The sequence below is a fragment of the Spiroplasma endosymbiont of Cantharis lateralis genome (genome assembly GCF_964030855.1).
Classification (GTDB): Bacteria; Bacillota_I; Bacilli_A; order Mycoplasmatales; family Mycoplasmataceae; genus Spiroplasma_A.
In genome coordinates this window covers 57,672-115,342 of the sequence record NZ_CAXIQF010000008.1, presented here as the reverse complement: position 1 = coordinate 115,342, position 57,671 = coordinate 57,672, and the positions used below count along the sequence as shown (strand labels likewise).

Annotated in this window: 48 protein-coding genes and 2 rRNA genes (2 of these 50 cut by a window edge); 42 read left to right on the top strand and 8 right to left on the bottom strand. The window is 27.4% G+C overall.

Translation table 4 applies throughout. The features are described from left to right. The 10 genes from AAHM99_RS02775 to phoU all read left to right on the top strand — a co-directional run. Positions 1-512 carry the 3' portion of a hypothetical protein gene (locus AAHM99_RS02775; protein ID WP_342275241.1) on the top strand. Its footprint begins 238 nt before the window's first position, so only the last 512 of its 750 coding nucleotides appear in the window; its start codon lies off the left edge, out of view; its stop codon occupies positions 510-512. Between the two features lie 27 nt (positions 513-539). Then, on the top strand, positions 540-4,274 hold the full coding sequence (locus AAHM99_RS02770; RefSeq protein ID WP_342275240.1) for an ABC transporter permease: 3,735 nt from the start codon (positions 540-542) through the stop codon (positions 4,272-4,274). A 44-nt stretch (positions 4,275-4,318) separates the two neighbouring features. Continuing rightward, on the top strand, positions 4,319-4,537 hold the full coding sequence (locus tag AAHM99_RS02765) for a hypothetical protein (protein WP_339030298.1): 219 nt from the start codon (positions 4,319-4,321) through the stop codon (positions 4,535-4,537). A gap of 75 nt (positions 4,538-4,612) precedes the next feature. Further along, positions 4,613-5,617 carry a phosphate acyltransferase PlsX gene (gene plsX, locus AAHM99_RS02760; RefSeq protein WP_342275239.1) on the top strand — a complete coding sequence of 335 codons (1,005 nt, stop codon included), beginning with the start codon at positions 4,613-4,615 and terminating at the stop codon, positions 5,615-5,617. After that, on the top strand, positions 5,617-6,309 hold the full coding sequence (gene rnc, locus AAHM99_RS02755; protein WP_342275238.1) for a ribonuclease III: 693 nt from the start codon (positions 5,617-5,619) through the stop codon (positions 6,307-6,309). Before plsX ends, rnc begins: the two co-directional genes overlap by 1 nt. Before the next feature lie 134 nt (positions 6,310-6,443). Further along, positions 6,444-9,395 (top strand): chromosome segregation protein SMC, encoded by a 2,952-nt coding sequence (locus tag AAHM99_RS02750; protein WP_342275237.1) that lies wholly within the window; start codon positions 6,444-6,446, stop codon positions 9,393-9,395. A 24-nt stretch (positions 9,396-9,419) separates the two neighbouring features. Beyond that, positions 9,420-10,610: a phosphate ABC transporter substrate-binding protein gene (gene ptsS, locus AAHM99_RS02745; protein WP_342275236.1), complete on the top strand. Its 1,191-nt coding sequence runs from the start codon at positions 9,420-9,422 to the stop codon at positions 10,608-10,610. Continuing rightward, a complete protein-coding gene (gene pstA / locus AAHM99_RS02740) occupies positions 10,603-12,729 on the top strand; it encodes a phosphate ABC transporter permease PstA (RefSeq protein WP_342275235.1) in 2,127 nt (708 codons plus the stop codon). The genes ptsS and pstA overlap by 8 nt, the downstream gene beginning before the upstream one ends. Before the next feature lie 3 nt (positions 12,730-12,732). Continuing rightward, positions 12,733-13,602 carry a phosphate ABC transporter ATP-binding protein PstB gene (pstB, locus tag AAHM99_RS02735; protein WP_339030308.1) on the top strand — a complete coding sequence of 290 codons (870 nt, stop codon included), beginning with the start codon at positions 12,733-12,735 and terminating at the stop codon, positions 13,600-13,602. Between the two features lie 12 nt (positions 13,603-13,614). Continuing rightward, the gene (gene phoU, locus AAHM99_RS02730) at positions 13,615-14,304 is read left to right on the top strand and encodes a phosphate signaling complex protein PhoU (RefSeq protein ID WP_342275234.1); all 690 of its coding nucleotides are present in this window, start codon (positions 13,615-13,617) and stop codon (positions 14,302-14,304) included. Between the two features lie 12 nt (positions 14,305-14,316). On the opposite strand, the gene AAHM99_RS02725 is transcribed toward phoU, so the two are convergent. Then, entirely contained in the window at positions 14,317-15,204 is an 888-nt protein-coding gene (locus AAHM99_RS02725) for a hypothetical protein (protein ID WP_342275233.1), read from the bottom strand. A gap of 76 nt (positions 15,205-15,280) precedes the next feature. Between AAHM99_RS02725 and ftsY the strand changes: the two genes are divergently transcribed. From ftsY to AAHM99_RS02680, 9 genes are all read left to right on the top strand, one after another. Beyond that, complete coding sequence (gene ftsY, locus AAHM99_RS02720; protein ID WP_342275232.1) at positions 15,281-16,267, top strand: signal recognition particle-docking protein FtsY; 987 nt, start codon at positions 15,281-15,283, stop codon at positions 16,265-16,267. After that, positions 16,260-16,583 carry a YlxM family DNA-binding protein gene (ylxM, locus tag AAHM99_RS02715; RefSeq protein ID WP_342275231.1) on the top strand — a complete coding sequence of 108 codons (324 nt, stop codon included), beginning with the start codon at positions 16,260-16,262 and terminating at the stop codon, positions 16,581-16,583. The genes ftsY and ylxM overlap by 8 nt, the downstream gene beginning before the upstream one ends. Next, complete coding sequence (locus AAHM99_RS02710) at positions 16,583-17,347, top strand: TIGR00282 family metallophosphoesterase (protein ID WP_342275230.1); 765 nt, start codon at positions 16,583-16,585, stop codon at positions 17,345-17,347. Before ylxM ends, AAHM99_RS02710 begins: the two co-directional genes overlap by 1 nt. A 100-nt stretch (positions 17,348-17,447) precedes the next feature. Then, on the top strand, positions 17,448-17,813 hold the full coding sequence (locus AAHM99_RS02705; RefSeq protein WP_339030320.1) for a hypothetical protein: 366 nt from the start codon (positions 17,448-17,450) through the stop codon (positions 17,811-17,813). A 62-nt stretch (positions 17,814-17,875) separates the two neighbouring features. Further along, positions 17,876-18,841, top strand: coding sequence for a serine aminopeptidase domain-containing protein (locus AAHM99_RS02700; RefSeq protein WP_342275229.1), 966 nt, complete (start codon positions 17,876-17,878; stop codon positions 18,839-18,841). 193 nt (positions 18,842-19,034) lie between these two features. Further along, positions 19,035-20,168, top strand: coding sequence for a methionine adenosyltransferase (metK, locus tag AAHM99_RS02695; protein ID WP_342275228.1), 1,134 nt, complete (start codon positions 19,035-19,037; stop codon positions 20,166-20,168). Position 20,169: 1 nt separating this feature from the next. After that, positions 20,170-20,832: a copper homeostasis protein CutC gene (locus AAHM99_RS02690; RefSeq protein ID WP_342275227.1), complete on the top strand. Its 663-nt coding sequence runs from the start codon at positions 20,170-20,172 to the stop codon at positions 20,830-20,832. Next, positions 20,832-22,121, top strand: coding sequence for a methylenetetrahydrofolate--tRNA-(uracil(54)-C(5))-methyltransferase (FADH(2)-oxidizing) TrmFO (trmFO, locus tag AAHM99_RS02685; RefSeq protein WP_342275226.1), 1,290 nt, complete (start codon positions 20,832-20,834; stop codon positions 22,119-22,121). Before AAHM99_RS02690 ends, trmFO begins: the two co-directional genes overlap by 1 nt. Before the next feature lie 35 nt (positions 22,122-22,156). Next, a complete protein-coding gene (locus AAHM99_RS02680) occupies positions 22,157-22,864 on the top strand; it encodes a hypothetical protein (protein ID WP_342275225.1) in 708 nt (235 codons plus the stop codon). 46 nt (positions 22,865-22,910) lie between these two features. Here AAHM99_RS02680 and AAHM99_RS02675 read toward each other — a convergent pair whose 3' ends face one another. Then, entirely contained in the window at positions 22,911-24,263 is a 1,353-nt protein-coding gene (locus tag AAHM99_RS02675) for a hypothetical protein (protein ID WP_342275224.1), read from the bottom strand. Positions 24,264-24,441: 178 nt separating this feature from the next. On the opposite strand from AAHM99_RS02675, the gene AAHM99_RS02670 reads away from it, so the two are divergent. The 8 genes from AAHM99_RS02670 to AAHM99_RS02635 all read left to right on the top strand — a co-directional run bounded on the left by AAHM99_RS02670 (position 24,442) and on the right by AAHM99_RS02635 (position 34,425). Continuing rightward, positions 24,442-25,815 (top strand): acyl-CoA carboxylase biotin carboxyl carrier protein subunit, encoded by a 1,374-nt coding sequence (locus AAHM99_RS02670; protein WP_342275223.1) that lies wholly within the window; start codon positions 24,442-24,444, stop codon positions 25,813-25,815. 390 nt (positions 25,816-26,205) lie between these two features. Further along, positions 26,206-26,454, top strand: coding sequence for an OB-fold nucleic acid binding domain-containing protein (locus AAHM99_RS02665; protein WP_342275222.1), 249 nt, complete (start codon positions 26,206-26,208; stop codon positions 26,452-26,454). Positions 26,455-26,685: 231 nt separating this feature from the next. Then, a complete protein-coding gene (locus AAHM99_RS02660; protein ID WP_342275221.1) occupies positions 26,686-27,171 on the top strand; it encodes an HD domain-containing protein in 486 nt (161 codons plus the stop codon). Between the two features lie 66 nt (positions 27,172-27,237). Then, complete coding sequence (locus AAHM99_RS02655) at positions 27,238-27,969, top strand: MurR/RpiR family transcriptional regulator (RefSeq protein ID WP_342275220.1); 732 nt, start codon at positions 27,238-27,240, stop codon at positions 27,967-27,969. 75 nt (positions 27,970-28,044) lie between these two features. Further along, entirely contained in the window at positions 28,045-30,639 is a 2,595-nt protein-coding gene (locus tag AAHM99_RS02650) for a glucose PTS transporter subunit IIA (RefSeq protein ID WP_342275219.1), read from the top strand. Between the two features lie 3 nt (positions 30,640-30,642). Next, the gene (locus AAHM99_RS02645; RefSeq protein ID WP_342275218.1) at positions 30,643-31,584 is read left to right on the top strand and encodes an ROK family protein; all 942 of its coding nucleotides are present in this window, start codon (positions 30,643-30,645) and stop codon (positions 31,582-31,584) included. Next, positions 31,577-32,971, top strand: coding sequence for a glycoside hydrolase family 1 protein (locus AAHM99_RS02640; protein WP_342275217.1), 1,395 nt, complete (start codon positions 31,577-31,579; stop codon positions 32,969-32,971). Before AAHM99_RS02645 ends, AAHM99_RS02640 begins: the two co-directional genes overlap by 8 nt. Further along, on the top strand, positions 32,971-34,425 hold the full coding sequence (locus tag AAHM99_RS02635) for a glycoside hydrolase family 1 protein (RefSeq protein WP_342275216.1): 1,455 nt from the start codon (positions 32,971-32,973) through the stop codon (positions 34,423-34,425). Before AAHM99_RS02640 ends, AAHM99_RS02635 begins: the two co-directional genes overlap by 1 nt. A 52-nt stretch (positions 34,426-34,477) precedes the next feature. Here AAHM99_RS02635 and AAHM99_RS02630 read toward each other — a convergent pair whose 3' ends face one another. From AAHM99_RS02630 to AAHM99_RS02620, 3 genes are all read right to left on the bottom strand, one after another. Continuing rightward, entirely contained in the window at positions 34,478-34,882 is a 405-nt protein-coding gene (locus AAHM99_RS02630) for an HIT family protein (protein ID WP_342275215.1), read from the bottom strand. Positions 34,883-34,949: 67 nt separating this feature from the next. Then, positions 34,950-36,686 carry a lipoprotein gene (locus tag AAHM99_RS02625; protein ID WP_342275214.1) on the bottom strand — a complete coding sequence of 579 codons (1,737 nt, stop codon included), beginning with the start codon at positions 36,684-36,686 and terminating at the stop codon, positions 34,950-34,952. Continuing rightward, positions 36,686-38,977, bottom strand: coding sequence for a lipoprotein (locus AAHM99_RS02620; RefSeq protein ID WP_342275213.1), 2,292 nt, complete (start codon positions 38,975-38,977; stop codon positions 36,686-36,688). Before AAHM99_RS02620 ends, AAHM99_RS02625 begins: the two co-directional genes overlap by 1 nt. A gap of 162 nt (positions 38,978-39,139) precedes the next feature. Here AAHM99_RS02620 and sufC point away from each other — a divergent pair, with 162 nt between their 5' ends. From sufC to AAHM99_RS02590, 6 genes are read left to right on the top strand one after another with little or no spacing between them, the layout of a single operon-like run. After that, the gene (gene sufC, locus AAHM99_RS02615) at positions 39,140-39,883 is read left to right on the top strand and encodes a Fe-S cluster assembly ATPase SufC (RefSeq protein WP_342275212.1); all 744 of its coding nucleotides are present in this window, start codon (positions 39,140-39,142) and stop codon (positions 39,881-39,883) included. Beyond that, a complete protein-coding gene (locus AAHM99_RS02610) occupies positions 39,883-40,653 on the top strand; it encodes a SufB/SufD family protein (protein ID WP_342275211.1) in 771 nt (256 codons plus the stop codon). Before sufC ends, AAHM99_RS02610 begins: the two co-directional genes overlap by 1 nt. Next, on the top strand, positions 40,653-41,867 hold the full coding sequence (locus tag AAHM99_RS02605) for an aminotransferase class V-fold PLP-dependent enzyme (protein WP_342275210.1): 1,215 nt from the start codon (positions 40,653-40,655) through the stop codon (positions 41,865-41,867). Before AAHM99_RS02610 ends, AAHM99_RS02605 begins: the two co-directional genes overlap by 1 nt. A gap of 15 nt (positions 41,868-41,882) precedes the next feature. Further along, the gene (locus tag AAHM99_RS02600; RefSeq protein WP_342275209.1) at positions 41,883-42,317 is read left to right on the top strand and encodes an iron-sulfur cluster assembly scaffold protein; all 435 of its coding nucleotides are present in this window, start codon (positions 41,883-41,885) and stop codon (positions 42,315-42,317) included. A 3-nt stretch (positions 42,318-42,320) separates the two neighbouring features. Beyond that, on the top strand, positions 42,321-43,733 hold the full coding sequence (gene sufB / locus AAHM99_RS02595) for a Fe-S cluster assembly protein SufB (RefSeq protein ID WP_342275208.1): 1,413 nt from the start codon (positions 42,321-42,323) through the stop codon (positions 43,731-43,733). Positions 43,734-43,761: 28 nt separating this feature from the next. Next, positions 43,762-44,520: a hypothetical protein gene (locus AAHM99_RS02590; RefSeq protein ID WP_342275207.1), complete on the top strand. Its 759-nt coding sequence runs from the start codon at positions 43,762-43,764 to the stop codon at positions 44,518-44,520. Positions 44,521-44,580: 60 nt separating this feature from the next. Here AAHM99_RS02590 and AAHM99_RS02585 read toward each other — a convergent pair whose 3' ends face one another. Together AAHM99_RS02585 and AAHM99_RS02580 are read right to left on the bottom strand one after the other, a co-directional pair. Further along, positions 44,581-45,036: a hypothetical protein gene (locus tag AAHM99_RS02585; RefSeq protein ID WP_342275206.1), complete on the bottom strand. Its 456-nt coding sequence runs from the start codon at positions 45,034-45,036 to the stop codon at positions 44,581-44,583. Positions 45,037-45,059: 23 nt separating this feature from the next. Further along, positions 45,060-45,299, bottom strand: a complete 240-nt coding sequence (locus AAHM99_RS02580; protein ID WP_053946452.1) for a NifU family protein — start codon at positions 45,297-45,299, stop codon at positions 45,060-45,062. A gap of 88 nt (positions 45,300-45,387) precedes the next feature. Here AAHM99_RS02580 and AAHM99_RS02575 point away from each other — a divergent pair, with 88 nt between their 5' ends. The 6 genes from AAHM99_RS02575 to AAHM99_RS02550 all read left to right on the top strand — a co-directional run bounded on the left by AAHM99_RS02575 (position 45,388) and on the right by AAHM99_RS02550 (position 50,917). Further along, positions 45,388-45,714 (top strand): S1 RNA-binding domain-containing protein, encoded by a 327-nt coding sequence (locus AAHM99_RS02575; protein ID WP_342275205.1) that lies wholly within the window; start codon positions 45,388-45,390, stop codon positions 45,712-45,714. A 22-nt stretch (positions 45,715-45,736) separates the two neighbouring features. Then, positions 45,737-47,017, top strand: a complete 1,281-nt coding sequence (locus AAHM99_RS02570) for a glucose-6-phosphate isomerase (protein WP_342275204.1) — start codon at positions 45,737-45,739, stop codon at positions 47,015-47,017. A gap of 69 nt (positions 47,018-47,086) precedes the next feature. Beyond that, a complete protein-coding gene (locus AAHM99_RS02565; RefSeq protein WP_342275203.1) occupies positions 47,087-47,590 on the top strand; it encodes a dUTP diphosphatase in 504 nt (167 codons plus the stop codon). A 30-nt stretch (positions 47,591-47,620) separates the two neighbouring features. Continuing rightward, positions 47,621-48,745 carry a hypothetical protein gene (locus AAHM99_RS02560; RefSeq protein WP_342275202.1) on the top strand — a complete coding sequence of 375 codons (1,125 nt, stop codon included), beginning with the start codon at positions 47,621-47,623 and terminating at the stop codon, positions 48,743-48,745. A gap of 3 nt (positions 48,746-48,748) precedes the next feature. Beyond that, entirely contained in the window at positions 48,749-49,483 is a 735-nt protein-coding gene (locus AAHM99_RS02555) for a TrmH family RNA methyltransferase (RefSeq protein WP_342275201.1), read from the top strand. Between the two features lie 18 nt (positions 49,484-49,501). Continuing rightward, the gene (locus AAHM99_RS02550; protein ID WP_342275200.1) at positions 49,502-50,917 is read left to right on the top strand and encodes an NADP-dependent glyceraldehyde-3-phosphate dehydrogenase; all 1,416 of its coding nucleotides are present in this window, start codon (positions 49,502-49,504) and stop codon (positions 50,915-50,917) included. 217 nt (positions 50,918-51,134) lie between these two features. Here the strand turns inward: AAHM99_RS02550 and AAHM99_RS02545 are convergent, their stop codons facing one another. Continuing rightward, complete coding sequence (locus AAHM99_RS02545) at positions 51,135-52,538, bottom strand: ISNCY family transposase (protein WP_342275199.1); 1,404 nt, start codon at positions 52,536-52,538, stop codon at positions 51,135-51,137. A 208-nt stretch (positions 52,539-52,746) separates the two neighbouring features. Here AAHM99_RS02545 and AAHM99_RS02540 point away from each other — a divergent pair, with 208 nt between their 5' ends. The 3 genes from AAHM99_RS02540 to AAHM99_RS02530 all read left to right on the top strand — a co-directional run. Continuing rightward, positions 52,747-54,057: an APC family permease gene (locus tag AAHM99_RS02540; RefSeq protein ID WP_342275198.1), complete on the top strand. Its 1,311-nt coding sequence runs from the start codon at positions 52,747-52,749 to the stop codon at positions 54,055-54,057. A 362-nt stretch (positions 54,058-54,419) separates the two neighbouring features. Next, positions 54,420-55,940, top strand: a 16S ribosomal RNA gene (locus AAHM99_RS02535). A 300-nt stretch (positions 55,941-56,240) separates the two neighbouring features. Beyond that, positions 56,241-57,671: ribosomal RNA gene (locus AAHM99_RS02530) — 23S ribosomal RNA — on the top strand; it runs 1,481 nt beyond the window's last position. Together the 16S and 23S rRNA genes form the textbook arrangement of a ribosomal RNA operon.

Genomic DNA, 57,671 nt, shown 5'->3' with positions numbered 1-57,671 from the left:
TTAAATTGGAACAAATAAATAAGAATCTTTTTAATAATTTAATCAAAAAAGTAAAAATTAAACTTAACCCTGTAGTTTACTTGGTTTTAGCAATTTCTATTTGAATCCTTTTTGTAAGTATGATATCAGAAGATAATCTAGTTAAATATTTTGAGATAAGTAAATCTGTTTATATTAATAAAATTACTTTTTTATTACTAAGTTTCTCAACTTTTGAGTTTTTAAGTATTATATTTATATTTGTTATATTGAACTCAATTAGAAATAAGAAGTTCAAATGAACATATATTAAAAAAATAAGTAATAACTTATATTTAAAATTTTTAAATTTAGCAAGTTTTTTATCAATTAAGTTTTATCAATTAAAAAATAAATTGTTAAATTTTTATACAAATCTTATTAAAGAATTAAATTTTTATGATATTGGTCAAAGAAATATTATAGCTATAAAAAAGAGATTTTTTTTAGCAGAAAAATTAAAGGGAGAATGTCCACCTAATTCTATTATTTAAAGTATTTTAATTAGTTAGGAGAAAAAAATGAAAAATATATTTAAATCTTATATGAAAGCTTTTTTAAAGGCTTGAGTAGAGACACTAGGAACAATTATGTTTCTAATGATTTTTACAATGCTTATTTTTGGGATGTTAGCTACACCTTTACAATTATCATTAAAAGCATCATCAGTTAAAAAAAATACAAACCTTTGACAAGAGCAATGACAAGGGATAACTAAAATGGATGATGACTTTATTTATCCATATATTTGAGAAAATGAAGAATTCATAATTGAATATAAGGATATGACTTTTGAACTAAATCAGCCATCAGAAGAAGGGTGATTACAAGAAAAAACAAAAAAAATGATTAAAGAATATGCAGAGGATGTTGTAATTGAAATTACTGGTTCAAGAACTAAAATCTCTGATGAAGAAAAAGAAGAACTTGTAAAACAACAAATTCTCTCAGGTCTAAGAGCAATCATTTGGTATTATACATACTATGGAAACGATAATGAAATTAATGAATTTACTACAAAAAAGAATGCAAGACCTCTAAAAGTGGGTAATATCTTTACTCAAGAAGCTCAAGAAGAAATTGCTAGTTTTGGTAATTATCAAAATAGAAATCTTAATAATTATGTAATTCTTTCAATTTTAGAACAACTAAAAAATCAATCAAATGATTCATTTTTATATGAAAATTTCATTAATGCAAATATTAAAATGCAAAAAGGTGCAGAAGATCATTTTATTTATAATATGTCAAATGTTAGTGCACTAGGTGGAAATGATTTGTATGATATAAATAATATTGTTTTGCAAAGTGGAAGATTACCAGAAAAAAATAATGAAATAGTTATTAGTGATGCTTATGCTAAAAATCAAAATAAAAAAATTGGAGATGAAATATTATTAGGTGTTGATCAGCCTTATCAAGGTCCAATTAATTCTTTTCCCAAACCTTTACCATTTAAAATTGTAGGTATTGGCCTAAAATATAGTTCATTAACGCCAATTAATTTCTCATCATTTTCAGATTCTATTAAAAACTATGGTCAGGTATTTTTGAAAAATAGTTTTTTTACAGAGGTACATGATGAAAAAGGTTATACTTTTAGTGAACTATTTACAACAGATTATATGACATCTAATTCTGATCTTGGATTTTACTTATTTTATCGTGAAGAAACTTTTATAACTAAGAATAGTAATAACTATAATCTTAATGAACTTTTCTCAAGCAATATAGTAACCAGCAATAAAAAAGAATCTCCATTGACAAATCTATCAATTTTATCTCCTGGTACAACTATATTTAAAGAGCCAAGTGAGCATAGTGTTATAGCTACATTGACAAATTTATATATAATTACATGAATTTATGTCATGATTGGAGCAATTCTATTTTTATTAGGATTTATGTTTATATTATTTGTTCTTAAAAAAGAAATTAATAATACAAGAAAGCAATTAGGAGTTTTTAAATCTCTTGGATATAGAACTAGTGAACTTACATGAGTATTCTCACTAAAAACTTTCTTAACTATGATTATAGGAATAGGGATAGGGTATTTACTTTCTTTCCCATTCCAAATTGATAGTGCAACCAAACAATTTAGTACGTTTGTTATCTTTGACTTTCAAACAATATATGCTTCTCCAATATTTTTAATGGTCTTAATGATCATTGTGCCAATTTTATTTGCGGGACTAAGTTATTTGATAATATTTAAATTCCTTAATGAAGGGGCTTTATCTTTATTAACATCAGGACCTAAAAAAAGTAAATCAGATGTAATTGTTTTAATATTAAAAATTATATTTTTCCCGGCTTTAATTTATTCTTTATTTAATTGAATTACTTTAAAAATATTGAGAAAAAGAAATAAAGGATTTACATTTAGAATGCAACATGCTTTTGTTTCTGCAGGAAAAGGTAAGTTTACTCTTATTATGGGATTATTCTTATTTAGTTCATTCTTATTTACTTTGCAATTAAGAGCGATGCCTGTAATTAAAAATATGATTGAAGGAGCTTATAATATTTATACTAAAGATGTTAACCATTATTATTCTTTTAAAAATGTTGTACCAATTAAAGTATCTCCAAATGGAATACATCAAGATATTACAAAAGAAAATTATGGTCTTAAATATGAAAATATTGAAACTCAAAAAGTTGAAGAGTTTATTAGAAACTCACAAGAAGATAAATACAAAACTACAAATAATTTTTCTCTATTAATGTCTAGTATTTCTAAGGCAAGAGACGAAATTATGAATACAGAATATTGAGAAAGTAATAAAGAAGTAATTTCTGGTGTGGCTACATTGACTGCATTAATTACACCACTAAACCAAAAAATATCGACAACTCAAAATCTTTTAAATAGAATAGAAGTTCCTGAAGAAATTCCAGAGTATTCAATTCTAAAAGTAACTCCAGAACAAATGGGAGGTATCTTTTTGGATGATATTGGAAAATTAGCTTGTGTATCTCCTTTAGGTATGAACTATAATGGAAGTTGTGAAGATATTGAATCTGTTAAAAAATATTTTATAGATGACTTAAATAATATTCTTCCTAAAAATCAAACAAGAGCTGAAATTAAGTTAAGTAATACTTTAGTTAATTTAGTAACAACCTTTGCAAAAATGAAAGAGGGAATTAATTCTCTATTAAGTGTTAACAAAGTAATATTTAATGGAAATGATGAAGCCCTCCAAACAATATTGCCATATCATATTAAAAATAATAATGATGTAGATATTGAAAACTCTGTTTTAAGATTAATTGACACAACAAATAAAATTGGTGGAAATACAAGAGCTGTTGTAAATCTTGACTCAGTAAGTGAAAAAGCAATGAATGAATTACAAGAGACTAATGAAGATTATATTAATGCTGTAATATCGTTTAGGCTTTCAAAAATTTTAAATAAAAATGTTGGAGATGTATTTGAGATCACTTTAGGCAAGGATAAAACTGTTAATATAAGAATTGCTTCAATAAATGAAAATGATACATTACTTCAAGATATTTACGTTGATTATTCAACATTTATAAAAAATGTAAATGAAGTTGAATCAATAGATACAAATGAATTATTATTCAACTCAATAATAAGTACAAAAGTTGCAAGTGAAGGTAAAATCGATTTAAAAGATGTTGCTGGTTCTCAAAGAAATTTTAGATACTCAAGAGATACTTATACAATTGCATCTTCACAAAATAAACCGTGACTAGGTAGTATTTTAGCACCATCAATTGATGGAAATTCATTGGATAAACCAACATCTGTAAATTTCTTTATGGATTCATCTGTTATTACATTACCTATATTAAAGTCTGTAATAAATCAGGTGCTTGGTAAAATGACAAAAGCAATGTTGATGTATATTTTAATTGATATAGTTCTTCTTATTATTTTATTGATAGTAATTATGAATATTATTATTACTGACTCAATAAATGTTATTACAATAATGAGATCTCTAGGATATAAAAATGGTGAAATTAATTGAATGGTTATGGGGAAATATATTTCAGGTTCAGCAATTAGTTACTTATTTGCATTCTTAGGTTCACTTGTAGTGTGATCTGGAATTCAAGCATTCGTTTGAGGTAGATTTAAAGTATTAATAGCATTACCTTCATTACCTTGAATACCATTTGTTTCTGCAATAATTTTAGGAGCAATTCTTTACATTGGTTGAACTGCAGCTATGCTACAAATTAAAAAACGCCCACTTACATTGCTAGTTAGTTAATAATTAGGTATAATTTTTATATTAAAAATAAGGGAGTAAATAAAATGCCATTACCAAAACAAAAAGTTGAAAATTCAAGTGATGTTTGTTGTCCTGGCGGAGCACACAATTGTTTCACTTGTAGAGTTTGTAGCGGTTCATTTCATGGATGTCAAAGTTGTTTAAAATGTATAGGATGTCAAGTTTGTTTATCAAAAGAATGTCCTTGTTGCGTTAAAGGTACTATAAAACAACAACAAAATAATGCTAAATATAATAAATAAAACATAAAATGTTTTATTTTTTTTTGCTTTAAAGTCTAATTGTATATATAATCACTAATGTACAGGAGTTAAAATATGGATTATAAAGTAATAGCTTTTGACGTTATGGGTTCGGATAATGGTTTAATTCCAGCAGTTGATGCTGCTATTAAACTATTAGGTGAGCAAAAAGATTTAAAAATTATTTTTGTTGGAAATGAAGAGAATTTAAAAAAAGAGTTGTCTTCAAAAAAATATAACCATGATCAAGTTGAAATTTTAAATACTTCAGAAGTAATTGAAATGACAGATGGAATAATGGATATTAGAAGAAAAAAAGATTCAAGTATGGTTAAAGCACTTGAATTAGTAAAAGATGGAAAAGCACATGCAATTACAACTGGGGGTGCAACAGCTCCTTTTGTAGCAGGTTGTCATTTTATTTTGAAAAAGCTTGATGGTATTGAAAGACCTGGGTTTATGCCAGTTATACCAACATTAGTTAAAGGAAAAATTACTCTTTTATTAGATGTAGGGGCAAATTTAGAATGTGATCCTGAGGATTTAGTAAATTTTGCTATTATGGCAACAGCATATTCAAAAGCTGTTAATGGTGTGGAAAATCCTGAAGTAGCATTATTAAACATAGGTGAAGAAAAATCAAAAGGTTTAGAATTACATCAAAAGGCTTATAAATTATTACAAGAAAATAAGTCTTTAAATTTTGTTGGAAATATTGAATCAAGATATTTAGCAAGTGGTAAAGTAGATATTATTGTTACTGATGGTTACACAGGAAATATTGCTTTAAAAGCAGCAGAAGGAATGGGAAAATCTCTTTTAACAGAAATTAAATCTGCACTTACAAAAAATATATTTAGAAAATTAGCTGCATTAAGATTGCATAAAGCATTTAAAGAAGTTTCAGCAAAGTTTGATTACAAAAATCATGCTGGAGCAATAATTTTAGGAGCAAAAAATATTGCTTTTAAATCTCATGGTTCAAGTGATAAAATAGCTTTCTATGCAACTTTGAAAATGACTTACAATGCAATAAAAAATGATGTTGTTAAAAAAGTGGAAAAGGCGTTATATAAATAATGACAATTAAAAAATTTCTTTTAAATGAATTTGCAATTGTAATTAAAGATGAATCTTACTATAGTGAGGCCTTAACACATAACTCATTTTCAAACGAGAATAGACTTGCTAAAAACTATCAAAGACTTGAATTTCTTGGAGATGCAATCTTACAAATGAAAGTAAGTGAATATCTTTATAAACTATTTCCAAAATCAAATGAGGGTCTATTAACAAAATATAGAAGTTCAATTGTAAAAAAGGATACTTTAGCTGAAATATCAAGAAAAATAAAAATTGGACAATTAATTAGATTAGGTATTGGTGAATTAGATTCAAAAGGTTATGAAAAGGATTCAATTCTTTCTGATGTTTATGAATCAATGACAGCTGCTATATATTTAGATCAAGGCGAAAAAATACTTGATAAATGACTAAAAAAAACTATTTTTAGTGATTATGTAATAAATCAATTTTTAGATAAATCACATGACTTTAAATCTGAATTACAAGAACTTATTCAATTAGAAATAAGAAGTGAATTATCTTATGTTGTTGTTAGTCAAGAAAAACTTGAAAATAACACAACTTTGTTTATAGTTAATGCTGTTCTTGAAGGAATGGTGTTTGGAACTGGAAAAGGAAGCAATAAAAAGCAAGCTGAACAAGAAGCTGCTAAGAATGCTTTATCAAAAATTAAAAAAAATAAATAAAGGCTCAAAAAAGCCCTTAAATAAAGGGTTTTTTTAAATTTTAAAATTTAAAAAAAATTGTACAAATGCTTTAAAATATATATAATGAGTTTGTTATATAGGACGGCTATATACGATTACAAGAGGTAAAAAAAATGATATTCTTAAAAAAAATTGAAGCGTTTGGGTTCAAGTCTTTTGCTGAACCTACTACTTTAAATTTTGACTTTTCAATGACAGGGATAGTAGGTCCCAATGGTAGCGGTAAATCTAATATAAATGATGCTATTATGTGAGCTCTTGGAGAACAATCATATAAATCACTTCGTGGAGATTCAATTGATGATATTGTATTCTCAGGAAGTAGTGAAAAGAAACCATTAAACATGGCAGAAATTACCCTTGTATTCGACAATAGCAATAAGGCCTTTAGTTCATTAGAATATAATGAAGTTTCAATTACAAGAAAGTTTTTCAAATTAACAAAAGAATCTGAATATTATATAAATGGAAGTAGAGTTCGTTTAAAAGATATTCAAGATGTTGCTTTAGAAACAGGTTTAACTAAATCAAGTTTAGCAATTATATCTCAAGGATCAATTAGTAACTTTGTTGAATCAAAACCTGAAGATAGAAGAAGGCTTTTTGATGAAGCAGCAGGGGTTGCTCGTTATAAGAAAAGAAAAGACGAAGCTATTAGAAAACTTGTAAGATCACAAGAAAATCTAGATAGACTAAATGACATAATAAATGAAATTGAAAGAAAATTACCAACTTTAAAAAGACAATCAAAAAAAGCTGAATCTTATAAAGAATTTTTTGATGAACTAAAAAATATTGAAGTTGCGGTTCTTGTAAATGACATAAAACTTTATAAACAAAAAATAGTTGAAATTAATGAGCAAAAAAGTGAACTAAAATTAGAAATTAATTCATTAGACAAACAAATTAGTAAAAGAAGTGAAGAGTTTAATACTATTGCCGATTCAAATTATAATAAGGAAAAAGAATTATCAAATCTTAATAAAGGATTTACTAAAATAGTAGAGAAAATTAGTGAATTAAAAGTTTCAAGAATTACTCTTGAGTCTAAAAAAAATAAAGTTGATATTGATGATAAAGAATTTAAAATTTCTGATTTAAAAAATAAGGCAAAGGAATTAGAAATTAGATTAGAAGCTGAAGAGCAAAAACTTTCAAAATTATTAAAAGATAAAGTTGAAAAAAGAGAAAGTTTAGATGATGCTAGTCAAAAACGTTTTAGATTAAATCAAGAATTAGATGCAATCAGAAAGCAACTTGCTAAAACTGAATCTAGTTTAGAAACTTTATTAGCAAGAAAACATTCTTTTGATAACTTATTTGAAGGAGTAAAAAATATTCTTGAAAATAGATCAACACTATCAGGAATTATGGGAACTGTTCAAGAATTAATTAGTGTAAATAAAAATTATGAAGTTGCACTTTTAACTGTAATTCAAAATGGATTACAAAATATAGTTGTTAAATCAACTGCAGATGTAAAAATTTCAATTGATTTCTTAAAAAACAATAAAGCAGGTTATGCAACATTCTTACCACTTGATAATTTAAAACCTAGTTTTATTAATAATGAAACAAGATTTATTATTCAAAAATCTAAGGGATTTATTGGGTTTGGAAATGAACTTGTAAATATAGATAAAAAATATCAAGTAGTATTAGATTATCTTTTATCAAATTATTTAGTTGTTGATGATTATGAAAATGCAATAGAGCTTTCAAAAATTACAAATCAAAAGTTTCACATAGTTACTTTAGATGGACAAAGAATATTACCACATGGAGCAATTATTGGTGGAAGTAGAAGAAGTAAAAATGTAGTTTTAAATGACTCTGTTCAAATTCAAGAATACGAAAATCAGAAAAAAGAACTTGATCAAAAAGAACTTGAAACTTCTAAAGAAGTAGAAGTTCTAAGTGGTATGATAGAAGTTTTACGTGAAGAAATAGCTGAAATTCAAACTGCAATAGGAGCTTCTAGAAACTCTTCTCAATTAATTGAAAAAGAGGCAACTGAAGTAAAAGAAGAATTTAGAATAATTACTGGTAAGGAACTTGATGGAGGTCAACAAGAATTCCAATCAATTGATGAACAAATTATTAAAATTATTTCTGAGATATCAGCACAAGAAACATTAAAGGATGAAATTCAACAACAAATTAATGTTATTAGAACTTTAAAAGATAAATCAAATGAAAGACAAAATAGTTTAAACTCAATTATTAACCAAGATAGAGGTCTATTATCTTCATTAAAAGATAAGTATTCAAATTTAAACTCTGATGGAACTTTAATGCAAGAAAAACAAGTTAATGCAACAACAAGACTAGCTCAAAATTATAGCTTAACTTTTGAAGCAGCATTGGAACTAAATACTAATCTTATTGAAACAGAAAGTGAAGTTAGAGATAGAATCAATTATCTAAGAAAAGAAATTCATTCATTGGGAAATGTTAACTTAGATTCAATTGATGAATATCAAGAAGAAAATGAAAGATATCAAACATATGTTGAACAAACTCAAGATGTGCTTGAATCTATTAAAAATCTAAAAGATGCAATTGGCGATATGGATCAACAAATGATAATTCAGTTCAAAAAAATAATTAAAGATGTTAATGGAGTATTACCAGATACATTTGCAACATTATTTGGGGGGGGAACTGCATCAATTATTTATACAAATCCAGATGATATTTTAAATACAGGTATTGATTTAAAAATAGCTCCACCAGGTAAAAAAATTGCAAATCTAAATCTATTAAGTGGTGGAGAAAAATCAATGGTAGCATTATCTGTTTTATTCTCAATTTTAAAAGTTAAACCAATTCCATTGGTTATTCTAGATGAGGTAGAAGCTCCTCTAGATATTGCAAACGTAGAACGATTTGCAAAATATATTAAGACATTTACTAAGAGTACACAATTCATGATTGTTACTCATAGAATGGGTACAATGGAAAATTGTGACACTTTATTTGGAGCAACAATGGAACAAAAGGGTATTACAAAACTTGTTCAAATTAAGTTAATTGAAGCAAAAAAATTATCAAATACAAATTAGCATAGAAATGCTAGGAGACGAAATATGACAAGAAAAATAAGCATAATATTACTGACATTCTTATCAGTAATATTATGTCTATGAATATGAAGTGCTGCTGCACCTAAAAAGGCAATTATTTTAGGTGGAAGCACTAGTGTTAACCCGTTTATGCAAAAACTTACAAAAGAATATTATAATAAACCAGAGAAAGTAGATTTTATTTATAATTCAACAGGAAGCCAAGCAGGTGTCGGTGGAGTTGAAAAAGATATGTATACAGCTGGTTTTATTTCTAAGGATATAAATAATAAGACTTTAACTAAAGGAAATAATTTTTTAGAAATATGTCAAAAATTAAATGAATGTGAATTTGATCCAAAAGCAATTGAAGAAATTCAAAATGTTGAAAAAAATAATTCATATATTGCATTAGAGTTTGCAATCGATGCAATTGGAGTAATATATAATCCTCCTGCATATTGAAATCAAAAAATTAAATTAATAAATAATAATGAAATTAGTTTAAATGATCTTATGAATTTTAAAAAAGAAGATGAAGATGAATTATTGAAAAAAGCTTATAGTGGAAATTACACTTGAGAAGAGTTGGCAATAGAGTTATTAGGTTCAAAAGAAGAGTGAAATAATAATCAAGATTTTTATGAAGAAATGTTGAACTTAATAAATGCTCAACCAAAAACTAAACTAATTACTTTTACTAGAGAAGATGGGTCTGGAACAAGATCAGCTTTTTCAGATTTAACTAAAATAAAAGATATGTCTTCTTCAAATGTTGTTAATTCAAATGGTTCAATGATTGAAAATATGACTAAAAGTCCAAGCTTAGGTTACGTCTCTAATGGATTTTTAGGTCAATTGTCTGAAGATGGTGTTGTAAAATTAGCTGGATTTAATAATTTTAAATTACCAATAGGAAAAGACAATGTTCCTTTAGAATGATCAAACGAAGAAAAAAAATGACAAGATTGAAAACCAACACCAGAATCTGTAGAATCTAATATTAATGAATCAATTACAGATAAATTCATTAAATCTGATTATGAATTTAAAAGACCATTCATTGCTATATTTAGTATATATAATAAAAAATTAAATCAATTAATGGAGCTTTTTAATTTTATGAATAGTGATGGTTCAAATGAAGTATTTAAAAGTGAAGGACTTGTTAAGAATATGAAATATAAATCTTTAGGAGGTACTTCTAATGGTTAAAAACTCTCCAAAAAGTTTGCCAAAGGCAAAAACTTCTAAGATGGATTTATCAACTAAAATATCTGTATTTTTTGTAACAACAATTGTGCTTATTATATTAGCTGTTTTAGTTGGATATATATTATATAAATCTGTTCCAGTATTTCAAGAATTTTCTTTTTTTAAGTTCTTATTTTCTGGAATGTGAGCACCAGCAAGAGATGGTGAAGAAGGCTCGTATGGATTAGGTAAGATAATATTATCTACTCTAATGATGTTATTTTTAACTTTATTATTTGCAATACCTTTAACAATATTTAGTTCGCTTTTTATTACTGAGTACTTAAAAAATAGAACTAAAAAATTTGTAGTAACTATGATTCAACTATTAGCTGGGATTCCATCTGTTGTTTTTGGATTATTTGCACTAGATCAAATTGGACCAATTTTTGTTGCCATGGGTGCACCAACTAGTGGAAATATGATGACAGCAAGTTTTACATTGGCTTTTATGGCTTTACCAACAATGATTAGTTTATCTGTTAATGCTATTGAATCAGTTCCAGAGGGACATAGATTTGCTTCTCTTGGATTAGGAATGACAAAAGAAAAAACTACTTTTGGTGTAGTTTTAGTAGCTGCAATGCCAAAAATTATTACAGCAATTATTACAGGAGTTGCTAGAATTATTGGTGAAACAATGGCTGTTATATTAATAGCAGGAAATTCAACAAAAGGGTTAAATACAGATGATGGCTTTTTTGGATTTATATTTTCTTCAATTAGAACTCTAGCAGGAACAATAGGTTTAGAAATGTTAGAAAATCATGGGATAACTCATGAGTCTGCACTTTATGCTATTGGGATGGTTTTATTTGTAATAGTTATTTTTATAAACTTATTAATTATTGCTGTAGGAAATATTAACAATAAAAAAACAAAGTCTATTAAAAATATGAAGCATAAAAAAGTGAAAGCAATTAAAAATGATTATCGATATGACAGTCATAATTTAAATATTCTTGTTCACACTTATACTGAAAAAAGATTTGCCAAAAAGGTAAATAGTTTTATTCTTAATTTCTTTATGATTTCTTCAACTGCAATAATCGTTGGGTTTACGAGTTGAATTTTACTGACAGTTACAATTAAGGGAATTGGTGGGTTTGATGCAACAGCTTTTGTTGAAATTGAAGGACAAAGAAGTGGAATCTTTGCTCTATTATTTACAACAATATTGTTAGTTTTAGCAACAATAATATTTGCCATACCATTAGCTTTAATAGTGGCTATTTATTTGGCAGAGTATGCTCACAAAGATAGTAAGTTTGCAAAAATTATAAGATTTTCAATAAACGTACTTGCATCCACACCAAGTATTGTATTTGGGGTTTTTGGACTAAGTTTATTTGTAGTAGGTATGGGAATTCCAATGTCCATATTTGCAGCAAGTTTAACAATGACAATTGTAATATTGCCATCAATGATAACGAACTTTGAAGATTCAATTACAGGAGTGCCTTTACTTTATAAAGAGGCTGCTTATGGAATGGGTATGACAAAAACAGGAGTGCTGTTTAAAGTTATTATTCCAAATTCAACTAAGGGACTTGTTACTGCAACTATTCTAGCTGTTGCTAGAATTATTGGAGAATCAGCACCTGTTTACTTAACTTTGGGAACAGCTGTAAGAATGCCATCAGAAGGATTCTTCTCATCAGGAGCTACATTGACTACTCAAATTTATATGATGGCTTCAGAGGGAAATGATCCTCATACTTTAGGAGTAGCATATCAAATTGCCCTAGTTACAATATTTTTAGTCTTAGGTTTAAATATTTTAAGTAAGTATATTGGTTTCAAATTAAATCCAATTCATAAAAAAGTATCAATGAAAATGCGATTCAAATTATTCATTGGAATGTTTACATGAACAAGTATTAAAAAGGTTTCATTAAAAACAAAAAAAGATACAATATCCTTGTATAAGAAATGAGTAAATGTCTTTAATTTTAAAAGAATAAAAATATATGCTAAAAATGCTAAAACTCGAAATAATGTTATAAGAACAATTAAGAGTGAATCAAAATTAAAGTCTAAACCTAAAAAGATTAAAAAAATAAAAGAGAGTGAGAATTAAAAGATGGCTTCAGATAAAAATGTAGAAAATGAAATTGTTGAAACTGAGGATTTAGAAATATTATCAGAAGAGAAAATATTTCAAAAACCTAAAAAAGTACCTTTGAAGCAAAGACAAAATGTAATAGAAATTGAAGGATTTAATTTCTATTACAATTCTGGTTCAAAACAAGCATTATTTGATATAAATATGGCAGTAAAGGAAAATACAGTTACAGCTTTTATTGGACCATCTGGGTGTGGAAAATCAACACTATTAAGATCAATAAATAGAATGAATGATCTTGTAGATAATATTGCAATTGATGGAAAAATTATTGTTCATTCAAAAGATGTTTATGAAAAAGGTACGGATGTTGTTAAATTGAGAACTGAAGTTGGTATGGTATTTCAAAAAGCAAATCCTTTCCCTATGTCAATTTATGATAATGTAGCTTTTGGTCCAAGAAATCAGGGAATTTCAGATAAGAACATTTTAAATCAAATTGTTGAAGATTCATTAAAAAAAGCAGCACTTTGAGATGATGTAAAAGATTACTTAAAAGACTCAGCATTGGGATTAAGTGGTGGTCAACAACAAAGATTATGTATTGCAAGAGCAATAGCAATGAGACCAAAAATTTTATTAATGGATGAACCAACTAGTGCATTAGATCCAATAGCAACATTAAAAGTTGAAGAACTTATACTAAAATTGAAAAATGAATATACAATAGTAATAGTAACCCATTCAATGGCACAAGCTACAAGAGTGAGTGATTATACAGCGTTCTTCTTACATGGTGAATTAATTGAGTACGATAGAACAAAAAAAATATTTACAAATCCAAAAGATCAAAAAACAGAAGATTATATTTCAGGAAGATTTGGATAGGAGGGGAATTGGATGTCATATAACAAAATATTAGATAGTGATATCAAAACTATTAAACGTGAATTAATAAGATTAGTAGAAGCTACAAAATCTCAATATGCAAATACTTTTGAATCTTTAAAATCACAAAATCTTGAACTAGCACAAGAAGTAGTTAATGGTGATATCAAAATAAATGATTTACAAAATAGTTTCACAAAAATGGCTCTATGAAAAATTGCAAAACAACAAATGGTAGCTGGAGATTTAAGATTAGCAGTTGGTGGAGTTTTAATTAGTCGTGAAATTGAAAGAATTGCGGATGTGGCTAAACACATTTGTGCTTTTACTATTAAGTACAATCCCCAACCAATTGAAATTGAATATATATCAAAAATGTTTGATTTAGTTAATAAAATGCTTAATATAATCTCACTTTTAATTGATAATTATGACAATGACCAACATCAAAAAGTTTTAAAAGCTGAAGAACAACTAAGTATGGAATTTTCAAATTTATCAAATATTTTAGCAGCTAGAATATCAGATTCTAAAAATGCAACTGAGTCTAAAAAAATAATCACAATTGTAAGACAACTAAAAAACCTCGAAAGAGCTGGAGAATGTCTTATAAATATTGAAGAGACATTACAATTTATTAGAACAGGTAAATTTGAAGAACTTCAAGAATCAATGATTAATAATTTAAACACTAAGAAATAATAAAAGGAACTTTTAAAAAGTTCCTTTTATTATTTCTAATGTAATTAACTTTGCACAACTAAAGTATTTACTTGAAAGTGAGAAAGTAATTTGTTTTTCATTTTTTGCTTCAATTTTAAATAAATTATTATAGTTAGTTCTATTTTTATTAAAAAATGAATATTTTTTAATTCAATCAAATATTTCCTTATTCATCATTTCTTGATCTTCATAGTAGGTAATAAATTTATCACTTTTTTTAACTCCAATGTTTGATGAATCTCTTATTATTCTAAAATCTAAATTTGTATTATTTAAAAAATTAGCTTTTAAAATATCACTTTGTTGTTTATTCAATTCTTGGAAGTCTAAGAACTCTCAAAATTCGTCTACATTATTTAAAAATATATTTGATGAAACATATTTGTCAAATATATTTTTAAATTTACTTTTTAAAATATCTTCTAGTTCAATTTGAAGATAGTCGCCTTTATTTAAAACTAATGGATTAATAAATAAGTATCTATTTAAAGTATTAACTACATCATCAATTTTGTCGTAGTTAAATAAAACAACATTAAACTTAATTAAGATTTTTTCATTAAGAATATTTGAGTTTTTCTTATCTTTAAATAAGATATCAATTTCTCCATTTTCTTGATTAATTACTTCAAAATCAATTTTTTTGTATAGAGCCAATCCAAATTCACTATTAGAAAAAGCATCCTTTAATAATGTTTGTATTTCCTTATTTGTTAACTTATCCACATTTTCTTGCTTTTCAACTTTCAAATAAAGAAAATCATCTAAGCCAGTTAAAAATTTTGAATACTTATTTACATTTTTATCTGCTAGTGGCATACTGACACCAGTAGAAACAGTTAAACCTAAAGAAAGTCAAACTGATAACATTTTTTTCATAATATCCCCTCACACATTAATATATATAATATATTAAAATTATTATACAATTAATATTGAGAAATGAGGAATTTTTATGGGATTTTGAAGTAATTTAAAAGAGAGACGAGAAATCAAAAAACAACAAAAAAAACATAAAAAAGAGCACAAAAAGACTTTAACATTTTCAACTGATATAAAAAAATTAAGTAAACGTTATAAGGAACCAAATAATGAATTTTTTGAGGACTTAGAAAATATTTTAATTAGAACTGATATGGGAATGAAAATGGTTTTAGAAATATCAAATAGAGTGAGAAAAAAAGCAAAGGCAAAGCATTCTTTTGATCAAATAAAAGAAATCCTTGTTGAAGAGATATATGAAACTTATAATAGTGGTCGTAAATATAATGATAAATTAAACTATAAAGATGGTAGATTAAACATTTTTATAATGGTAGGTGTTAATGGAGTTGGAAAAACAACAAGTATTGCAAAAATAGCAAATTATTATTCAAGTATGGATAAAAAAGTTTTAATAGCAGCAGCAGATACATTTAGAGCAGGAGCTGTTGAACAACTTCAAGAATGATGTGATAAAAGGCTTAAAAATGTAGATTTAATAAAATCTGAAAATAACTCTAAAGACCCTGCAAGTGTTGTTTTTGATGGAATTAGAAAAGCAATTGATGAAAAATATGATTTATTATTAATTGATACAGCTGGAAGACTTCAAAATAAAGAGCACTTAATGAAAGAATTAGAAAAAATGACTAAAATTATTCAAAAGAGCATTTCTGATGGACCTCATGAAAGATTATTAGTTATTGATGCTCAAACTGGACAAAATGGAATAAGTCAAGCAAAAGCCTTTTCAGAAACAACAAATGTTTCAGGAATAGTTCTTACAAAAATGGATGGTACAAGTAAAGGTGGAATTGCTTTAGCTATTAAAGATATTTTAAATATTCCAGTTAAATTAGTTGGTACAGGTGAAACTGTAAATGATATAGAAGAATTTGATATAGACAATTACATTTGAGAGTTAACATCAGATTTTATGGAAGATAATATAAATGATTAATCAAGATATACAAAAAACTGCTGATTTAGCACAACTATATGATTATTATAAAAGCTTATTAACTGAAAAACAGTGTCAATATTTTGAATTGTATTTTTTTGAGGATTTAACTTTGCAAGAAATTGCTGAAGAATTTAAAGTATCAAGAAATGCTATTTATGATAGCATTAATAAAACTTCTTTATTATTAACTGATTTAGAAAATAAATTAAAATTAAAATTGAAAAATAATAAAATTAAAGAAACTTTGGATAATGCAAAAGTAAAGAAAATTTCAATAGAAGAATTAATTATAGAATTGGAGAAAAATTTATAATGAATTTTTTAGTGGTAGGAGATGTATATTCAAAATCTGGAAGAGATGTTTTAGAAAAACATCTTAGTTCAATTGTTCAAAAAAACAAAATTGATTTTATTATTGTTAATGGTGAAAATATTAGTCATGGTAAAGGTATAAATAAAAATCACTATGATTTTCTTAAAAAATTAAAAGTAAATGTAATAACTAGTGGAAATCACATTTTTAAAGTTAAAGAAACTTTTGATTTCATTGATAATGTTGATGACCTTTTAAGACCTGCAAATATGAACTCTTTTAATTTGGGAGTTGGAACAAATCAATATAATTTTGGAAATTTAAAAATTAGAGTTACTAATATGATGGGCAAGAGTTTTATGGAACATGTAAATAATCCATATGAGGTAATGGACAAAATAATTGAAAAAAATACAGCTGATATACATATTGTTGATTTTCATGCTGAGGCAAGTGCTGAAAAATTAGCTTTTGCTTGAAACTATGATGGAATTTTAACAGCTGTTATAGGAACCCATACACATGTTCAAACAGCAGATGAGAGGTTATTACCAAAAGGTACGGCTTTTATTACAGATGTTGGAATGACAGGACCTATTAACTCAATTATTGGAGCTAATCCAGAAGAAGTTATTTTTAAAGAAAAAACTGGACTACCAAGTAAATTTACACCATCTGAAAATCCTGGACTTCTTTGTGCTGTTATTATAAAATTAGACTCAAAAAATAAGGCAAAATCAATTGAGAGAATACAATTACAATAAACTTTTATTTCATATAAGGGCTTTTTATAAGAAAATATTTTCCATTTTAAATTGTGTATAATAAAAATATAAATACCTATTCCTAGGAGAGAAAATAATTATGAAAAGACAAGATAGACTTAGAAATTTACATGAATGTTTATTGGCTTTAGATAAAGAGGTTATGAATGTTTGTATGGGTATTGAACAAAACTTAAAATCACTTTTAAAATACAGAAATACTTATGATAGTGTTTTGAAAGAAATTGAATATGAAAGAAAAAATGAAATGTATGGGCGATCATCAATTTATGATTTTGAGAAAATGAGAGTTAATTTAGAACAAGATGCAGGTAATGTTGTTTATGAGGCAATTAATGTTATAGGGAATAATGAGTTTATAACTAGAAAGCAGAATGTTATTTATGCATTTTGATTTATGGGACAATTTGATGTCTATGCATTAGAATTGGCGCATGAAGATTAAGAAAACTTATAAAAAGTACTTTTTTTAAGTACTTTTTATTTATAATTAAAAAAGGTGATTTTATGGAAATATGATTAGCTGTTTGAGAACTTCTTAGCATAATTGCTTATGTTATGCTTGGAACTTTTATTTTTATTTTTATTTTGACTTTAATTGCAAGAATAGTTAAATTTAATAAAATTAAATTTAAATCATCTCCAATTATAAAAAGTGAACTTGTGAAGAAAAAAATGTTTAAAACTACTTCAGGTTATGAACTTAGATGATTTGGAGAAATTGATCCAAAGAGTGAATTTATTATTATTGGTGTTCATGATATTTATAGAAATAGAAAAGATTTTGATAAATTGGAATCTTGATTAAGAAAAAATCAAAAAAATAAGTATTCCTTAGTATCTTATGATCAAAGAAACTGTGGAGAAAATGAAGTGAATAATCATTTTAGTTTTGGTGCATCAATTTCTGACTTAGCAGAAATTATTGAAGTTATTAGTGAGGCAAATCCTAATGCTAAAATAGTACTTTTAGGGGAGGGATTTGGAGGTAGTATTTGTTCATTTTTTTCAAAAAATAAGAGAGTATATAAAATTATTTCTTCTTCATTAAGATTAAATAATCCTTATAAAAAAGGATTTAACTTTTATTTAAAACTATGATGGGGAACACTTTTTAGAGCAAATACTAAACTTGTAGAACCAATTAATGGATTAGATTTTACTGATGAAAAAGAGTATGCAAAAAAATTAGAAGATGAAAATATAACAAAAAATTTATTAACTGTAACTGAATATTATCTATGAAAAAAAATTAATAAGAAGTCAATTAAAAATATTAATAGTTCAGAAATAAGCATTAGTATATTTCTTTCAAATAATGATTTTTATTGTGATTCAAAAAAAATAGCAAAGTATCTATCAAAGTTAGATAATGATAAATATTTTTTAGAAACGATTAAAGAAAAAAAGCATTATTTATTAAATACTAAAAAATCAGAAGATGTATTTGAATTAATTGTTAAAAATATATAAAAATTTGTTATTATTACTTTGTAAAACTTAAAATTATTCTTATTTGGAACTACTGAGAGAAAACAACTCAATGAGGTAGTAGCAACCTATTAAATTAGGTGCTGAAATTAAGGGGAAACCAACGATGAGATCTATTTAACTTCTCTTTTGTTGGAGAAGTTTTCATTTTTTTGAAGGAGAAAAGAAATAAAATATGAAAAAATTATTTACTAGTGAATCGGTTTCAGAGGGACATCCAGATAAAATTTGTGATCAAATAAGTGATGCAATATTGGATGAATGCTTAAAACAGGATTCTAATTCAAAAGTTGCTTGTGAAACTTTTGTTACAGAAAACTATTTATTAATTGGTGGAGAAATAACTACAAAAGCAATTGTCGATTATGTTGGGATTGCCAAGTGAGTTTTAAAAAGAGTTGGCTATAATGATGCTTCTACAGGTATTGACCCAGAAAAATGTGAGATAGTAGTTAAAATTAATACACAATCTCCTGATATTGCAATGGGTGTTGATAAAAAAGATATGGGAGCAGGAGATCAAGGAATTATGTTTGGTTATGCAAATAGTGAAACACAAACCTATATGCCATATTCAATACAAATAGCTCATGATTTAGTTCATATGGCTTCAAAATTAAGAAAAAATGGAGCTTTTAAATGGGCTCAACCAGATATGAAATCACAAGTAACAATTGATTATACTAATGAAAAAAATCCAAGAATTGATACAATTTTAATGTCAATTCAACATGACAATGATTATAATCAAGAAACTTTTGAAAAGTTTATAAAAAATAATATTATGGATATCATTGCAAAACGATATGGATTAAATACTGATTTTAAGGTTTTAATTAATCCAACAGGAAGATTTGTTATAGGTGGACCAAAGGGTGATACAGGACTTACTGGAAGAAAAATTATTGTAGATACTTATGGTGGATATTCTCGTCATGGAGGAGGAGCTTTCTCTGGAAAAGATCCAAGTAAAGTTGATAGAAGTGCTGCTTATATGTGCCGTTATGCCGCAAAGAATATTGCTGCTGCAAAATTAGCTGATAAAGTTGAAATTCAGGTAAGTTATGCAATTGGTAAGTCAGACCCAGTTTCTATTTTTATAGAAACTTTTGGAACAAATAAAGTATCTATGGATGTTATTTATAAAGCTCTAAATGATAATTTTAATTTTAAAGTCAGCTCAATTATCAATACATTAGATTTAAAAGCACCAGTATATTTTAGAACAAGTAAATATGGTCATTTTGGAAAAAAAGAATTTAGTTGAGAAAAGTTAGATAAAGTAAGAGTTTTGGAGGAATATTTGTAAGATGCTATTAGAAGTTATTGGAAAAGATTTTAAAGATATTAGATTAATAAATAATTCTAATGCAAATAGAATTGAATTTTGTAATGATTTAAAAGTTGGGGGTTTAACACCTGCTTTAGAAGATATTAAATATGCTTGTGATTTATCAAAATTACCAATAAATATTATTGTTAGAAATACAGCAAGAGATTTTTTTTATACTGAAAAAGAAAAAAAAGATATGATAGAGCAAATTAAATTTATTAGAACAACAAAGGCAAATGGAATAGTTATTGGTGGTCTTAATAAGGACTTAACAATAGATGTTCAATTTATGAAACAAGTCATTAAACAAAAGGGAAATTTGGAAATAACATTTCATAAAGCATTTGATGAGGTGAAGGATTTTATTGAATCTTATCGAGTGTTAAATGAACTTGGAATAGATAATGTTTTAACAAGTGGTGGTAAGGATATAAAAAAGGGTAGAAAAATTATAAAAAAACTTGTTTCTCTTAACTTAAATACAAAAGTATTAGTTGGTGGAGGAATTGATCAAAAAAACTTTTCTAGTTTTAAAAAAATATCTAAAAATATTCATGTTGGTTCTTGTGTAAGAAATGATAAAAGTTGAGATGAAAGCGTTAATGATAAAAGAATTAATGAGTTATTGGAGATAAAGTAATGAAAGTAAATATAATTGGTGCTGGTTTAGCAGGTTGTGAAGCAGCGTGACAATTAGCAGAAAAGGGTATTGAAGTCTATTTATATGAAAAGAAAAAAATTCAGAAAAATGAAATTCAAACATTAAAAACATTTGGAGAATTAGTTTGTTCAAATACTTTTAGAAGTTTATCAACTCAAAATGCTGTTGGAATTTTAAAAAAGGAACTTAAACTTTTAAATTCCTTTATATTGGATTGTGCCTTTAAAACTCAGATTCCTTCTGATGATGCTCTTGCAGTAGATAGAAAAGCATTTTCAGATTTAGTCGATCAAAGAATAAGAAGTCATAAAAATATAAAGGTATTTGAAGAAGAATTTTTAGATTTAAATACACAAGAAATAGTTTTAATTGCAAGTGGTCCTTTATGTTCACAAGAGTTTAAAATGCAGTTAGAAAAATTACTTGGAAAACAAAAGTTATTTTATCTAGATGCATCTGCTCCTATAATTGAAAAACAGTCAATAGACTTTTCAAAAGTATATTATAAATCAAGATATAAAAATGATAATAGTTATATTTGTATACCGTTAAATGAAAAGGAATTTAGTATTTTTCATAATAAACTAGTAAATGCAAATACTGTTAATTTAAAAGATTTTGAACAAGAAATTTTTTTCAGAGGTTGTCAACCAATAGAGCAATTAGCTAAAAACTCTAAAAAGATACTATTGAAATCGGCTATGTCACCAAATGGATTAGAAAATTTTGATGGAATTATGCCTTATTCAGCTGTACAATTAAGAAGAGATGACGCGATGTATAATTTGTATAATATGGTTGGTTTTCAAACAAATATTATTTGAAAAGAGCAAAAGCAAATTTTCTCGTCTCTTCCAGGACTTGAAAATGCAGTCTTTAGAAGATTTGGAGTTATGCATAAAAACAGCTTTATAAATTCTCCTAAAATTCTTAATAACAAACTACAAATGATGAGAAAAAAGAATATATTCTTTGCTGGTCAAATTACAGGTGTAGAGGGATATATAGAGTCATTTGCATCAGGGTTAGTTGCAAGTAGAGGAATTCTTAGTTATATTAATCAAAGTGAATTTATAGCATTTCCAGAAGATACAATTTTAGGTAGTTTAATAAGTTATATTACAAATCCAAAGCATAAAAAATTAAAACCAATGAAGTCAAATATGGGTTTAGTAAAGATTGATCCTATAATGAGTTTTAATTCTAAGGAAGAAAAAAATTCTTATATCTATAAAAATGCTTTAAATAAAATAAAGTCTTTTATTTAGTTTAAATTATAAAATAAATAAAATGGAGGTTTTCTTTGTATAGAGATAAAAGAGTATGAGCTGAAATAGGCTCAAAATTAGTATCAAGTCTTTCATATTACAATGATTTTAAAATATCAGAAGAAGAAATATTTGAGTTAATTGCAAATGGAGAATATCTATTTGACGATTCAGAAGAAATCTATGGAAGAAACTTAATTAACCTATTAAAAATTTGAGAGATTATTAGAGCTAAAATCATTGAAACAAGAGAGAATTTTATAAATATTGCAAAGCATAAATGAGCTTTTACTTGAGAAGATTATAAAGAAATTTATGTATTACTTGATGAAAATGATAACTTTAAAGATATTTTTGAAAGTGAAGAATTTATTAAAAAAACAAGTGACGAAATGATCATTTTTTTTGAAAATGGTCTAATTGAAGAAAATGGTTTAGAAGCTATTTTAGAAGATATTTTAATTACATATATTTATTTTGCAGTTCAAAGTACATTAAGTATAAAGGCTTCAATTTTTATGTATTTAATAATAAATGCAATGCTTTTATATAAAGACTTTGGACCTTTATTAGCAACATATAGAGGTGAAGTAAGCAACATTTTTGATTTAGTATTGAGATTGGTAGTTCAATGTCAAAATTTACCAATTAAAAGTTATATAACAGCTCCTCTTTTTAGCGTATGTCTTTCAAGAATTATTGATTTATCTGAGAATAATAAAATATTCTTTGAGTCTATATAAAAACTTGTAGATAATAAGCGATTATGTCCCAAAATACAAGATTTATCTAATAAATAGATCTTGTATTTTTTCTTTTTCTATCAAAAAAATATCAGTTAGTTGCTTTCCAAGGAGAGTCAATTTTGGGTACTTTAGTAGTTTTAAATTCTTCATTAGATAGTGTTTTAATATTTCCATGTAAGCGTTCATCTTCAACTTGAATAAGATTGTAAATGTCATTTCCAATTAATGCATAATGTTTTTTATTTATTGTTTCCATAATCATTACTTTTAATTTTGGTTTAAAGTAAATTGGAGTATAACCCTTACATATAAATCACTTATCTTTTTTAAAACTAATACTATGACCATTATCAATAATTCTTTCACTTCGATAAGAGAAAACAATATCTTCATCTTGATCAAACTTTCTAGTTATTGATTCTAATTGGTCTAAAGGTATTGAAAAATCTTGATTGTATTCTTGAATAAGATAGGGTAAATAATCATTTAACTGATCAATATTTTTTAAATCTAAGAGTCTAATTATTTGAGGTCATCTTCTTTGTAATGTTCCAAAAGTTCTTTCAACTAATGCTTTTTCTTGGGGAATTGAAGTTGTTTTTGTATTTACTCCTAAAGAGTGAAAAATAAATTGTAATTGTGTATTTGAAACACTATCACCAAAGTGATCACGATTATTTTTACTACTAAAAACATTTCGATTATCACTAACATTTAATTTTGGTAAACCATAATGTTTAAAGGCTTTTTTATAGATATTATAATAACTTTCAGTAGTTTCTTGTTCGCTGAAATAGCCTGCCAAAATTCTTTTACTAGCTTTATCAATTACAATATGCAAATGACATTTTAAATTTTTAATTCACTGATGATTTGAAGCATCAGTTTCAAATATCTCTCCAAATTTTACAATTTTCTTTTGCGTAGGATGGGGTTTGCTTGTTATAATTGATTTTGAAAGATACTCGCTTGTTAAATTTTCTTGGTTTCCGGCCTTTAAATTTTTACGAATATCTTTTTTTGTTTTTCTGTTAAGAGTCTCAATTAAAATATTTTCTTCTATTAATATGTGCCTAATTGCAGAGTAACTTATTTTCTTTTTTCAAGTTAGTTCTCAATAATGTTTAATACTAAAGTCATAATACTTTGTTTGAAATAGTTCAATTATTTCATCTTTAAATAACTGTGAAATTTTATTTATAGGTATTTTATTTGTATTTTTATGAATAAAAGCTTTTGCTCCAATTTCTTGATATTCTTTAAGTTTTCTTCTTGTGTGTCTAACACTATAACCTAATTTAAAGGCCGTATTTTTAATAGAGTCTTTTCTTAAAGATAATTGTTTAATTAATCTTAGTTGTTCTTGTTTCATGGTATTTAATAGTAGTCCTTTCATAAAACCTCCATTTATTGATTATAAAGGAGGACAAAGTCGCTTGTTAATATGTAGGGACATAATCGCTTATTACTCATAAAAATATTCTTTGAGTCTATATAAAAACTACAATAGTTGGTCAAAGTAGTGTAAAATATTAATATAGTGTTTATTAGCACTTTAACTAAAGGGGTTCTTTATGGAAAAAATAAAATTTAAGAATGTCAAAAAATATAAGGGTATTGTAGAACAAGTATTAGTTAAAGAAGGCCAACCAGTCAAAAAAGATCAAATATTAGCAATAATATCAACACAACTTGAAAAATTTGATATACGTTCTACAACAGATGGAGTAATTAGAAACATTTATGTAATTGAATCATTAATTGTTTCACATGGAGATACTATATTTGATATATTCTCTTATAAAGAAATGAAAAATTTATTGAAAAAACCATCAAATATGAATGACACATTAAAAGATGGTTTAAGCGAATTTGGATACTTAGAAAAATTAATAAATGAATCAGATGAGTCTGATGAAGAAGAATTTGAAGAAGTAAAACCAAAAAGAGAAAAAAAGGCAGAATTTTTAGCTGAAAAGGATTTAGATATTCTTGATAATTTTGAAACTGAAAAGTACTTAAAAGATGAAATTATTGAAAGTGAATTTCAAATAGAAGAAGAGTTCACTGAGGATCCAATTGCAGAAGCAAAAATGGAGCCTACTACTGTTCAAACAATTAAAACTGAAACTTCAACTTTTGAGATAAAAGAAAATCCAACAATTCTAACAGAAACTATTACTAAAAAAGTAGTTTATGAAAATTCTGATAATTTTAAAGATAGTAATTTATTTTCAGATGAAATTTCAACTATTTCTCAATCTGAAATTTTAGAAGAACTTTCAAAAAATAATACTGAAGATAACTTGGAAGTAGTTGAAATAAAACAAAAACCAAAAAATATTAAGAAGCAAGAAACTACTGCTCAAGAATCTAACTCTGTATTTTTAAAGGAATTAGATTATGAAAGATTAGAGAAAGTTTTAAAAAATAGTGAAAAATTAAATAATAAGTTTAAAGAAATTGAAAAAAAACTTTCATCATTTATGGAAGAAACTAAAGAAACTAATAATGATAATGAAAAAAGTATTAATTCAATAGTCAAAAAAATAGATGAAAAATCAAAAAGTATTAATTCTAAGTTAGAAGAAGTTGAATTGAAAGCAACAGAAAATAGTAAGCTTGTATCAAATTCAATTGAAAAGAAAGTTATTGTGGATAAAACAAATATAGGTAGTTTCTCATTTAAGTTAGACATAACTGCTTTAATAAGTCTACAAACTTTAATGATTGAACCTTCAAAAGAGGAAAATGTTGATCTTGAACTTAATGCATTTTATGTAAAAGCATTAAAAAGAGCTTTAACTAAATTTGAAGAATTAGATTCAAGTCATTCATTTATTAGATTAGTAAAAACTGATGGATATTCAGTAAATGATACAGTTGTAAAAGTAAGTGATGATTTAAGTATTTTGGATATTTCAAAAGAAATACATAAAATCAATTAGTAAAAGATAAAGAAGTTAAAGTAGCGATTTATGATATTTCAAATTTTGGATTAGATAATGCAAATTTTGGATTAACTAAAAATTCAATCTTATCAATTTACATTTCATCAATATCAAGTTCATTTAAAGATGATGGAAATTTAACAAATTATGTAAAAATAAATTTTGCATTCAATCAAAATAGTTTAGAACCTGAGGATGCAATTATGTTTGGAAAAGAATTTATAAGTATTCTAAAGAATCCGGGTTTTTTAATTTAATAATAAATAAGCACTAAAAAATTGAAATAGAAAATATATTATACACAATTAATAAAGATGTAGAATTTATTTTTCCCAGTTTAAATAGTGTTTTTTTGTTAAAATTAATTTATCTTTGAGGAGTATAAAAATGATTAATGAAATTAATGCAGAAAGCAAAATAGTAACTTTAATAGCTAGAATAGAAAAAGCAATTTTATCAACAGGAAATAATGGATCAAATTATCTAATTTTAAATTTAATTGATATGTCTGGAAGAATTGAAGCAAGACTTTGAAATTCTATTGAAAAAGATGTAGAGGAATTAAAAAGTGGTTTAATTGTAAAAATAGAAGCTGTAACCAATGTTTATAGACAACAATTACAATTAAACACTTAGTTAATTCTTATGAAATTATTGATGAAAAAGATTTTAAAAAACATAATATAAATGAGGAAATGTTTAGTATTAGTGCTCCAATAAATGTTGAATCACATTATGCAAAATTAATAGATTTTTATAACAACTATTGATAATGAAACTTACAAAAAAATAACTTTAGCAATTTTAAAACAGTATGAAGTTCAATTTAAAACTTTTCCAGCTGCTGTAAGTATTCATCATAATGTGGTGGGTGGTTTATTTTGACACAGTTACTCATTATTAATGGGAGCAAAAGCAATAAGAGAAGTATATAAATATGCAGATATTGATTGAGAATTAGTATATTGTGGAACAATCCTTCATGATATAGGAAAAGTACTTGAAATGGCAGGGAAAAATGCATCAGAATATACTGATGTTGGTAAATTATTGGGTCATATATCAATAGGTAATACTTTTGTTTCAAATAAGGCTATAGAATTAGGTCTAAAAGATAATGAGGATGTTTTAAAATTACAACACGTAATCTTAGCAAGTCATGGTAAAAATGAATATGGATCTCCTGTAGAACCATTACTAATTGAAGCAGTTATTATTTCTTCATTAGACTCATTAGATGCAAGAATTTATAAAATTAATGATGAATTATCAAAAGTGGAAAAAGATGCTTGATCATCAAGAATTCTTTCTGAGGATGGAAGAAGTTATTTAAATCATAATAAGAAAAAATAAGTAAGTTTTAGTAGATAGTTAATGTTTTTTTTAGTATTTTACAATTAAGAGGTAAAAAGGAAATTTATGACATCTATATATGAAAAATTAGAAAACTTAACAAGAGAATATAAAAATACAACCGATAAGATTATTGCATTAAATATTATAAATACGATGCGTCAAAAAAAAATCTTAACTCAAAAGCAACTTGCAGATATTTGTTTTGTTTCTGAATCAAAAATTACAAAATTTATACAAAGTTTGGGTGAACCAAGCTTTAAGACTTTTGCGTATTCTTTAAAAAAAGAACATTTTTTATATGATTCAATTAATAAAATTAGTTTTAAAAGTGATATACTTGTTTTAATAAAAATGTGGTGTAATAAAAACTCTGTTTTTATTAAAAATTTGGCAGCAGCAATTAAAAATAATATTAATATTAATATTTATGCATCAGCGCAAACCTCTTGAATAGCTCAAGGATTAGGAGATTTTTTGATTGGTTATAATAAAAGACCACTTATTCTTTCTAAGAATTTTGACATTTTTAATGAGCCTTTAGTTAATAATGAGGATATTAACATTATTCTTTTTTATGGGCGTGATAATTTTACTCTTAATTCGTATTTAAAGTTAATTAATGCGAAAACAATAAAAGCTAATAATTTTGTAATTACTTCAGAAAAACAGTATGATAAAGTCTTTTTAGAATCTGATAATAAATTAAAATTAGATTATTTAAAAAATAATGCTTCAAATGTGTATCGTAATTTAGCTTTGAATATTCTAATCTTAGAAATAGCAAAACAAATTTAATATAATTAACTTTCCATTTTGGAAAGTTTTTATTTTATATTTATTTCTGGACTATCATTTATTTAAGAGGTAAATATGAGTATAAAAATTTATGCTCCCGTTGATTGTGAAGTTAGACAAATTAAAAAATGTTCTGATATTGCTTTTGCAAACAAACTATTGGGAGATGGAATACTAATAATTCCAAAAGATAATTTATTTTTCTCACCATTTTATCAAGCCACTGTAAAAATGATATTTGATACCAAACATGCTTATGGATTTGAGGTTGAAGGATATAACGTTTTAATTCATTGTGGTTTAGATAGTATAAAGCTAAATGGTAAGTACTTTGAAACTAATTTAGAAGTTAATCAAGAAGTTAATCTAGACACAAAAATATTCTCTGTAGAAATAAATAAATTAAGAGAATTAAATATCTCAAAAGAGACGCCAATAGTTTTTGAAGATCCAAATATTATTATTCCAGTATTTGAAGAGAAAATTTATAAAAAGGGAGAACTTATTTGTGAAATAAATACAGAAAGTATGGAAACTAAAGAAGAAGAGAATCTAGATCCTTATGTATTTTTTGCAACAGATAGTAAATATATTTCAGCAGCTCGTACAATTAATGAGTTTGTGGGAACTATGGAGAATTATACAAGTGTTTATAATTGTATGACTCGTTTACGCTTTAAAATTAAAGACAAAAGTAAAGTTAATATAGAGAAACTAAAACAAAATAATAATGTTAAAGGCGTTATTTGAAATAATGATGAACTTCAAGTTATTATTGGTCAAGATGTATATAAATTAAAAAATGCCTTTACTGAAATTAATCAGTCAGTTGATGTTAATTTTGAATTGAAGAAAAAATTAAAATCTAAAAAACCTTGATTTTTGCAAATGCTAAGTGCCATTATTGCAATTACTATTAGAGTTCTACCATTTTTAATTGGAGTAGGATTATTACAAGCTATGGTCTCAATCTTGCAGCAAACTGGGTGAATGCCAAGTATTACATTTGATCCTTCAAGTGCAAATGAAGAAACTATTTACTTATTAAATGCACCAGTGATTTGAGCTATGTTATTTGTTATTGCTCGAACATCAATTGTCATGTTAGCAATATTATTTGCTTGAGCCGCATCGGATTATTTTAAACTCAGGCCAGTCATTGGGTTGGGAATTGCTGTTATTTTATGTTCACCATATTTATTTGTGACTGGTGGTCCAAATGGGATGGGTGAATATATTGTAATGTTTAGATTTTGAGATCAACCAATTGATAAAACCAGACCTATTACTTTATTTTTAAATCAACTATCAGAGGTTCGCTTAAATGGTATGAATACTAAACCTTTTGTAATCTTGCCAGCGATTATTCTAGCTAAAAAATTGGATGACAGTATTTTGGAATGAATGCCTCCTTCATTAGAATTGATGGGGCGACCATTTTTAATATTTTTAATAACATTACCTGTAACCTTTCTAATTTTTAGTCCTCTTTGAAATATATTTGAATCCATTTTAGCAATATCAGTTTTCTATATTAAAGCATTGCCTTTTGGTTTAGGAATTGGTTTATATGTTGCATCCTGGCAGGTCGCCATAATTTTTGGACTACATAATGTATTATCCATTGTACAGTTCATTGATCATTTAGTTAATGGTGGACAGTCAGAAATTGGAGTAGCTGGGGGAATATCATTATTTGCACAGTTTGGTGCATTAATAGCTGTTATATTAGTAACAAAAAATATTAAACTAAGAAATCAAGGTTTAGGATTAATATCTGCTGGTATTATTGGAATTACTGAGCCAATTTTATATCAAATTAATTTACCAAAACGACGACCCTTATATTCTGGGTTAATAGCTGCCTTTGTCTTTGGAACAATATCGGGCATGCTAGGAGTAGCTCGTAGGGGTGGTTCTGGATTAGGAATCTTTGAATTAATTGGTTATTTCTCTGAACCAATGCTCGGTGGATATTCTGAAATTTCACCTTTAGCAAATGGTTTAATGTATACCGGATGTTGTTTAGGTTCCTTTTTCTTAGCAGCTATAATTTGCTACTTCTGATTTAGAGAAAGAAAAACAGAAAAAGTCTTAATAAAAGAGACTACTAAAGATTTAGTTAAATTAATTGCTTTACAAGAAGGTAAAGCAAGTAAGGAAATTAAAGTAGAACTTAAAAAAATAAATAAATTATTAAATAAATTTAATAATAAAAATATAAAAACATATGAGATAAAGATTCAAAACTTAATTTTTATTAGAACAAAAATTGCTAAATTAATAAGTCAGCAAGAAAAAGTAAAAGAGAAAACTTTATTATTAGGTAAAAAATTAATGGCAGATAATAAAGTGGAACAAGCTAATAAATTAATTGCAAAATATAAAATCTCTAATAAGAAATATGATGTATCAGAATGAAAAGAAAAATTAGAAGTAGCTCAAAAAGAAATTAATTTTGAGGCTTTGGATAAATTAATTTCAAATAATTTATCAACTCTATTAGCAATACTTAAAAAATTTGAAAAAGAAATTGGTGCAGACAAAATAAGTCACATCAAAAATAATTACTACAATGCTTTAAATGCACTGCGTATTAACTATGAGTTAGATATTGAAAGAGATAACATTTTAGATTTTAAAAAAGAGTTTAGAAATTTAAGAGGATAGATTATGAAAAGATATACATTTGATATTGGAGGAATGGGAACAAAGTTTATTTTATTTGAAAACAAAAATAAAATAAGTTCTCAAATCATTAAATATAAAGAAGAAAAACAACCAGATAATGAGATTATATTTCAAACAAAATTAATTACAGTAATCCAAGAAATCACAAAAATATTAGATTTGGAAAAAGATGAGTTTGAATTAGCAATTCTAATCCCTGGAGTTGTAGATTCAGTCAAAAAGCAAGTTTTAAGTAATTCAGCTATTTGTGATGTTGATTTAAATTTGGTTAAGATTTTTTCTAAATATAAAAACTGTAAAAAATTTGTTCTTGAAAATGATGCACGAGCAGCTTTAATTGGAGAGCATTATTATCGAAGCAACTCAAAAATAAAGACTCAAGTTCATCTCACAATTGGAACTGGACTTGGAGGAGCTTTAATTATAAATAATAGAGTTCATAAGGGGAATCTTCTTAGAGCTGGAGAATTTGGTAAAGGTTTTGCCAGTTTAGAAGTGGGCCAAGACCTTCCAATCGCAGCATATGGTGGTCTTGGATCAGTATTATTTAGATATAAGATGGCAATTAAGTCAAAAGAGTTTATTGATGGTGAAACCGCTTTTGCTATGTATGAAAAAAAAGACCCAATCATGACAACTTTGTTTGATAATTTAATTACAGCTCTAGCTAAACTAATAATTAATCTTGATTACATTCTTGATTACGACCTAATTACTTTAGGGGGAGGAATTAGTAATAACAAAAAGTTCATTGATTTAATATTTGCTAAATTATTAGAAGCGGAAAGTTTTAATTATGAGGGAAGAATACTATACCCTGATTTAATGGTAAAAAATAAAGTAGAAGTTGCAAAATTAAAAAACGAAGCAGCTTGCTATGGTGGATTATATATATTAGAATACGGAGATAAAATTTATGAATAAAATTAAAAAAGATTTTTTATGAGGGGCATCCACAAGTGCTTATCAAGTAGAAGGTTCAATTTTTGAAGGTGGTAAAGTAGGTTCTGTAATGGATGACATTCATAAGTCACCAGGATATTCAAAAGAGATTACTAACTTTCATGATGCAACTGGTCATTATAAAAATTGAAAAGAAGATGTAAAACTCTTTGCAGAAATGGGAATGAAGTCTTATCGATTTTCAATCTCATGACCTAGAATTATGAAAAATATTAAAGGTGAAATAAATGAGGAGGGTATTAAGTTTTATGACGATTTAATTAATGAATTAATTAAATATAAAATTGAGCCAATTGTAACAATATTTCACTTTGATTTTCCTAACTTTATTGATGAAGCAGGAGGGTTAACTAGCAAAAGATTTGCAGATTTATTTGAAGATTATTGTAAGGTTTTATTTAAAGCTTATGGTAGCAAGATTAAGTATTGACTAACAATTAATGAATTAAATATGTTTGCAATGGCTGCATCGGCAATTGGTTTAATGCCAAATGGTAAAAAACTTAATCGATGAGAGGTTATTCATATTTTAAATTTAGCCCAAGCTCGTGCTATAAATTTATGTCACAAGATGTTACCTAAGGCAAAAATAGGTCCTGCACCAAATATCTCATCAGTTTATTCAAACAGCTCAAAACCAATTGATTATACAGCAAAATTAAATATGGATATTGTTCGTAATTGAGTGTATTTAGATATTGTTTGCAAAGGATATTATAGTCCAGTGTTTTTAGAGTTTATTAAAAAAATTAAAGAAGATTTTGTAATTGATCCAAAAGATATGGAAGTAATTAAACAAGCTAAACCTGATTTTATTGCTTTTAATTATTATGCAACTATGACTGTTGAGATGCCAAAATCTAATGACATAAGTCAAGAAGCCAAAGATCAACAAAAGGGCTTTACAATACCTGGTTTCACTTCTTCTGTCAAAAATAAAAACCTTGAAAAAACTCAGTTTGGTTGAGAAATTGACCCTCAAGGTTTTAAAAATACTTTACGTGAAGTATATGATAGGTACAATCTTCCTATTATGATTACTGAAAATGGTTTAGGTGCCAAAGACATTTTAACTAAGCAAGGTGAGGTTCATGACACTTATCGTATAGAATATTACCAAAAACATATCTCAAAAATGTTGGAAGCAATTGATGAGGGCGTAGATATAATTGGTTATATGCCTTGAAGTGCTATTGATTTAATTTCAACTCATGAGGGAGTATCAAAACGTTATGGCTTTATTTATGTAAATCGTGATGAATTTGATCTAAAAGATATGAAACGTTATAAAAAAGATAGTTTTTACTGATACAAAGAATTAATTAAAACAAATGGAGGTTCAATATAATGAAATTCGAAAAAGAAGATTTTTTATGAGGAAGTGCAAGTTCAGCTGCACAAATTGAAGGGGCTTATCAAGTAGATGGTAAGTCGTTAACTATTGCTGATTTAACACCATATATTGAGTTAAAAGATAAAAAGGACTTATCGAAAGTTCACTCGTTAACAAAACAAGACTTTTTAAGAGGATTAGATCCAAATAGTACAGATACATATCCAAAGCGTTTAGGAAATGATTTTTATAATCGCTATAAAGAAGATATTAAGTTAATGAAAGATGCTGGTATGAAGATATATCGTTTATCAATCTCATGAGCACGTATTTATCCAAATGGAGATGAGTCAGTTCCAAATGAAGCAGGATTAGCATTTTATGAGCGTGTCTTTAAAGAATGTCGTGCTCAAGGAATGGAGATTATGGTAACTCTTAGTCACTTTGACTTTCCATATCCAATTTTAGAAAAGTATAATGGATTTTTAAATCGTGAGGTTATTAAGTTATTTGTTAAATATGCTAAAACTTTAATTGAGCGTTTTTCAAAATATGTTAAGTATTGATTACCATTTAATGAGTTAAATATTTCGTTAATTTATACTCACACTGGTTTAGGTTTCTTTACAGAAAGAGATAGCAACTATATGAATATCTTAAGAAAATCTTTTCAAGGACTGCATAATTTATTTATTGCCCAAGCAGAGATGATTAAGTTTGCTAAAAAATTCCCTGATATTAAAGTTGGTTGCATGGTATCTGATATGACAACATACTCATATGATTGCAATCCTATCAATGTATTTCATAATTTACAACAAGAACAAATTAGAAAATGATTTTTCTTTGATGTAATGACTCGTGGTGAGTACCCAGGATATGCAAAGCGTTTCTTTAAAGAAAATAAAATAGAGTTTGAAATTTTTGATGGTGATATGGAATTGTTAAAAAGTAATCCAATTGATTTTATTTCATTTAGTTATTATCAAACAAACACTGTATCAGTAACTGATAAGGTTAGTCAAACTGGAGGTAATTTAACTGTAGGGGGAGTTAATCCTTATTTAAAACAAACTCAGTGAGGATGACAAATAGACCCCATTGGTTTAAGATATGAATTAAATCAATTATGAGATCGATATCAATTACCTTTATTTATTTCAGAAAATGGAATTGGGGTAACTGAGACTTTAAATAAAAACAAAACAGTAGATGATGACTATAGAATTGATTACTTTAGAGAACATTTCATTCAAATTAATGAAGCAATTAAAGATGGTGTTAATGTTTTTGGTTATACGATGTGAACATCAATTGACTTAGTTAGTGGAGCTACAAGTGAGTTTAATAAGCGTTATGGAATAGTTTATGTGGACTATGATGACAAACATAATGGAACTGGTGATAGGTATTTAAAAAAATCATATCATTGGTTTAAAAAATTTATGGAAACTAAGGAATTAAAATAAAAGAAAAGAGAATTACAAATTAATGTAATTCTCTTTTTTTAATTAATATATTTTAATTGACTATTTTATTGAAAATTTCATCAATACTAGTCAGATCTTCGGGTTTATTATTGATTTTAAAGCCATATCCTTGCTCTTTTACATATTTAGGTATAATATGCTCGTGATAGTGAAATACCATTTGAAAGGCCTCTGAGCCTTGATTAGAGACATAATTAATACCTTTTGATTTTAACTTTTCTCTTAACATTTTAGCTACAATTTTTTTGGTTTTAGCAACTTCTTGCAAATAAAAATCATCTGTTTCTTCATAGTTTTCAAAATGTTTTTTTGGAATAACTAAAGAATGACCATCTCTATTTGGAAAAATATCAAGAAAGGCTAGGGTATATTCATTTTCATAAAAAACCTTAGAGGCCATTTCCTTATTAACAATTTTACAAAAAATACAATCCATATTTTAACTCCTCGTTTCTTAAATATTTTATAAAAAAAATAAACCTAATGGAGGTTTATTTTTAATTTTATTCGTCTTTATCGTCTTCACTTTTAATATATGTTCCAATTTTATCTCACAGACCAGCATAGTAAACATCATCTTTATCCAAGTATTTTGAATATATGATTGTTTTAGCTAAATCACTTGAATTAGGATCTTTTGAGATTCCAAACATAATTTGATTTAATAAAGCTTCTTGTTTTTTTTCATTTTTTGCTAATTCAGCAACATCTGCTGAATGTAATGTTGAGTTATTTTTATTATTTCATCTATCTTTATAAATAGTGTCATTTCCAATAGTATTACTAAATTTTATAGCGCTTGTTTCTTCATTATCTTTACCAACAATATTGTAAGTTGACTCTTCACTATTAGATGCTCCTAATAATTCAATCATATAGATTGGAAGAACAATTACTAAATCTGCATAGTTATTATTTTCAGCGTCCATAGTTAAGAAGTTTTCTGAACTTGATTTTATAATACCAGGACCATTATTTCATGATTTTACTTTAGCTTCGTAAGCTTTACCTGCAATTGGACTTTCTCCAATTGCATTATCTCCATCATAAATAGTTAAACCTTGATAACCTTGTAATCCAAAGTATGAGTCATAAGCAGTTTTATTATCATTAATAGGCTTAATTGCACCTGATTCAAATATCTTTACAATTTCACTAATTTTTTTTCCTTCTTTTAATGCACCACTGCTAGTATTTAAAAGTTCAGCTTGTTTATTAATTTCTTTATTTATGTTATCAATTGTTTGTGCTTGAGTAACATCAAATTTTAAAGTTCAAACCATTTTAACATTTGATTTTCAATATTCATTAATTGAAGTTTCATTTAATGTTTGTGTTTTTGAAAACATTGCTGAAGAAGGGTTAATGAATGGTGCTTTTTCTTCTTCAATTGTTTTAATATTAAACATTGTTGATTTTAAGTAGGCATTTGTTAGAAGATTATCATTCATATCTTCTAACAATTTAGATTCAAAATAATCTTGAAATCTTAAATATAATGCAGATTTTGCACTAATATTTTCAAATTCACCCTCTATATTTTTAACTCAAAACATTGATGAACCATTTTCTTGATATTCTTTTGTTAATTCTTCAATTGTAGGCAGTTTACTTTTACCTGCAATTGTACCATTATTTCCTTGTTCGTTTGAAAATTTTCAAATGCTATCTTGTGCTTCACCAGTAGGTGAAGCATCAGAAATATAAATATATGGATTAGTACTATTAACTTCTACTTGTTCACCACTCATAGAATTTACTTTTGTTTTATCATTTTGAATGTTTAAATTATAGTTATTTCTTATTGCTCAATAATCAAGTCTTGTTGTCCCAACTGATTTTGTGTAATCTTCAAAAAGTTTATTTTCAGCAATTGTTCTAGATTCAAGACTGTATTTAGTTTTAAATGACTCTTCAATTCCTTTATCTTTATCAGAAGTGTAAAGATCTTTAAAATCTAAACTTTTAAACATACTGTTTGTTGAATCAAAACTATATTGTAATGATAATAATTCATTTATCATGTTAACAATTACAGCTTCAATTTCAGCATCTGTAAATAATGAACCAAAATCAATGTTTGCAAGGTCTTTATTACCAGATATTTGTACTAATAATTTTTTAGCTAATTCTTTATTTAATTTTGGTTTAGTTATTCTTGCACTTGTACAAGCTACAACAAGAGAAGGGGTAGATACAGTTAATGAAACTGCACTAAGTATTCCTAATAATTTTTTCATTATTTACTCCCTCCTTTTTTGAAAGAAAGATATGATGTTTCAACATTTTTAATAATTGAATTATAATCAAAGACTACTGATTTTAAATTATTATCTAAAATCATATCACCTGTATTTTCTTCCTTTATTGTTGGTTTTCAGAATATTTCAATAGTTTTTGAAACAATTTCTTCTTTATATGTAATGTTATCTAAAATTAATTTTGGATAACCACTTGCATCAGTTTTTGTTTTTATTTCATCAGTTCATTTTTCACTAGCTTCAATAAATAAGATAGCTGGATCAATTGCTGTTAAACTTTGTTTTGAATTAACTGCTGCATAGAATCAAGATTGAGTTTTTTGAATAACTTCTTCTTCTTGACTTTTTTCTTCACTTATATTGAAAGTAATATAATTATTTATAAATTCTTCTTGACTAAATGATGAGTCATTTTCTTTTTCTTTTACTTTTGAAATAGTTTTAAAATAATCAAATACTGATGTCATTCAATATGATGCAGAACCATCTGTTGAAGAAGATACTTGTGCTCAAGTTTTAACTTCTGACATGATATCAAAACTATATGCAGAACCTGCAATTCCTTTTAACATTGAAGAGTTTGTTAAATAATGTAAGTAGGGGTTAACTACTGTTTTATTTAAATTAGTATAAGTTTCACTTCTATTTCTATTTGTTTGTAAAGCAGCTACTTTTTCAGTATCTTGTAAAGCATTATATTTTTTGAACTCATTTAATTCTGCTAGTGTCTCTTCATTAATCTTATTGTCTATAATTCCCTCTTGACGTTTACCTATTTTTTCAGTTGTCTTTGATTCTTTTAAATAACTATATCCATCAATTTGAACTATATGTAATCCAGTTGAATCTACATAATAAACTCTTCCTTGATCTTCATTATATACATAGAATTTTTTACCGTCTTTTTTTTCTCTTGAAATTTCGTTAATTAAATTTTCTAATCTTTTTTCGCCTTCTGTTGGAACAAATTCTTTTCCATTTGCTTTAACATCCCCACTTAGAGTAAAGTCATAAACAACTGCTCTCATATCTTGAGTAAAATCTGTTGAGTTACTTAAAGTCATAAGTTTATCGTAGTTTTTTACAGTTGCTTTTGGATGCTTATCTGTTTTTGCTTCAACCATTCATCTTCTTCAAGTATCAGTTGAGTCATCTTTTGCTATTTGTTCTAGTAATTCGTTAGTATTTTTTTGATCATTTCCATCTAATGATTGGAAATCTGATACTGTAACTCCATCATCGAATGTTCCATTTTCTGAGAAAGGAACCACAACTTCACTTATAGCAAGAGGGGCTTGAGTATTATAGAAACGATCTAAGAAAAATTTCTGTGAATTACTTAAGAAACCTGCTCTTGAGTTATTTGTATCACTTATTGTGAAGTTATTTAAATTAACTGGAGTATCATATAAAATTTCTTCTTTTTCAATTTTAATTACTTCTTTAGCCTCAGCTGCTATATCAGCATCACTTGATTCTGAAGTTAATTTAGTTTCTTTTCATTCGCTTGTATCACTAGTTGTTGAATTTTTAATTTGAGCTATTTGATCTAAATCAGCTCTTAAATAACTTGCAATTGCTGCATCACTATCTTTATTGTCATTAATTACTTTTGTAAGTGCATTATATTTTTTAATAATATCATTTGAACTTATTCAAGTAACTCCTGTTTGATCAGTGTTAATTAAAACATCTAATAGCGTTTTTGAAGCGTTATTATTTGTATCTGTTAACAGTAGATCTGCTTTATATTTGTTTTCTAGGAAGTTTTTATCCATTGATTTGACATCATCTTGATAAACGCTGTACTTATCTACAAGCATTTTATTTCATTCTTTTTCTCATTTTTTACCGTGTTCTTTTTTATATACATCTTTTTCATTAACTATTTGTCTATCAACAATTGAAATAAGATTTGTTCATCTTTCTTTTAAAGTGTTTTTTAAATCATAGTTTGTATATAAGTTATCTTCATCTATTGTAAATTCATTTTCTTCTGAATCTATATTAGCTAGAATAGATAAATTAATCATTTTCAATAGGTCTAAAGTAAGTTTTTCTCTATTTTTTGGACCATTTGATGAGTTAATTAATTTTCATAGAATATCAGTAGATGTAATTTTTGCTTTTCCATCTATTGATTGTAAAAATTGAATAAGAACTGAGTTTCCGTCTTCTTTAATGTCATAGTCAGTACCACAAGCAACAGCCATTGTTGCTGTTGTTGCTGTTAAGCTAACACTTCCTAACAGTGTTAATAATTTTTTCACACCATTCACTCCTTGGTTTGTATCAAAATAATTATAATGAAAAATAACATAAAATAACATTAAATTACAATTAAAAATAAAATATTTGTCCTTTTGCTCTTTTAAAGTTCGCTTAACTTTTACTATAATAATAACTATAATAATAGAGCAAGGAGCTTAGAAATGCATAAATTAGAAATTAAAGATCTATATGTAAATATAGAGGACAAAGAAATATTAAAGGGAATTAATTTAACAGTTAAATCAGGAGAAATTCATGCTTTAATGGGACCAAATGGTAATGGTAAATCAACTTTATTAATGGCAATTATGGGTCATCCAAAGTATGAAATCATATCAGGAGATATTTTAGTTGATGGTGAATCAATTTTAGAGATGGATGTTAATGAAAGAAGCAAAACTGGTTTATTTTTGGCAATGCAAAACCCACAAACAATTCCAGGAGTTTCAAACTTAGAGTTTTTAAAATATATAGTAAACGCTCACAGTGATGAAAAGAAAAAATTACAAGAAATCTTTAAAGATATTAAACAAGGAGCAAAGGAATTAGACTTTGATTTAAATATGTTAAAAAGATTTGTTAATGATGGTTTTAGTGGTGGAGAGAAAAAGAAAAATGAAATTTTACAATTAAAAATGCTAAATCCAATTTTTAGCCTAATTGATGAAATTGATTCAGGATTAGATGTCGATGCTTTAGAAGTTGTTTCAAAAAACTTAAATCAAGTTGATTTATCAAGAAACGCCATGGTAATCGTTTCTCACTATGATAGATTCTTTAAAAAGGTAAAACCAACTCATGCTCACGTTATTATTGAAGGAAAAATAATAACAAGTGGGGGTAAAGAAATTGTTGAAAGAATTAATACAGAAGGTTATACATGAGTAAAGGAATTATCTAAATAATGACTAATTTAAAATTAAATGAATCATATATAGATTTTAGAAACAAACTACCTAAAAGTTTTAACTTTGAAGATAATGAAAGTAAAATTATATTATTAGAGAATAAATTTGGAACAATTGATTTAAATATCAAAGAAAATGTTGAAATAAATATTATTGTCTTATTTTTACCTTCAAATGAGGTAAGTCAAAAGGACTTTAATATAAATTTTAATTTAAGTAAAAACTCTTCATTAAATTTAAAAATATCAAATATTGCAAATTATGATTGTAATGATAATTTTACTATTAACTTAAATGAAGAAAATACAGCAGTGGAATTTTATAATGCCACAATAATAAATAAAAATTTTAAGAAAAACTCAATTATAAACTCAGTACATAAAGCTAGAAACTCATATTCAAATATTAGAACCTATGAAGTGCTAAAAGATACATCAAAAGGCTTTATTAGATGTATTAGTGATATTAAAAAGGGTTCAAATCAAGCAGAAGCACATCAGGAATTAAGATTATTGGTTCTAGATAAAAAGGCAAAAGCAGATTCTGACCCAGTTTTACTAATTGATGAAAATGATATTGTGGCAAGTCATGCTAATGCAATTGGTATGCTTGACCCTGATCAAGTATTTTACTTGCTTTCAAGAGGTTTAAATGAAACTCAAGCACAAGAATTAATCATAAATGGGTATTTTGAACCAATATTTCAAGAAATTGAAGACGAAAAGTTACTAAAATACTTAAAAGAACAACTAAAGGGAATGATTTAATGAATTTTAAAGATAATTTTTCATATTTTAAAAATAATAGTAAGGAAATTTATTTCGATTCAGCTGCAACAGCAATTAAATTTGATAAAGTTATAAAAGCTCAAAGCGACTATGATTTAAATATTGGAGCAAATACGCACAATAATCTATTTGATAATGCTTATAAAGCAAATCAAATGGTTAGTGAAACTAGGTCTAAAATAGCAAAGTTTATTGGTATTGATGATAAAAATGAAATTATTTTTACAAGTGGAACTACGCATTCATTAAATCAATTAGCTTTTGGTATGAGAAATTATCTTAAAAAAAATGATGAGATTTTATTAACTAAGTTGGAGCATTCATCAAATTTATTGCCTTGAATGGTATTAGCACAAGAAGAAAGTTTAAAAATAGATTATTTAGATTTGGATGAAAAGTTTTTAATTGACATCTCAAAACTTAAAAATAAAATAACTACTAAAACTAAAATTATTTCTTTTGCAATGAACTCAAATACAACTGCGGGTTTAAATGATGTTGTTGCCATAGTTAAAGAAATTAGAAAACTTAATAAGAAAATTATAATCATTTTAGATTTAGCACAATCAATCAAACAAAATAAAATTAATATTAAACAATTAGATGTTGATTGCATTGCTTTTTCAACACATAAGATTTATGGTCCTTTTGGGTTAGGTATCTTATGAGCGAGAAAAGAAATTTTAGAGTTTTTAAAACCTATTTTTTATGGTGGGGGTAATAATGTAAGTATTAGTACAAATACTTATAAATTAGCACCAATTCCTGATAAATTTGAAGCAGGAACTCTTAACTTGTCAGCTATTTATGCTTTTAATGTTTGTTTAGATATATTAGAAGAGTTAAAACTTGAAAAAATGATTGCTTATGAAGAAGAATTAAAAAAATATTTTAGAGCTAAAGTTAAAGATATCGATCATAAGAAATTTGAATTCTACAATCTAGAAAATGATCAACCAATTGTGCTATTTAATATGAAAAATGTAAACTCACAAGACTTTGGATCCTTTTTAAATAAAAAATATAATATCTCTGTAAGAGTTGGAAAGCATTGCTCAAGATTGGCAAATGAACTTTTTAAAGTAAGTTCAACTATTAGAGCTAGTTTTTCAATTTATAATACTAAAGAAGATATTGATAAATTTATTGAAGCTTTAAAAGATTGTGATAATTGAATTAATGAGATTTTATAAAGGAGTGATTATGTAATGTTTGATAAAAATGATAAGATTCAATTAAGGCAAATAATTATGGAGCACTATACGCAACCAGATTTTAAAGGCCTTATTGAAAATGAAAAATCAATTATTAAATTTCAAGATTCACCAACTTGTGCAGATGAAATTAATGTTCAATTACTAATAGAAGGTGAAAAAATTGTAGATGCAAGATTTGATGGTAATGCTTGTGCAATATCAACTGCTTCAACTGACATATTATGCTTAAAATTAATAAATTTGACTCGTCAAGAAGCTCAAAAACAGCTTTTTAATTACTTTAATATGATAGCTGGCAATGATTATGATGAAGAAATATTAGATGAATTAATTGCTTTTTGAGAAATTAATAAGCAAGGAAATAGAATTAATTGTGCTCTTTTAGGAGCTGATGGTTTGAAGTGAATTGTAAATAAGGAGGTGTAGGATATGAAAAAATTAAAACAAGAAGAAGAAATTAAACAAATATCTGATTATAAGTATGGGTTTAATGAAGGTGAAGTTTCAACATATAAAGTTCAAAAAGGTTTAAATGAAACTGTTGTAAGAGAAATATCAAAACATAAAAATGAACCACAATGAATGCTTGATTACAGACTAGAAAGTTTAAAGGTTTTTGAGAAAAAAACTCAACCAAGTTTTGGTCCAGATTTAAATTGAATCGATTTTAATGATTATTATTATTATACTGAAGGAGCAGGTAAAACTGTAAGGTCTTGAGATGATATTCCAGATAATATCAAAAGAACTTTTGATCGTCTTGGAATTCCAGAAGCAGAGAAAAACTTTTTAGCAGGAATTAATGCACAATGAGATGCACGTCCAGTTTATGAAAGAATGAATGAAGAATTAGTAAAACAAGGAGTTCTTTTTACTGACTGTGATACAGCTTTAAGAAAATATCCTGAAATCTTTAAAAAGTATTTTGGTCAATTAGTTAAAAATGATGATAATAAATATGCTTCTTTAAATGCAGCTGTTTGATCAGGGGGAACTTTTATTTATATCCCAAAAGGAGTTAAATTAGAAAAACCTTTACAAGCTTATTTCAGAATAAATTATCAATCTTCAGGGCAATTTGAAAGAACTTTAATTATTGTAGAAGATGACGCACAATTACATTATATTGAAGGATGTACTGCACCAGTTTATTCAGAAAATAATTTACATGCTGCTATTGTTGAAATATTTGTTGGAAAAAGATCAAGTGTAAGATATACAACAGTTCAAAACTGAAGTGATAATGTTTTAAACTTAGTTACAAAAAGAAGTATTGTTGAAGAAGATGGAAGAATGGAATGAATTGATGGAAATATTGGCTCAAAAGTTAATATGAAATATCCATCATGTATTTTAAAAGGTGACAGAGCACAAGGAGATACTATCTCAATTGCTGTTGCTAAAAAGGGTGTTTATCAAGACGCAGGAAGTAAAATGATTCATTTAGGTAAAGAAACTAAATCAAAAATAATCTCAAAATCAATTACTTTCCAAGGGGGAACTGCAAATTATAGAGGGCTTGCATATATTGGTCCAGAAGCTATAAATTCAAAAGCAAGAGTTGAATGTGATACATTAATTTTAGATAATCAATCACATTCAGATACAATTCCTCAAAATAAAGTTCATAACAATCAATCTCAAATTGAACATGAGGCAACTGTTTCAAAAGTTAGTGAAGAACAGTTATTCTATTTAATGAGTAGAGGACTTGATGAGCAAGAAGCTTTGGAAATAATTGTTATGGGGTTCTTAGAACCATTTACAAAAGAATTACCTCTAGAATATGCAGTTGAACTAAATCAACTTATAAAAATGGACATGGAAGGTTCTGTAGGTTAAAAAAGCTTAGTAAGGAGATAGTAGGTCTATGTTTAAAAAAGATAAGATTAAAAAATGGTTTAACTATTTTTTTTATGTATGGTGTACTTTAGCTTTAGCTTTTGCACTTTTATTAGATCTCATTTGTGGAATTCTATATGATCCAAACAAAAGAGATTTTAATGTTGCTATTATAGAACAATCAATTTATTTTTCAGTTTGAGTTGCAGCTTTAACTTCAATATTTGGTTTAATAAATTGAATTCATTTACATAGTAAAAATATGGCTAAATGAATGGTTGGCAAAAATATTCATACTTCAATCACAACCTTAAATGTCTTAATTTTTATACTATTTAATGTTACATTTATAGTTCAAAAAGGAGACATAATTGGTTTTGATACTTGATATGGAAAAAGTAAATCAATAATTGAGCACTTTATAACTCCAATTATGGTTTTAACTTTCTATTTTATTTATCAAAATGAAAAAGTAGAAGATAAAGTATTTATCAAAAAATATTGTTGATTTAATTTAATCTTTATAACTATTTACTCTTTTTATATTATTTTAAGAATGATTATGCTATTAAAATTAGAGATTGAAACAAATGAAACATTACCGTTAATTCCATATCCACAAATTGATCCAACAATTGTGGGATATCCTTTATTTATAACAGGTACATTATGTGGTATCTTTGGAACTGTTTTTATCTCAGTATTCTTCAATAAGATGTCAAATCTTAATTATTCTGCAATTCAAAAGAATTTGATGGAAAATGAAGCAAAGAAAAAGATTAGTTAAAAAAAACGTTGGTTGAACCAACGTTTTTTTATCTTTAAATATATCAATTATTTAAATACCTTATGTATTTAGTGCTTTTTTTGTTACTTTTTTATTAGTACATTTATAGCAAAATAGGGCAGTCAATTCAATTTTAAAACTCATTTTTCCAGTTTTAAAAGAAAAATTATTAATTTCAGGAATTGTTTTATCTACTGTTTCAAATCATGCCATATATTTTTTTGAGTTACATTTTTTCTTACAATTTGTACATAAAACTGAATTTACTTCATAACGCTTTAAAACAGCTCTTATTTCTGCTAGATATCATTCAAAATCATTTTTTGAATATTCATCTGAGAAGTATTTATTAAAGGCATCTAATAATGCTCTCTCAGCTGCATCAAATTTTTGTTTCTTATCATTATATTTCTTTACTAAAAAAGGTATCAGTAGAGAGGCTGTAAATACAGTTATTGTTGAAATTGCAGTTAAAATAGTATTTATTATCTCTGTTTCATATGTTAAAAAAATCATTAAATTAGTCTCCTAGTTCCAATTTACATTACAAGTTCTACACCATCAATATCATAGGGGAATTCTTCAATTAAAACTCCCTCAACACCTTCTTTAAAAGTTAATTCAGTAAGTCCACACCCAACACAATTACCCTTAAGGCGGATATAAACAAGCCTATCTTTTATTGCAACAAATTCCATATCTCCACCATCTTGTGTAATATACATTCTTAATTGCTCAAGTGTAGCCTTTACTTTCTCTTCTAAATTATTTTTTTCCAAAAAATCACCTACTTTTAAAAATTTTTTTCAAAATAATTATTTCTATCACAATTTAAGTTTATAATTATTTTGTAAGGAGAGCAAGAGTATGTTGAATAAAGGACAAAAAGTAGAAGCAAAGATTACAGCAATTGTTAACTACGGTGCTTTTTGTGAAATTCACGATGACGATGAATTAGTTAAAGGACTAATTCATATTTCTGAAATATCGGATTTTTTTGTTAAAAATATTGACGAATTCTTAATGATAAATGAATCATATGAAGTTGAAGTTATTGAGTATTTAGAAGACAAAAAACAAGTTAAATTGAGTTACAAAGCAAATAGACCGCATTTATTAAAGTCATCAGAAACCAAAATACCAGAGACAAAAAGTGGTTTTGATAATTTAAAAAATAGCGTAGAATCAAAGTAGTCATAAGGAGAGTATTAGCAATATGATAAAAGTAAGTTTTAAAGACTCAAAAATTAAAAGCGAAATTAATAAATTTAGGGAAGCAAAAATTAAAGAAGTACATGATATGATTGAAAATAAAACTGGTTTAGGTAATGATTTTTTAGGGTGAAATAACTGACCAGTTGACTTTGATAAAGATGAATTAAAAAAAATGAAAAAAGTAGCACAAGAGCTTAGAAATAAAATTGACATTCTTCTAGTTGTAGGAATTGGAGGAAGTTATTTAGGAGCACGTGCAGCCGATGAAATGATCAGAGGTTTATACACAAAAGATAAAGTAGAATTAATCTATATAGGAAATACTATATCTTCTACATATACTCAACAAGTAGTTGAATATATTAAAGGTAAAGAATTTGGTATTGTAAATATATCAAAATCAGGAACTACAACAGAACCTGGAATAGCGTTTAGAGTATTTGAAAAACTTTTAGTTGATCTAAAAGGAAAACAAATTGCAAAAGAAAGAATTGTAGCAGTAACTGATAAAGCCAAGGGAGCTTTAAAAGAACTTGCAACAGCTGAAGACTATGAAACATTTACAATTCCAGATGATATCGGTGGAAGATTTTCAGTATTTACACCAGTAGGAATTTTTCCTTTATTAGTAGCAGGAGTTAATGTTGATGAAATCTTTAAGGGAGCTAAAAAAGCTATGGAAGATACAAAAAACATTAATAATGATGCTTATAAGTATGCAATAGCAAGATACATTTTGCATATTGAAAAAGGTTATAAAGCCGAAACTTTAGTAGGTTATGAACTTCAAATGCAAACATTTACAGAATGATGAAAACAATTATTTGGAGAATCAGAAGGTAAAGAAGGCAAAGGTTTATTTCCTACAAGTTGTATTTTTTCAACTGATTTACATTCATTAGGACAATTTATTCAAGAGGGTACAAAAAACATATTATTTGAAACAATAATAGATGTTAAGAAACCTAATTTTGATTTAAAAGTTCCAAAGAATAGTGACGATTTAGATGGTTTAAACTATTTAACAACTAAATCATTTCATGAAATTAATAAGATAGCACTTGAAGGTGTTATTGATGCCCATGCAAATACTGGAGAAGTTCCAAATATTGTATTAGAATTTGATAAGATGGATGCTGAAATGTTTGGCTATGCAGCTTATTGATTTATGAAAGCATGTGCAATGAGCGGATATTTATTAGGTATTAATCCTTTTAATCAACCAGGAGTTGAAGTCTATAAAGCAAATATGTTTAAATTGCTAAAAAAACCAGGATTTTAAAAAAATAAAAAAATGATAGGCTACTATCATTTTTTTAAACTAAAATTACATTATATAGGAGTGAAAAAAATGCTAACAAAAGAAAATTTAATTTATTTAAAAGAGAAACAAATAATCTTGGATAAATATATAATTGATACAAAAAAAATTGTAGTAGATAAAAAAATAATTAAAAAGAAAATAATTGCTTTTCTTGTTGAGGTATCAGAATTTATTAATGAATATAGAGCCTTTAAATACTGATCAAATAAGCCAGCAAGTGAAAGGTCAATAATATTAGAAGAATTAATTGATTGTGTACATTTTATTATAAGTTTAGGAATTGATATAAATTTTGACTTTTTAAAATTTAATAATAAAATTATAAATGCTGATGATGTTGATTCATGAAGTATTAATGTTTATAGAAAAGCTTTAATATTTGAAGAAAAATTTAATAGTGAATCTTATAGTGACCTATTAGATGAGTTCTTATCAGTTATGTACATTTTACAAATTACAACTGATGAAATTATTAATATTTATAACAAAAAAAATGAGATAAATTTTAATAGACAAGATACTGGTTATTAGTTTTAATGAAAAAAAGAAGGGGGATTAATAATGTCAAATAAAGATTTTAAAAATATATATAATTATCAGCCTTTAGATCCACATGACCCAAAAATGCCTTCTTTAACAAAAACTGAATCAATTGATGATAATTATGAAACTATTAATATTGAAGAGAAAAAAATAGTTAGTAAAGATCCAACACAAGAACTTACTTTTGAATCAGAAAGACCAAAAAAAGTAAAAGTGGAAAGCGAAACTATCATTGAAGGGTTAGAAGATAATAAGAAGAGTGCTTCAAGCATTATTTCAAAATTAAAAAGAGAAAATGAAATCACTAAAACAAGTGAATTAGATGAAGAATTACTTACTCATGATTTTGTCTTTCACGACCCCAAATCAGATTTGAATATTCTTAACTCTTTTGCACATAAAAGAATGACATCTTATAACCAATTAAATGAAACAAAAGCAAGAATAAAAATGTCTCGTGGTGAAGTTAGATTGAAATTAACTGAAAATGAAATACAGTTAATATTAAATAAATTTAAAGCAAAAGTTATTAAAGTTACTTCAAAGGAAGTTGTTTTAAAAAACAGTAAATATGGTTTTGAAATCTATCGAAATTCTTCTGATAAACGTTATTGAGTAGCTGCAACAAATTTTGAAGAATTATGAGATCCAAAATCAAATAATTATATGAATGTTTGAACTGGAAATGCTTTTACTGGTTATGGTTTTCATGACTTTAATGAAACTTTGGAACAAACTGAAACTATGATGACAAAGGGAAAAACTGGTTGAATAATGTGAAGAGATCATGTAATTGATTGAAATAAAGACACTAATCGTTTTTATTCTGGTAGTGAACCAAAGCAATTTACTTATGATGAATATAAAAAAATTGTTAAGTGATATAAAGAGAATAAAGTTTGAATTTTAGTAAAACAAGAAAAAGTTAAAGATATTGAAGATTTAATGGAAGAAAATAAAGATAAAAGAAGAAAGGGCGAAGCGATTGCTCCAATTGCAACAATTCAAGCCAAATTATTACAACCACCACGACGAGCCTCATTAGTTTATGGTTATCCAGTTGATAATCCAAGTTATAAAGGAAAGGACTATGTAAAACCAGAAAATAAATTATATCAAATTGGTTTTGCTTTTAGTGAATAAAAAATGAAGATAACATCTGTAAATAATTCTTTAATTGAGGAAGTCTTATCTTATAAAGAAACTAAAGTTCAAAAAGAACAAAAAAAATACATCATTGAAGGCATCAAAATGGTCGATTTAGCTATTCAAAAAGAGGTAGTTGAACTACTGTTGGTTGAAAGTAAACTGTTTGATAATTATAAAAATTTTGAAAATGTTGTTGAAATTTCAGATAATGTTTCAAAAAAATTAAGTGATTTAAAAACTAGTCAAGGAATTTATGCAATTTGTCGTATTGAAAAAAAACAAGAGTTAGATGGTAATTATCTTATTATTGATGGTATACAAGATCCAGGAAATTTAGGAACTTTAATCAGAAGTGCTTTTGCTTTTGACTTTAAAAATATTATTTGTTCAAATGATTGTGTAAGTTTTTATCACCCTAAAGTCTTAAGAGCAACTCAATCAAATCACTTTGATTTAAATCTTTTAAATGAAGATTTAAATAATTTTATAGATAATTTAAAGCAAAAGAATATAATAGTTTTAGGAACTTTATTAAAGCAAAAAAGTGACTTACTAGAAAATTTGAAGAATAAAAGAGTAGCTTTAATTCTTGGTAATGAGGGCCAGGGAATTTCAAAAGAAATTTCTCAAAAGATTGATAAGAATATAATAATTAAGACTAATAAAGAACTTGAAAGTTTAAATGTAGGTGTTGCAGGTTCAATATTAATGAATATTATTTATTCACTTTAGAAAAGGAAAGATAATTAAATGAGACAATACAATGCATTGATTAATAATAAATTAATTGATAATGGACAATGATTAGAAATAATGAATCCTGCAACTTTAAAGGTTGCAGGTAAAGTAAGTGCTTTGAATGCTAAAGACATAAACGAAGCATTTTCAGTGGCAAGAAAATCACAAAAAAATTGAGAAGAGACAAAATTATTAGAAAGAATAAGTGTTTTAAAGAAATTTAGAGATTTAATTGACCAAAACAAGCAAGAAATTTCTAAGATAATATCTGAAGAAATTGCAAAAAACTTAAAAGAATCATTAGCAGAAGTTGTTAGAACAATTGAAATTATTGATTATACTTTTGAAGAAGCAAAAAGAATAGAACCTTCAGCTTTTACAGGTGAAGGTATGGGTGCACAAAATAAACTAGGAATATTTTCAAGGGTTGCAAAAGGAGTAGTTTTAGCTATTTCACCTTTTAACTATCCTTTTAATTTAGCACTTGCCAAAATAATTCCAGCTTTAGTAATGGGAAATACTGTTGTTTTTAAACCAGCAACAGCAGGAAGTTTAGTAGGAACATTTTTATCTAAATTAGTTATTGAAGCTAATTTACCAAAAGGTATTTTTAATATTGTTACAGGACGAGGAAGAGAAATTGGAGATATCATAACTTCAAATCCTGAAATTGATATGATTTCTTTTACTGGAAGTGTTGGTGTAGGAAATCAAATTAGAAAAAATGGTAGCACAACTGATTTAGTTTTAGAATTGGGTGGAAAAGATCCAGCTTTAGTTTTAGATGATTTACAACTTGATAAATATTGTGAGGAAATAATTAATGGAGCTTTTGGTTACTCTGGTCAAAGATGTACTGCAGTAAAAAGAGTTTTAGTAAGCAATAAAATTGCAGATAAGTTAGTTCCACTATTAAAAAATAAATTAGAATCACTAAGTGTTGGTATGCCAAAAGACAATGCCTTTATTACACCTGTAATTGATGAAAAATCAGCAGATTTTATTCAAACACTAATTGATGATGCAAAACAAAAAGGGGCAAAAATAATTACAGGAGATAAAAGAACTAAAAATCTTATGTGACCCACATTAATAGATAAAGTTTCATTAGATATGAAAGTTGCTTGAGAAGAACCTTTTGGACCAGTTCTACCAATCATAAGAATTGATTCAATTGAAGAAATGATTGAGGTTTCAAATAACTCACAATTTGGTTTACAAGCAAGTATCTTCTGTCAAGATATTTCAAAAGCTATTAGTACTTCAAAAAAAATAAAAACAGGAACAGTTAATATTAATTCAAGACCTCAAAGAGGACCAGATAGTTTTCCTTTTTTAGGAATTAAAGATTCTGGTGAAGGAGTTCAAGGGATTAGAGAATCATTGTTGAGTATGACAAGATACATGGGATTAGTTATTAACTATTAATATTTAATTAATGAAAAGAACATCTACTGTTCTTTTTTTATTTCTAATGCCACGACTAGAAATAAAATAAAAGCGCAAAAATTATGTTGGAATTATTGTGAGATATTTTAATAAGGGATATTTAGGGTTTAAGAAATATGTACAAAAAATTTTTAATATTTTTATTTTTTTTAATACTGTCAATAACAAATGAAAATGTCTCAAAATCGTAGATTTATTAAACTGTAAATCTACGATTTTTATATTGTTCCTTTCATGTTTTAGAAAAGTAAATATAATTTGTATATCTAAAGTGATTAGATGGAACACTAGGTTTTTTAATTTTAGACTCAGTTTTTTTAACTTCATTAACCTGACCAACTGGTGTATTTTTAGTTTTGACTTCCACTAATCTATAGAACTTATCTGTATAATTTGCATAGAGCTCATTATCATATGTTTCAGTTATTAGTAATTTTGTTTTACTTGCAAAAGTTGTTATATCGTATCCATCATATGTTAAATATGTTTTTGTTTTATATTTAATTATTCCACCTTTATGAACTTGTCTTTCTTCTCTTCTAGCTAAAACAAAATTAATATCCGTATTTTTATTTCAAATTTTCATTTTATTTTTGTTATTATCAATTTGAGTAGAGAACTTGTGATTAAAATTAGGTATGAAAACATTAATTAAGTAATCATTGGCCTGCTCAATAGTTTTGATATTGAATTGTCTTAGTTCTTGGGGAAGTCGTTTTTGAAAAGAACCTCAAAGACGTTCAATCTTGCCTTTGGTTTGCGCGCAACTAGTACTTGTTAGCTTAATTCCAAGTTGTTGACACGTAAAGGCATACTGTATATTAGAGTCTGTTTCAGTAGACTCTTTTTCTTTTGTCTTATAATAAAATACTGTTCTTTTATCTGTAAGTATTTCCTCAGGAGTTCCATAATTTAGAAACATTTGTTTTGTAGCTGTATAATATCCAAATAATGTTTCTTGATAATCAAAATAACCTGCTAATACTTTTCCTGTTGAGTCATCAATGAAAGCATGTAGCGATCATTTTTCATTGGTTACTCAATTATGGCTACATGCGTCTGTTTGAATTCTTTCTCCAAAATATTCCTTTCTATTTTGCATGGGTCTACATTCTTCTAAACTAATAATCTTATCTTTAAAAAACTCTTGTTCCTTATTTGTTAATTTATTTTCTAAGGACTTTTGTCTTAATTGTCTAATTAATTCTTTTCTAGTTGATCTGTGCATATAAGGGGAGTAAACCTCATTTTTAAATAATAAATCTCTTAAGTAAATGTAACTAACTTTTAAATCTTCATATTCTTCTAAGGATTCTTTGAAATGAACTAGATTATAGTCATGATATTTTTCATTTCTCAAATTTAATATTTTTTGTTCAATTTCATAGGGTGTAGATCTATTTGATAATTTACCTCAGTTTTTATGTATAAATGCAGATATACCTTCATTTGATAATCTTTTAATATTTCTATTAATTGTTCTTCGTGTGCAGTTAAGAATTTGCTCTGCTCTCATTTTTGTTATTTCCCCAGAAATAACTTTTTTAATTGTTTTATATTTTAAATTCTCCATATAACTTAATTTCCTTTTTAATTTCATAATTTGTTACCTCTAATACTTAATTGTAATTGGAGGATATCAATATTTATATAAATATTGGGACATTTCTATTTGTTATACATTGAGACATTATCATATGTTATTTACAATTTTTAATATTTTTATTTTTTTTAATACTTGTCTTTACAATTTAATGGTGCTAAAATAAATGTATATTTTAGGGCTATATAAGATAGGGGTATCTATTATGAAAAGTATATTTTTAAGCTTGTTTATTTGATTAACAGCTTTACTAACAAGTTTTTTGGGCATTTTTTTAATGCAATGAACTAATTTTGTAACGTTTACATTTGAAGCAGAATTTGCAATTTTTAATACAATACAAATTTTGGGATTATTATCAATAGGAGCATTCCTTGCAGTTGGAATAGTTAACTTTATTACAAAACCAAATAAAATAACACCAATTATATATGCAATTTCAGCAGTTATTTTAAGTGTAGTTAATGTTGCTTATTTATCAGTTTTAATGTCAAAGATAGCTACACCGATCACTATAATAAATAGTGACATACAAATTACAAGTGTTGTTTCAAATGCAATCTTGCTTACAATAGCTGCATTTTGTGCATTGAGTTCTATAATAACTATGTTTATATTTAAATTACAAACAGTTAATAAACCAAAGCCAAAAACAAACCAAACTGTAAATTCAAGTTATTCACAAGTTTCTTCACCTGCAAATAGAGCAGAACCTTTAATTTCAAAAGAAAGCCCATCAGCAGTTAAAGAATTTAATTCTGAATTTACATCTACACCAAATGAAAAAACTTATAATATGTCAGATAAATTGGCACGTTTGAAAGAAGATATTAGCAATAATAATTTTAGACATACTTTAAATGAAACTCCTTTAGAAGAAACAAATAATGAGCCTATTAAAAGAGAAGAACAAAGAAATGTTCAAAAGGAAGATACAGTTGAAAATATTTATCCAATGGAAAGAGAAGAAATCCCATTTGAAAATAGTCAACCTAAATTAGTTGAAAATGAACAATTTGTAGAACAAATTCAAGAGCCAAATGACTCATTTAATAAGTTATTAAGGCGACCAAATCAAAAAATAGCACCAGCTAATAATCTACCTAAGGTTGAGGATTTACCACCAATTGGAGAACCTAAGGACCCTTATAAACAAACAATTGTTCCTAGAAGATCTGCAAAAAGAGAAAAAGAATTTAACAATCCTATTGGAAATGTGGCAAAACCATTATATGTTGATAGAAATGTTAGAAGAACACCAAAATTGGATGAAAATTACCAAGGTAAAGTATTCTTAGGAGATTCAGATAAAATCTGAGAAGCTATGAAAAATCAAGAGCGTAGATTACCTCAAAAGGTATCTAAAACAGCTCCTTTAAGCACTAAATGAAATACAACAAGTGCTCCAAAAAAGAGTAAATCAAAGAGCATGGAAGTAGATCTTGATAAGATCTTAGACCCAGTCAATGAACAAAATAGTGTTGATTTAAGACCCACAATTGATTGAGATGAGTAAAATAAAAAAGTTAAAACTTTTTTATTTTTTTTATGCTTTTTAAAATTTAATATGTTATTATCTTTCTTGTCAATGAGAATGCCTATTTTAAAGGGTTTTTTGAGAAATTTTAAGATTTTATTCATAAAAATATTTTATTGAAATAAAAATAATTAATTTTGAAATAATTTTTAAAAAGTATTGCTTATTGGTTTCAAATCATATATATTCTTATATGTCGTTGGTTTGCAAAAAACTGACGTGAAACGATCTTTGAAAACTAGATAGAACAACAACAACCAATTAATTTGTACAATTTATACAAGTTCAATTATTTGAGAATAAAGATATAGTCATGAATCAAAATTTTCACATTAATTAAATTTAATGAGAGTTTGATCCTGGCTCAGGATGAACGCTGGCGGCATGCCTAATACATGCAAGTCGAACGGGGTGCTTGCACCCAGTGGCGAACGGGTGAGTAACACGTATCTAATCTACCTTTTAGTGGGGGATAACAGTTGGAAACGACTGCTAATACCGCATACGACATCATTATCGCATGAGAAGATGTTAAAAGGCCCGTCTGGGTCGCTAGAAGATGAGGATGCGGCGTATTAGCTAGTAGGTGGGGTAAAGGCCCACCTAGGCGATGATACGTAGCCGAACTGAGAGGTTGATCGGCCACATTGGGACTGAGATACGGCCCAGACTCCTACGGGAGGCAGCAGTAGGGAATTTTTCACAATGGACGAAAGTCTGATGAAGCAATGCCGCGTGAGTGATGACGGTCTTCGGATTGTAAAGCTCTGTTGTAAGGGAAGAACAGCTAGAAGAGGAAATGCTTTTAGTTTGACGGTACCTTACCAGAAAGCCACGGCTAACTATGTGCCAGCAGCCGCGGTAATACATAGGTGGCAAGCGTTATCCGGATTTATTGGGCGTATAGGGTGCGTAGGAGGTTAGTTAAGTTTGAGGTTAAAGCCCGGAGCTCAACTCCGGTTCGCCTTGAAAACTGGCTAACTAGAATGCAGGAGAGGTAGATGGAATTTCATGTGTAGCGGTGGAATGCGTAGATATATGAAGGAACACCAGTGGCGAAGGCGGTCTACTGGCCTGTGATTGACTCTGAGGCACGAAAGCGTGGGGAGCAAATAGGATTAGATACCCTAGTAGTCCACGCCGTAAACGTTGAGTACTAAGTGTCGGCTTTAAGTCGGTGCTGCAGCTAACGCATTAAGTACTCCGCCTGAGTAGTATGCTCGCAAGAGTGAAACTCAAAGGAATTGACGGGGACCCGCACAAGTGGTGGAGCATGTGGTTTAATTCGAAGCAACGCGAAGAACCTTACCAGGGCTTGACATCCAGTGCAAAGCTACAGAGATGTAGTGGAGGCTAACATTGAGACAGGTGGTGCATGGTTGTCGTCAGCTCGTGCCGTGAGGTGTTGGGTTAAGTCCCGCAACGAGCGCAACCCCTATTATTAGTTACTAACATTAAGTTGAGGACTCTAATGAGACTGCTAGTGTAAGCTAGAGGAAGGTGGGGATGACGTCAAATCATCATGCCCCTTATGTCCTGGGCTACACACGTGCTACAATGGCTGATACAAAGAGTCGCAATCCTGCGAGGGGGAGCTAATCTCAAAAAGTCAGTCTCAGTTCGGATTGAAGTCTGCAACTCGACTTCATGAAGCCGGAATCACTAGTAATCGCGAATCAGCAATGTCGCGGTGAATACGTTCTCGGGTCTTGTACACACCGCCCGTCACACCATGAGAGTTGGTAATACCAGAAGCACGTATCCTAACCGTAAGGAGGGAGCGTACCAAGGTAGGATTAGCGATTAGGGTGAAGTCGTAACAAGGTATCCGTACGGGAACGTGCGGATGGATCACCTCCTTTCTATGGAGTATTCGTAGATTAAGAAAAAATAAGCTGAGTGAAACGATAAAACAGCTTTTGATTATATCTCGTTCTATCTAGTTTTCAGAGATTGTTTTTTAGGGCCATTTAGGCCCGAAAGCAATTTCTGAAAAGAAAATCGTTCTTTGAAAACTGAATATTAGATGAAAATAGACATTTTATTTTTCTTACGTTTATATACAATATAAAACGTATTTAGTAACTTAATTTAGATTAATACTAAGAAAACTAAAATTTCATTAATTTTATAGATTATCTATATATGCAATAGGTTTTTCTTTAGAAAGTATAGTAAGGGCGTATGGTGAATGCCTTGGAAAATGGAGCCGATGAAGGACGTGACTACCTGCGAAAAGCGCCGGGGAGCTGGAAGTAAGCTTTGATCCGACGATGTCCGAATGGGGAAACCCAGCACGATTAATCTCGTGTTATCCATAACTGAATACATAGGTTATGTGAAGGGAACCTTGGGAACTGAAACATCTTAGTACCAAGAGGAAAAGAAAACGAATGTGATTCTGTCAGTAGCGGCGAGCGAAAGCGGAACAGGCCAAACCGGTCTACGGGCCGGGGTTGTAGGACTCTTGTTAGAGTTACAAAGTTAGTGTATAGCAGAAGCTGTTGGGAAGCAGCACCGCAGAGGGTGATAGTCCCGTATGCGAAATGCACTAACCTCGAGAGAGTATCCTGAGTACGGCGGGGCACGAGAAACCCTGTCGGAATCTACCCAGACCACTGGGTAAGCCTAAATACTACCATTTTACCGATAGTGAACCAGTACCGTGAGGGAAAGGTGAAAAGTACCCCGTGAGGGGAGTGAAATAGTACCTGAAACCATATGCTTACAAGAAGTCAGAGCCCGTTAATGGGTGATGGCGTGCTTTTTGTAGAAAGAGCCGGCGAGTTACGATATCGTGCAAGGTTAAGTGGAATACACGGAGCCGTAGTGAAAGCGAGCCTTAATAGGGCGTTTAGTACGATGTCGTAGACACGAAACCAGGTGATCTAGCCATGAGCAGGTTGAAGTTAGGGTAAAACCTAATGGAGGACCGAACCAACGTTCGTTGAAAAGACCGTGGATGACTTGTGGCTAGGGGTGAAATTCCAATCGAACCTGGAGATAGCTAGTTCTCCCCGATATAGCTTTAAGGCTAGCGTCGAGGTAAAGGATTATGGAGGTAGAGCTCTGAATGTGTGATGGCCCCACCTAGGGGTACTGATCACAATTAAACTTCGAATGCCATAATTTCATACTCGGCAGTCAGAACATGGGTGATAAGGTCCATGCTCGTGAGGGAAACAGCCCAGATCAACAACTAAGGTCCCTAAATTTACGCTAAGTGTGTAAGGATGTGGAAGTGCACAGACAGCTAGGATGTTGGCTTAGAAGCAGCCATCATTTAAAGAGTGCGTAACAGCTCACTAGTCGAGTGCTTCTGCGCCGAAAATGTACCGGGGCTTAAGCGTAGTACCGAAGTTTTGGATTTGCAGCAATGCAAGTGGTAGGGGAGCGTTCTAATTGCGATGAAGTTCGACCGTGAGGACGGGTGGAGCGATTAGAAGTGATTATGCCGGCATGAGTAACGTTTGGGAGTGAGAATCTCCCATGCCGTTTGACCAAGGTTTCCTGGGCAAGGTTCGTCCACCCAGGGTTAGTCAGGACCTAAGGCGAGGCCGAAAGGCGTAGTCGATGGACAACAGGTTGATATT